Origin of the sequence: Desulfosporosinus sp. FKB, from assembly GCF_002196705.1 — a bacterium.
In the GTDB taxonomy this organism is placed as follows: domain Bacteria; phylum Bacillota; class Desulfitobacteriia; order Desulfitobacteriales; family Desulfitobacteriaceae; genus Desulfosporosinus.
The window spans coordinates 1-57,671 of the sequence record NZ_NADJ01000016.1 but is presented as its reverse complement, the minus strand read 5'-3'; the positions used below and the strand labels follow the sequence as shown (position 1 = coordinate 57,671).

Below are 57,671 nucleotides of genomic sequence, written 5' to 3'. Positions count from 1 at the left end.
ATAAGACAATTAATTTCAACTGCAAGAGATAATAAGAAAGAAGTTCTGTATGTACGTCATGATGACGGAAAAGGCACTGAACTTGAAAAAGGCATAGATGGATGGCAGATTTATTCTAAAATAGCACCTAACGAGAATGAATTAATCTTTGAAAAAAAGTATAACAGCGCCTTTCATAAAACTGGATTAAAGGAGTATTTGGACCGAAACGAAATAGATACCATTATATTGGTAGGGCTCCAAACAGAATATTGTATAGATGCTACTTGTAAAAGTGCTTTTGATCATGATTATAAAATAATTATACCTGAAGAAACAAATACAACTTTTGATAATGATTATCTATCCGGAGAGAAACTTTATGAGTTTTATAACTATAAGATTTGGAATAAACGTTTCACAGAAGTCATATCAGTTGAGGAAGTTAAAAAACTTTTAACCATGCCAACTTGAAAGCTGCATTCCGAAGGGCAAGGGTTTGTTTTAAAATTGCACCTTGGTTATGATGCTTCTAAAGATTATTAACTTTATAGAAAGAATGGTCACCAGATCACAATAAAATGCGCAAAGACGTAACGCTTGCCAAAGATGAGCTTGGGAAGCTTAGAGATGTGCTGGGTGAAATTAATCTGTAAGAAATAGGAGAACATAAATGATCCATGAAATCCAACTCCAGACCAAAAAGCACGACGAAATGATCGATATAACTGCCCAAGTACAAAACTTTGTAACTACCCAAAATATCCGGGATGGTCTTGCCGTAGTGTATTGTCCTCATACAACTGCCGGTATAACGATAAACGAAAATGCTGATCCGGATGTAAAGAAAGACTTTCTTCGGAGGCTTGATGAAATATACCCACAGGAGACTCCAAAAGACCGGCACAGTGAGGGTAACTCCGCTGCCCACCTGAAAGCCAGCACTGTAGGACCATCCCAAACCGTAATTATTAATAACGGAAAATTGCTCCTGGGCCGATGGCAGGGGATTTATTTTTGTGAATTCGATGGGCCGAGGGAGCGGAGTTGTTATGTTAAGTTTCTACACCATGACATGGTAGTAAGGACCTGATAATACTGGAGGGACATCATGGCAGTCAGCGAAAGCTTCAAAGAATATGTAGTGGACCAACTTGGAAAGTTAGGGTATGTTACGGTCAAAAAGATGTTTGGTGGGGCTGGTATTTACTATGACGGTTTGATTTTCGGTTTACTAGCCGATGACATCCTTTATTTTAAGGTGGATGACTCTAATAAGTCAGATTATATAATGGCAGGCATGAAACCATTCAAACCATTTGATGACAAACCTATGGTAATGCCATATTATGAGGTTCCAGTTGATATTTTGGAAAACAGAGAACAGTTAGCGGAATGGGCTATGAAATCTTTAATGGTGCCTAGAAATAATCCCACAAAGCCTAAGAAGCGGAAGCTTGCAAAAAGAGAAGGATTATCGCAACGCTGATTGAGGTCTAAAATATGTCGGCATAATCTAGCGGGCAAAAACTGAGATGTATTGATATAGGTCAATTATTAATTATTTTACGGCAGGTTTATTACGTGTCGCTCCTAGATAGACGCTGAAACAGCGACTTTACAATCGGAAATAATTAGAAGCTTTTTACTTAATCGAGGTGGGAGTTTATGGGATACAATGTCGCGGATATAATCGAGAAAACCATAAAAATTGCAGTCAGAAGAAGAACAATATATGAAAATATCAGACAGGATAAGAGTGACATTGTATCTGTAAAAATATTTTCAAGTGTTTTAGCAAAACAAATGGATAAAACTGTTGAATATTATGAATCATTGTTAAATGAAATAAAGGAAGTAGAATTTGAGGAAATTGATTTTTCAACTTACGATAAAATGTCCATATCCCAAAACATGCATTGGAGTAACCAACGGCGTTTTAAGAAAGGTAAATTTTCAGTTAGTACAAAACGGCTTCTGGGGTATGACAAAGGCCAAGATGGGAACCTAATTATTAATGAAGAACAAGCCGCCATAGTGAGACGAATCTTCAAAGACTATCTTTCTGGTCTGGGTGCTTTCCGAATAGCCAAAGCTCTTGAAGCTGATGGAATTAAAAATATTTCCAGAAAAGTTAAATGGGTTGAATCAAGCATCCGCGATATTTTGAAAAATGAGAAGTATGCCGGAGACGCACGACTTCAAAAGACCATTACAACGGGCCTATATAATCGGAAGTAAAATTTCTTGTGGGGTAGGGAGGATTAAGGAAGAGACAATTAAAGGCTTGTTTGTTAAAATGTTTAACGCGATTTATACAGATAGGGCCAAGCTGCTGGGAGATTACAAAGCCAAATTGGAAAGAGAAAAGTTAACTGGGTTAGATAATGAGCGCATCGCGAAGTTGAATGAGGAAATTGAGAAACTCATCAAACAAGAACGAGCGCTCTTTTTAATTGAAGAAAAGGGTTATGCAGACCACAATTTGGTGAAGTCAGAACATGAAGAACTGGTCAAAACCTTAACACAACTTCAAGCAGAACGATCCGATTGGATGGCTGAAATCAACAATCGAGATACCAGAATGGCGAGAACTCTTGAGCTTGGAACTTTACTTGAGGCTCAACGAGGTAACCTCATAGAATTCAGCGATGATTTATATAGGAAGTTAGTTGAAAAAATAGTAGTCAAAGAACGAACCAAATTAATATTTCACTTAAAAAATGGCCTTGCTTTTGAGGAAACGTACACCTTGAAGCGAGGTCATGATATTTTCTAAGGAGGTCTTTGTTAATGGCAACAGTAACAGTATACCTGAATAATTGAAGCTGAATAGATTTGATCATCAAATCAATCAGTTGTTTTCCCGGAATACTTAGAGCCACAATATTTTTGAAGGGCTTTACTAAAGAGACAAATATGAACCTTCTCGTCCAATATGATTCGCTGAAGTACTGCTTGTACATGAAAATCCTCAATGTAGCGAATGTGTTTTTGGTATTCTTCTATTGCTTTATATTCAGCATCAATGTCTGCTTTCAATTGCTCACATAGATTTGTTCCATAATAAATGAATTTTCCAGACCAAAAATTCCCTTGAAGTGAACTTTTGGAACCCCTTATAGCTGGATTTCCCCCAAGGTTAATTATTGTATCTGCAAGTATTTCCATGTGAAGCATTTCGGCAATTGAAACATTTTTTAGTAAATCCCCAAGCTCCTTATCAATTTGGCTGAATAGAAAATGATGATAAAGATATTGACTAATGGCAGAAAACTCACTAACTATACCCGCATAGTCGTCCATTAATATTTCAGCATATCTGAGATTAGGCCTAAGAACTTTCACTTCAGGGTAGGGAGATGGGTCAGAGTATTCCCCTCTTTTATGTCTTTCATAATTAGTTTCGTTCATCACATTGCCCTCCAAGAAAAAATTATTATATCTATATGTTATGAAAATATTGGTAGGAGGTACATGCTTCTTGGTAAACTACTTCAAAGTTAATTAATAAACCCTTAGCTTTAATAATCTCACGGCCACGATATTTTCTAGGGAGGTTTTTATTAATGGCAACAGTAACAGTTATTCCGGCTAAACCGATGCAAGAGTTAAAGGGTTTAGAGGCTACCGCAAAACTAACCGGATGATTGATGAGTGTATGGCAGGCAAGATTGACATGGTTATTACCAAGTCAATTAGCAGATTTGCTCGCAATACTCTCGATACTTTGAAATATGTACGGCAACTTAAGGAGAAAGGGGTCGCTATATATTTTGAAAAAGAGTTTGTGAATACTCAACGATGAGGCTGAGAGTGCTTGGAAGGGTAGAATGATAGAAGAATTCACGGCTTATCTGGATGCTAGGGACGGCAAGCTGCTGGATAAGTTTGATGGTGATTTGTTCAGAAAGTTGGTTGAGAAGGTTAGAGTTGAGTCGATGGTTGAGGTGGAGTTTGTGTTTAAGGCTGGATTGGAGCTTAGAGAGATTTTATAGGGGATGCAATAGGTAAAATATACTAGATAATTTATTGAACTCCGGACATAATAATCTAGTTGGCCATATGCAGTAAAGTATTAGAACTTAAGATGAGTATTGAAAGTGAATTAGAATGATTAGATTGGTGAAAATGTTTATCTGGACAGTTTTAGCTTACAAGTGGGGACATTGGCGTGATTGGCGCAAGTATTATTCTACAATACTATTCGGGATAACAGGGGATCTTATTTACTTCATACTCACATATAACCATCATTGTGGGAACTAACGGCACCTATCATGAACATAACTTTTAATCATTTAATCACTGACTTATTAACCTTTCCAGCTATGGGGCTTCTATTTCTTTCTAATTATCCTGAGAATAAGCCTTGGATAAAACGAGGTTTATATTTGATACTGTGGTTAGCTGGTGCGACAACAATCGAATTTATTATGTTAATGTTAGGTTATTATAAATACAGTAATGGATGGAATATTTGGTGGTCTGCATCTTTTGATTTAGTATTTTTGCCTATGATCATAGTTCACCAAAAATATCCGCCTTTGGCATGGATTATTGCTCTGATACTGGGCACAACGATATTTCTGATCTTTAAAATTCCGATATCACAGATGAAGTAAATATACCTGAGAAGTGGAAAAGGTCAAGTTTATGTAAAATGGGTCAGGGGGAATTATCATTCCTCCTGATACTAATAAATAAATATCTCTATAGAAATAATCTTATAGTTAATGGCAGATAGGAAGGGGATCTTAGTTTGAAGGCTTTTACACATACTGGGATAGAAAAAGCCAACGATTTGGTACATGAAGCCAATGTGGTCATGCTAAAAACATGGGTGAATCAAATCGTTTTTACTTGGCGATGGTGGATAGAAATATCGATTATGATATTGCCATGGGTCTATTCCTGTCGCTATTTACGAAAAAAAACAGATACATATCGCTTGGTTTGTGCTTGTTTTTTCACGATGTTGGCGGCAACATACATGGACACCATCGGGATGGCATTGCACCTTTGGGGTTATCCAACAAAGGAAGTGCCACTTGTTCCCCCATACTTGACATGGGATTTGTCCGTGATTCCTGTGATTACGATGATCTTTCTTCATTACTGCCAATCAATTAGCCCGATTATCAAGTCTCTAGTATTAGGGATTTTGGGTTCATTTATAATGCAGCCGTTTGCTGTGTGGGTTGGACTCTATATTCCGTATCATTGGCAACATGCCTATTCATTCCCATTAGTCATTATTATTTATCAGGGTGCTAATTATTTCTACTATAAGTTCAGTTTTAAATGGCCAAATAAATAAATTAACTTGTATCGCACGAAATCATCAAGTTGAGCGGTATAAGCCGTAATTTTCAAAGCTTATAATAACGTAAATTTTACTAGGCGAATTTTAGTGATTGACGATATCGAAGATGTGGCAGAAATCATTTGTTCCCTTCTCAGGTACTTAGGACATGAAGTTATTTCAGCCTTAAATGGAATCAAGGGATTATCCAGAGCGAAAGACTTCAAACCGGATGTGGTTTTTTGCGATATTGGACTGCCAGGAATGAACGGGTTTGAAGTGGCTACAGAAATCCGCAAGGATGATCATCTGAAAGATATCTATTTGATTGCCTTATCAGGATACTCCCAACCGGAAGATTTAGAAAAAAGTAAGGAAGCTGGTTTAAATTGTCATTTGGCAAAGCCGGTTGATCTCGATAAACTCAAAGACATATTGGATAAGATTTAGAAATGGCTAATTTTCATGAAATTGGATCGTGGTGCTTCTAAACCGACACATCGATACTCCGGGCATGTGGGTGTTACTTCATTGGAAGTTTAATTCGAGTAAAATCTCCTCAAAGTTTATTAATTGATTTGGTGTTTAGGAGAATTAAAGTAGTTAGTGATGCCTTCTCGGTGTTTCAAAGTAAATAGACGTCTTACATGACAGTAAGACGTCCAAAATTCAGCTGTTTAGCTATTTAAGATCGTAGGCACTTTCACCATGAAGTTTTGCATCTAATCCTTCTTTTTCATCCTCAATCGAGACACGAACATTACTGAAGGTATTTAGCAACCATAAAATTAAATAGGTAATTACAAAGGAATAAACTGTTGAAAAAAACACGCCAAAAGTTTGTACGAGGAATTGGTGTACGTTTCCTTGAATGAGGCCATCAATTCCATTAACAGATGATACAGCAAAAATACCGACACAGATTGAACCTAGAATTCCACCTACCCCATGAACCCCCCAAACATCAAGTGCATCGTCCCATTCAAGCTTTATCTTCAGTTGGACAGCGGAATAACACACTATGGCCGATAGTAAGCCAATGATAGCTGCAGCCCAAGGTTGAACGTAACCTGCTGCAGGGGTAACTGTAGCTAGACCAGCCACGGCCCCTGTAAGTACACCAACCATAGTAGGTTTCTTCTCGTGTATCCAGGAAATCAACAACCAACTGATCATGGCGATGGAACCAGCAATATCAGTGTTAACAAATGCTGTAGCTGCGAGTCCGTTGGCAGCTAATGCACTGCCACCGTTAAATCCGAACCAACCAAACCAGAGTAAACCAGTACCGAGTGCTACGAAGGCAATGTTATGGGGGGCCGTGCTTTCTCCAGGTAATATATTTCTTTTTCCAACGAAAAAGACAGAAGCTAGGGCTGCAATACCAGCGCTAACGTGTACGACAATACCTCCGGCAAAATCCACGACCCCTAATTTTGCAAGGAAACCACCACCCCATATCCAATGAACCAAAGGGATATAGACAAAAAGACTCCATAATACAAGGAATTTCAGGTAACTTTTAAAGTTTATCCGATCTGCAAATGCCCCAGTTATAAGAGCAGGCGTTATAATTGCAAACATTTCTTGATAGAGAAAATAAACCAAGAAAGGGATCGTTGGGCCATAGTTAGGATTAGGGGCTATTGTAACATCACGAAGGGCAAAGTACTGGGTAAAATCTCCGATAATCCCATGAATATCATGACCAAAAGCCAAACTAAAACCACCCAAAATCCAAATAAGTGTCACTACACCCATGGAAACAAAACTTTGAATCATGATAGTAAGCACATTCTTTCTGCGCACCAGACCACCGTAAAAAAATGCAAGACCCGGTGTCATGAGGCATACTAAAGCGGCACTAATTAGAACCAAAGCTGTGTCCCCGGAGTTTATATTGGGCATTGTATAAGCCTCCTTGATAATTGTTCTCACGCTATCAAGAGATATTATGCCCACTGAAACATTAAACTCATCCGATAAGTATTAACTAAAATAATGTGTTTTAAAAGTAAAGTTGAAGCCGCAGAGAAACCGTATTTATATGGGTTCTTGTTCATCTTATTTATTATTTTCTTTCCACTCCTCATATGGTTTATCTATTTTATAGGCGATAATGGATTCATATTAATAAATACAAGTTTAAAGGTTGGTGATGCACTCGTCTTTTATGGTTCATTATTAACATTTTCGGGAACAGTCGGATTGGGGGTTCTAGCATTATGGCAAAATATCAGAATTGGGAATATGGCAAGAGATGCGAATAATATTTCACAACAATGTAATGCCCCCATGAAAATCCTCTCAACCTCCATCAAACTTCAGGCTGACTTCGATCTAAACGGTAAAGCAAACTCATTATGCGGGCCATGATCGCCAGATAAGAGGAGCTTTTTGGAGAGCCTAAGATAAGATTATAGATGGCATATAGACAAGCTCGAACAGCAGGCCAAAAGTGAGAAGCAGCTTTGGAGGATTGTGTAGGTAGTAAAACACCTTAGAAAGGAGCAAACAAATGATTTCGAAGATCAATATTTGTAACGCCGCTACGTATGGAAATGTTTCTCAAGTCATTGATGGCCTTAGGAAATTCAATTATTTTTTCGGTGCAAACGGGTCTGGAAAAACAACAATAAGTAATATTCTTGCCAATCAATCACAGTTTCCTCACTGCAGTGTTTCTTGGAAGAATGGTCTTCCATTAGAAACAAGAGTTTATAACCGTGATTTTGTAAGTATTAACTTTAATCTACAGAGTAAACTTAAGGGTGTTTTCACTTTAGGCAAACAGGAAGCAGATACTCTTAAAAAAACCGAAAGTTCTGGAAACAGAAGCAAAAGTATGACTCTAAATTATCTGGTGGTCTTGAGGGAGTAAGAAATAGCAAAGATAGTTTCAACGCAAAAGTTATCACAGAATACGTAACCAACAAAGAGGCGTTATTGCCAATTACAGAACTGGAACAAAAGGCTAAGTAAGTTTTTACTGGTAAACCTACACCAGCACAAAATATTGCATTTCCCCAAACCGATAGGATTGCAATTCACCACTTCCGTAAAAAATATCTTGTAGCATCATATTTTTATACTTTTGTCTTCGCCTTACTTATTGGAATAAATATCCTTATGCGTCCGATAACTAACATTTTGACAAGTTCACAGAAACCTAATTCACTGTTTTATGGCAAATTCCTCCCTGACCCGTGATTAAGTTGTTTTTCAATCTATCTCATTTATGCATTCTAAGTATGTTTTTCTCTGGAAGGGTAAAGTCTGTTTTTCCCTTTCTTACGCTAAATCACTATATCACCCAATAGTTAAGATTTCTTAACTGTCTCTCGAGGACGTACAAAAAGTTTCATTCTTGGATACTTTGGCACTATGGCAAAGTAGTTTCAGTGCCCTTTAACTCGAAACTTTTGCTTCGCTAAACTCCCATTTAGGGAAGGTAGGAGCCCAATGAGTTTACAGAAAATAGGTTAATTCGTTATTCCGTTATGCCGTTATTCCGTAACTGTATATTGGTTCTATTTAAACTATCAATTCTATATGATGCGCGACTAAGTTTGAAGACAAGTTAATGATTACAAGAAACGATAGGTTTGACGACTTGGCGCTTTTTGTTTGATCCTGGAATATTTATGGTGATCTTAGGAGGAAATGGAGGAAGAATGTGGAAGCCATAGAGGTAACTTCTATGGAGATGACAAAGTGGGATGTGTAGTTCTCTCGAATCCTAGTGTGAGTAGACAAAACGTAATTGATTGTAAAATCGAGTTGTGCCTATGTCCATTTTGTAGCCGTTTCATCTGCGAAGTTGAGAGGTTACGTTAGGCTTAAAATGCGAAGTTACCCAGAGTTTATTCAAGTGACAGGTACTTATATAATACAAACGCTATAAGCGAAGGAAACTTGGATTATGATTACTATTTATGACTGGTTTGACTATGAATTGCCGATTAAGGAACGTTATCAGTTAATAAAAGAAGCGGGATTTGATGGCGTTTTACTATGGTGGAGCGAACACCTTGGTCGGAACGATTACCGGAACGGGCCGCAAATTGTGCGCGAAGCTGGTCTTTTTATAGAAAATATCCACACACCATTCCAAATCCAAGACAACATCTGGCTGGACAATCTTAACGGCGAATCAGCAATCAATTGCTATTTGCGATGCGTTGCAGATTGCGCCGAATTTGAGATTCCGACAATGGTGGTGCATCTGCCCGATGAAGGCAAGCCATACAACGCATTGGGACTGGATAGAATCAAGAGAATCGCTGAAAAAGCGGAAAAGCTTGGCGTCAATATTGCGCTGGAGAATTTACAGAACCTAACCAATTTATCATATATGCTGGAGCAAGTGGATTTCCTTCGTATCGGATTTTGTTATGACTGCGCACATCACTACCGCCACTATCCGAGCAATGATTTATTATCCATGTACGGTTCCCGGATGATGGCCCTACATTTACATGATAATGGTGGAAGTCATATCCACCGGTTACCCTTTGACGGTACACTTGATTGGTCTACAATCATGAAAAAAATTACGGAAACAGGTTACTCAGGTGCGACTTCAATAGAGGCCATGAATTGGGATTATAAGGATTTAACGGCAGAGAAATTTTTACATAAAGCGTTTGAACGAGCGAAAAGGCTGGAAGCATTAAGATTCAATAATCAATAAGGATTCTATATAACTCCGTAAAATGGGAGTTTAGCGAACCGAGTCAGGGAGGAATTTTGCCCCAAAACATGGAAGTGAGTTGTATTAACTTACTGGAGGAAGATAATGAGAATTGTTTTAAATGAGCCAAAAGGAGATAGTTATAAAAAGCTGATCCAGCTTGCTTTTGACACATGTGATACATTTCTTTTTATTAAACATAGTCAGCTCTCGTATAATAAAAAATCGTTTGATATGTTGTTGAAAGCATTAGAGCCAGATTTTATTTATTTTAAGGAACAGAATCGATGGCCCGGTACCTTTTCCGTTCCAACCGCAAAAGTCTATTATTTTTATACTTCAGAGAACAGTAAAGATATAGTTAAAGAAATAACTAATTCATTATTCAATTGGCGTGCACCAAACCTACCAGATGATTTATGTTTCTTGAAAGGGAATGAGGAGTGGCTTATCAATACAGCGCATGAACGAATTTGCAATATTGTTACGAAGAATGATTTGGAAGTCGAACAACTTACAAAAATAAGCGAACTGATATATAGGATTGATAATAAGTGAATTCTATGTTGCTTAACATAACCTTCTTTCTCGGACTTAAGGATAAAAAAGGGTGAGGAAAGTTGCCTCCTGTAATAAATTTAATTTGCTTGATAATCTTCTGTGCAATAGCTTTCTTTCTAGGGCAAAAGATAGGACGTTTAATACCGAAGGGAAAAGAATTTATAGGTTTAGTCTGTAGCATAGGAATTTTGATTGTATTCTTCATGACAAAAGATAATTTATTATCGACAGATAAAAATAGTTTGGTTAACGCAATAGCTTTTGGAGTAGTGTATGGGTTAGCTTTTGGAATAGGAAATAGAGGTCATAAACTCAATAAAAAGTAGCACTAGCATTAATTGCTGGTGCTATAGTCATAATCTTTCGCTATAGAACGCAAGTGTAAGCAGTCAAGTAAAACCAGCAACTTTTCGCCACGAACCATACAACTGTATATAAATTGAAATCAGAAACTTACAATTAAAGATGGAGGATTTTATGAAATATATGATGACTGATAATCCAAAAGACCAAGATATAGGTGAAATTCTAGACAATTTGAGAAAATACAATCTTTCCCGTATAGAGTTAAATGTGGTTATACCCCTTGCAATTTTCGTTAATGATGAAAATGGCAATACCATGGGGGGAATTTCAGCAGAAACTCATGGTAATTGGTTAAAAATATCATTATTATGGATTGATGAGAAAATAAGAGGGCAGAGAATAGGTTCAAAGCTGTTAAAAGATGCTGAAGAAGAAGCAATAAAAAGAGGTTGTAAATATTCATTTGTTGATACTTTTAGTTTTCAAGCCAAGAATTTTTATATAAAGTCAGGATATCAGGAAGTCTTCACATTAGAGGAATATCCACTAACCAGTAAACGGCATTATTTTGTAAAGCAATTGACGGTAAATACAGTTGAACCTTGATGATAAGCGAAAAATCCAAGCGCTGACACGATTATGCATTATGCATTTGATTGGTGGATGGAACATAAGCATCCACAAAATCCTTGGGAAAGATATGCAGACGATGCTGTAATTCATTGCCGGACAGAGAAAGAAGCAAAAGTGCTGCTGGTTCAGCTCAATAAACGCATGGCAGAATGCAAATTGGAATTACATCCCGGTAAAACGAAAATTGTATATTGCAGAAGTGATGTGAATCCAGATCATTATGAGCATGAGTCCTTTGATTTTCTTGGATACACTTTTCGGAGGTGCATATTGAAAAGCAAATTTGGCAACTATTTCAATGGTTTTACACCAGCAGTCAGCAAAGGAGCAAGTCAACACCTGCGAGACAGTATCAGAGAGATACGAAGAAACCACAAAACTGCGTTACTTGAAGTGTTGGCGGAATTGATGAATCCTGTTCTTAGAGGTTGGATGAATTACTTTTACAAATACAGTGCGGGCGAGACAAGAAATGTTCTCAATTATGTAAATCTCACGCTGATCCAGTGTATTAGGTACAAATATAAATCGACAGGCAGAAAGCATTTGAAGTCCCATAAATTGCTCGGTCGCATTTGTCTGGAACAACCAAATTTATTTTACCACTGGCAGATGGGGCTTCGCCCGTCGGTTGGATAACAAGAGCCGAATGAAAGGAGACTTTCACGTTCGGTTCTGTGAGAAACTCAGGGTGAAATTCCCTGGGTTTACTCGACTAATGGAGACTAAGGATACTTGTAATTATATTCAATAATGGGTAACTCATTAAGTTGAAAATATGTAAAAAGCTTGGGTTATGGAAGGGTGCAGTACAATGGCGATTAGTGCGAGAGTTCAAGAGGCACTTATTAAACTCGAAGAACATGACATTAATGATGCCCTAATTCAATTGAGCATTGCCGTCTTGATCTTTGCTGTTAGGTGGGATATTAATGACAAAGGATAAAGCAAAATTTCTAATACTATTAGTTGGTATCCTACTGATAATTGGGTCTTATGGATTTTCCTTTTACCCCAATAGTCAAGCATACATTGCGAACAAAGATTTAACACACGATGAACTAGTGAAATGTATTGACCAATACTGGTTTCAGGGTAAGCCAATAAACTTTACTATTGAGTTAGAAAAAGACATTGACAATTTGCATTTACTGCTTTTAGCATACTCGCCAACCCCGAATTTTCCTCAAGTGACTGGATTAGCAGTGTTTAAACGTCTTCCAAATAATAAATACAAATATGATATCTTCTTTCAGGGGTCCCCTTCGGTATTGGTTACTAATGAAGGGACTAATTCAGAGAAAGTTTATGGCGTATTTTTCGGTATGATTACCGATGATCAACCAAGCAAGTATTAAATTAAGGTTGATGGTGGAAAAGAGTTTACGGATACTATTGAAAAGAACAAGTATGTTATCAGGGTATATGATTTGAACAAGCATAAAGGGTTTGGAATGGGACCAATTTATAACTAGGAGTGGATCTTATAATTGACTTCGCATTAGTACTTTTCTTTTCAATAAACTTCGCTAAGCCATATGCCATTTGGCTAAAAATACGAAGTACTCAGAGTTTATCAAGTGACGGGTTTTTATATAATCGGAGATTCACGATAAGGCGATAAAGTTAACAAACAGTATGGCTATAATGCGCATATAAAGAGGGAATAAATTTTGAAAAAAGATCGAAATAATAAAAATTTCTGGAATCGCTACGCGAAGATATATGATATTGAGATTGGCAGGTTTAACCGTTCAGCCTATTCAGAAATGTACAGACTTATATCGGGAGCACTTACGAAAGAGATGAAAGTGCTTGAAATTGCAACGGGTACCGGATTAATTGCAATTAATATTGCCGATTCCTTGCAATCGATTGTGGCTACTGATTTTTCGCCCAAAATGATAGAGGCCGCAATGAAAAAAAGAGCACCCGACAACGTGCATTTCTCAGTTGAAAATGCTACCGCGCTCTCTTTTTTAGATCAAACTTTCGATGCTGTAATCATATCAAACGCTCTTCACATCATGCCAGACCCGGGAGTGGTACTAAAAAACATCAGAAGAGTCCTAAAACCAAACGGTCTACTGATAGCGCCTACCTTTTCACATGGTCACTTGAGAGATTCAACATGGAAGTTGAACGCTTTTTTGCTAAAGATGATTGGGTTTGAAACCTATTCCAAATGGAAACCGGAAGAGTATGTTGACTTCATCAATCAAAACGGTTTTTCCGTACAAACATGGAAGGTGCTCAAAGCAGCCTTTCCCCTTGTTTATTTGGAAGCGAAATTACAGGAGTAGCCTTGTTATAATTCGCATTGTTCCGCATTAATCCATATAATCTTAGTTAGCTTCCGTTTCCAAAGGCGTAAAATATGTTTAGTTTCCCCTTATGAGCATACTCTTACGTTAGGAGGAAGGATCGTTGCCACATATCGAATTATCAAATTCCTAACATTCAAAGATTAGAATTATGATTTTTGCAGAAGGGACTATATTAAAGCCCAAATCGCTATTCTCACTTTACAATCACAGAACTTATGTCCCCATCGGTAATGTAGTTTCCTTAATTGAAACTTGGTATCAGCAAAATGCTAAAATAATGTTTTGCACATCTCGAAGGGGGAAACAGGCTGAGGAGATTGCCTCGTTGCTTAAAAACTATGGGTTTGCTGGGTCAAAGCTTTATTTCAGAGAGAAAAAAGGCAAAAATATAAAAACATAATTTGAAAGTGTACGGCCTGATATATTGATTGAAGATGATTGTAGGAGTATCGGTGGAAGTTGTCAGATGTGCATTACATATGTTGCACCTAAAATAAAAATTCCATCAAGTCCATTATGGTTAAAGAGTTTAAGGGAATTGATCATTTATCTTTTTCTGTTCAGAATTTGTGAGTGTCAGATTATTTATATTAGGTGGTGATTTCATGAACGATTTGCAATATGAACCCCTTGCAGAAATTCACGCGGAGGACTTGTTGTCCCTTTGGGGAGATGAAGATGTAATTTGTTTTACCAACATTCATGCCCCTTGTTCTTTAAGCGAAATTCAGCAAAGAATTTGTCGCCTGGCAGTCTTTGACGTGTTTGTGATCAGGTACAAAGGTGAATTGGCAGGTGTAATTGGCTGCCCATGTATCAGTAAAATAAAAGAGGAGTATGGCAGTTTCTATCACTTTAAGAAAACGTTCTGGAACAGAGGAATCGCCACCCAAGCAATAGAATGGCTTTTAAACTATATGCAAACAAAATATACATCTGCAATCTTTTATGCAGATGTTATTGTAGACAATGTTGCCAGTGAGAAAATCCTGAAACACTTTGGTTTTCATTGTACCTCCGTAAAAGAAAATTGAATATCCCGATCTTATTTTAAACGTTGTTTGAAGTATAAATAGCTGAACTCTAATTTGAGAAGGGGCTGATTTTAAATGGAAGATTTATATATACGAAATTATGTTCCTGGTGACATTGCTCAAGTAATGGAATTACAGAATAAGTACAGTAGAATATATACCGAGGTATCTATATGTACAGATGATAATTTAAGGCATCCAGCTCATCCAGTTTATGAAGAGGGAAAGAACATTTTCTGCGGATTTGACAGTAAAGATAAGATGATAGCTTATGCTTCGATTTTTCCAAGGCCAGTCGATGACGATGTCCCAAATAATTTGCCTCATAGTTTATGGATTGAAGTCAAGGTCGATCCGATACAGGAAAATCAAGACGAAATAAAAGATAACATGATTAAGAAAGTACTCGAAAGAGTAGCTACCATTAGCAAGTCGTTACCGGAGAGAAGTGTTCGATTATGTACAGGCCTTCTCTTAAGTGAGATAGAAGCAATTAAATATTTCCTTTCCAGAGGGTTCATTCATACTGAAAGTTTGTTTCAGATGACTAGGGATTTGACGATCCAGATTCCGAATCAATCAATAACGAAAGATATTGAGATCAGAAAATGGAAGATTGAAACAAAAGAAGAACGACAAAAATACATAAAAGCAGACAATCTTTCATTTCTTGATTCTCCTACAACTATTGAAGCGCTAGAGTATTTGTTACAGTCTCCGCAATGGGCAACGGGTACGGCAATTAGTGCCTTTGACATCAGTGGAGAGATTGTGGGTAGTATTATGGTCTATTGGGATGAAACCCTGAACAATAACGGAATTGAAACGTGCGGATTTACAGAGGAAATATTTGTTATACCCAATTGGAGAGGACGTGGAATAGCAAAATATTTAATTATGGAGGGCTTAAATTACTTAGCTCAACATGGCCTAAGAGAAGCAAGGCTAGAGGTAATGAGCAAGAACAGAAACGCACTTACATTGTATGAATCAATGGGGTACGTAGTTAAAAGGGAAGAAAAAGTTTTCGGGCGCTATGTGAAGGAATAGATAGTTTATGAATAGTAAATCTTTCAGGGTATGTTAGGAATACCGAAGAAAATTACGGTTAAGGAGAGAACTAGAGATTTAGAAAGGAGTAAAAAACACCGTAACGTTCTTTCGTTCTTTATAGAGGACGCAAGGATCAAAAATGTAATGTAAATTTTTTTTGCTGGCAAATTATTTCGAAATCACAACAGAGAATACATAAGAACAAGTAAGTAAAGCGGATGAGGTATTACTATGGCTACAAATCAATTGACAACATGCAAAACATGTTTAAAAGAAGTGGCAAAGACAGCCAGTACATGTCCTCATTGCGGGGCGAAACTCAAAATGAGCGTTATTTATCTCTTTCTTGCACTGCCGATTGATATCAAGTCTACTATTTCAAATGGCTCTTCTTCTACGACCACGGAGAGCATAATCGGAATCAAGTTACCGTCTTATTCGATGATAGTTGTTATTGCTTTCGCTCTCGCATTGTTTGAACTTTCTATATATTTTTATATATATGAATTAGTTTCATAACTCAAACCCATTGATATTACTGATCTTTCTTAGGACAAATAGGGGAGTACCTCCCCAAAACCTCGAAAAAGTGTAAGTGACCAAACCAACTAGAAGTCTCATAAATTGCTCGGTCGCATTTGTAAGGAGCAACCAAATCTATTTTACCACTGGCGGATGGGGCTTCGCCCGTCGGTTGGATAACAAGAGCCGAATGAAAGGAGACTTTCACCTTCGGTTCCGTGAGAAACTCAGGTTGAAATTCCCTGGGTTTACTCGACTAATGGGAATTCTAATTATAGTGGTAGAGAGGGGTCTAGGATGATAATACTAATTTATTCTCAAGTGGAGGAATTAAATTATGTTAGTTAAAGCTCCAAAAATACAGGTGCCAAAGGACAATCCTTTTCAATTTGATGTTCTTAACCGTGCAGAAAATGCAATTATATTAACTCAGTTAATTTCGACAATAGACGAACCTTTTGTCTTATCGATTGACTCGAAATGGGGAAGTGGCAAAACTACTTTCATCTCAATGTGGAAACAATACCTAGAGAATAACGAATATAAAGTAATTCACTTTAATGCGTGGGAAAACGATATCAGCAATGATGCACTTTCTGCTTTGGTAGCAGAGCTTAAAAAAGGTATTCAAACAGCACCTGATGAGACTACGTCAAGTAAGTTGTTTAGTAATGTTAAAACAGTAAGTGCTAAAATACTAAAAAGATCGATACCTGTAGTTGTTAAATTGGCAACAGCCGGCATAATCGATACTAATGAAATGGCTAAAGACTTAATCTCGTCTGCAACAGAAAAATTTGCACTTGATAGTATAGAAAGCTATGAGAAAAGGCAAGAAGACATTATGAACTTTAAGCAGGAATTAGAAAATTTCGCTCAAAGTTTATATGGCGAAAGTAATAAACCGTTGATTTTTTTTATAGACGAGTTAGATAGGTGTAGACCAAATTTCGCAATTGAAGTTTTAGAAAAAGCCAAACACTTGTTTAATGTAAAAAATATTCTATTCGTAATTTCCATAGATAAAATAGAATTAGGCTATTCAATAAAGGCGATTTATGGAAATCAATTTGATACAGATGGGTATTTGCGAAGGTTTATTGACTTAAACTATTATCTGCCGGCTCCTAATACAGAATTATTTTGCAAGTTTTTAGTAGAACGATTCCAGTTTAATGCCTTTTTCGAGAAGCGAACACATCCCGAACTACGCTATGATCATGAGCATTTTATAAAAATATCTTTTAATCTTTTTAGTTTAGTTAACTTTTCACTAAGAACGATAGAACAGTGTTTTACTCAAATAAGTATTGTTCTGAGAACAATTCCAGATAATAAGTTTATGTATCCTGTACTTCTTGTATTTCTAATATTCTTAAAGAATCATAATCCGGATTTATATAGGAAACTTAAGCAAGGACAATGTAAAGAAGAAGAAATTTATGAATATTTATACTCATTGGATACTACATATGTCTTTATGAAAACACAAATAGGTTTATTATTAGAGGCAAATGTTATGTCTTCTGTTTGTAACTATTTAAACAAAAATAAAGAAGTTCATGACTTTATCCAAAAACATTACTATGAGCCTTTAAAGAATCCAGAAATTGAATCCGATCATAAACAACGATTAGAACATATAAATCACCTTATGAGTAATTTAAATTGGGGTTTTAGCGATCATCTTAAATATTTATTTGATAAGATAGAAATATCGCAGCAATTTGTTAGTTAAGTATATATTTATAGACCAATACTCGTATAAAAAATATTTGTCGATTGAATTAAATGTAAACGGTTACTTCTTTCTTTTGACAAGGCATTGCTGCAAGATGAATATGATCTGAAGCTCGGTAATGCCCAAAACGTTTAAGTGAAACTTCAATACCCAACTTTCCGTTATCCATATTTAGGTAATATAACTCTGAAACCACGGCCCTCACAAACTCGCAGATGATAATTGAATTCTGCAACCAGGACAATAAAAGGTATGAAATATGGAAAGAGCATTTAAGGAAGGAATATTGTTATCTTTGTACATGACAGTGAGTTTTTTTTAACCCTACATCTATATTCTATCTATACTTCATTATGCAACTATTGGGGGATCAAATCTACTATTCCAGATTTCAAAAACTTGCTCGAAGATGATAAAAAAGATTGGCCAGATGATAAGAATTGTCCAACTATTCATGAGGTAACTCATGACAAATTATTGCGCAAATTATATCCTGTTTTTTGTGACATCATGAAACAATCCATTGACTTTATTATTAACCAGCAAAAAGGGTATTGGATAAAACAAGAATATTTAATTTTTCGAATGTGTGAACAAGTTAACTTGAATTCTTAGGAGAATAGTTTATTATAAATATTCATTGAATATTTTACGAGTTTTTTTGAGTTTTATTTAAAAATGGTATTGTAAAAATAAAAATTAAACTGGTCTTTACAGCGCATGAGTATTAATATTAATATTAATCTTTTTGATCCAATACAACTTAGTTTCTTGTTCTATAATATTATTATTTCTGACACTTCAACGAGAGTGAATCACCCCGTCCGCTGCCCTCCGCTAACCTCAAGAAGAAATAGCCGGATAAAGATTAGCTGGTGATCAAGCAGGTCAATAAACTAAGTTCCATCCATTGGAGGTATTTCTATGTATCTTAAAATAGATGATTTATCTGGGCCACAAGTTGCTGAATTAGTGAGAGAGCATCTTCAAAGTATGGTCCTTCAGTCTCCGCCGGAGAGTATGCATGCGCTCGGTCTTGAATCCCTAAGAAAACCTGAAGTTACTTTTTGGAGCGCTTGGGAAGGCGATGAATTAGTTGGGTGCGGAGCTCTAAAAGAACTGGATAGACAACACGGAGAGATCAAATCAATGCGAACTTCCTCAACGCATCGCAGAAAGGGTATTGCTAAAGGCGTTCTTCAACATATTATTGAAGAGGCCAAGGTGCGCGGATATCGGAGATTGAGTTTGGAAACGGGTTCAATAAATGCTTTCGAACCGGCTAGAAGATTATATACAAATTTCGGGTTCCAATATTGTAAGCCGTTTGCGGATTACATAGAGGACCCAAATAGTGTTTTTATGACGAAGGAATTATGACTTCTGTTTACTATTTAGTAACCTAACAGCCAATACTTCGGGATGTCCTTACCAATCCAAAGGTGCTCACCGAACCGGAAAGCTGAAAGGATGGGTTGCATGTTGGGGCTGGTTAAAAATCCAGATAGAATGAGCAAAGTTTTAAATCGGAGTGAAAGCATGTTTAACTACAAGATTGGTATAGACTGTATCGATTGGCAACAGCTCTTTCAAATATATGATGAGGTTGGATTAGTTGCTGGCTATGGGAAAACAAAGGATCATGACAAGATTCGTAAGGCATTTGAACAAAGCTATAAGGTAGTAACAGCTTGGAGAAATGAAAAACTAATTGGAGCGGCCAGGATGTTGTCGGATGGAGTTTGTTATGGAATGATCTTTGATGTAGGTGTCTTGCCGGAATATCAGAAATTAGGAATCGGTAAAGGTCTGATTGCTGGATTGCTAAAAGAAAACGAGCACCTATGCATTCATTTGACATCGACTTTTGGAAACGAGGAGTTCTATAGAAAGTTAGGGTTTAAGCATCATAAAACTGCATTTGCTAAGTATCCATATGACTCAGATTATTTGGCTTGACATGATCTTCGGTTGCACAGTTAATACCCAAGTCCTCGAACTCCACAAAATCCAGTTATCCCTAACTGCCATTACCTATCCCAAAGGCGCTCACCAAACTGAAGGGATGAGGGATGCGTCACATCGTCACATCGTGATGGGGTGAATGAGTAGGTGCTGGGAATCCGCCTCAACAGGTTCCGCACAAGGTGAAATTCCTTCGGTGACTCGGTAGGTCTAAAGGTTGACCTAGAAAACTTATAGATTGAGTAACTCTGATATATTTTCACCCAATACTCGATCACGAATGTAATTTCCTCTGAATCTATGTAATAAATGTTGTGCCATTTATTCATATTCTTCTCTTATAGCGTCGCCTGTCAAGTTCCTCTAATTCTTATTTGGGTAGGATAGAATAAAGGTAGGAAAGGAGGATGTCCAATGGCAAAAAACGATAATTTGCTGGCGATTTTATGGATGCTTAATTCTGGATCAAAAATAACTGCGAAGCAAATAGCGGAAAAATTAGAAATAAATATACGAACTGTTTACCGTTATATTGATTCGCTCTGCGCAAGCGGAGTACCGATTGTATCAGATGCAGGACAGAACGGTGGATATAGTTTACTGAGTAATTTTATCCATGCACCTTTGTTTTTCGATATTGAAGAACAAAAAGCACTGCTTCATGCCGCCGTATTTGCCAACGAAGCGGGATACCCTTTCAGTGAGTCGTTAAACAATGCAACACAAAAATTAAAAATGTATTCAAACCGGGAACAGGAAAGTATCCTCAATCGCCACTTAGCCGGTTTCGAAGTGTTAAACCGTGATATTGCCCCGTCTGTTAAGCTGACATTGGAAGAACTGGAGCGGGCTGTAGCAGACGAATATTCTGTTGAAATTGAATACCGTACAAGCCATGATGAACAACCTCGGACAAGAGTGATTGACCCTTATGGAATGCTCTATTGGAACAATAAATGGTATACGGTTGGATTTTGCCATCTTCGAAATGAAATCAGAAGCTTTCGGGCAGAACGGATTTTTCGGATACAACGGACGCAAATGATGTTTAAAAGGCCGGAAGCCTTTTCTGCCAGGAGATTTTTCATTCAAAATCTTTTACCGGATTCTGAAAGTAAGGATGGGTTGGCCTCAATAATTATTTGTGGCAGGTCAGAAGCTTTGGACGATTTGTGTATTCATTGGTTTTTAGGTCATCACCTGAAAGAGCGTACATCAAATCAAGCAGTTTTTTTATTAGACGAAAGAGCACTTCATGCATATGTACCCCATTTTCTCTTATCTTACGGAAAGGCTATTCAAGTGATTGAACCGCAGAGTTTAAAGAAAAAGCTTATTTCTATTGCATCGGAATTAATGGAATATTATCAATCATGATAGCTTCACTGACAGTAGTTGTCAGTGAAGCCATATCTACGGTAGGAACGATCTGGTCGGGAATACGTTTTTTAATGGCTAGAATGTGCTCCTCTCCATAATCGACACATAACCTCAGGAGCTTAACCATCTCTTTATTTCCACCTGGTAATTGACTGCCCCAGGCCAGAAGTTCTTGGGTAAGTGTCTCCTTGACAGGCTTAGCATTTTGTAAAAATGTGGCTTTCTTTCGAGAAGATCGATGTAATGCTCTAAGCAATACTTCGTGTTGCCTGAGCCATACTGGCGGGAGAAGTTAGCAATTTCTGTTCCTTCATGAAGGATGCTAATGCTATTGGCGTATCCTTTAACGGTAACGCTTCTTCTAAGATATCTTGTGGGAACTGAGTAGTTGTTTTTCTCATAGCGTACTGTGGAAAAATCATCCACCTTTGCTATCACGGTCCTACTCGTATCGAACCTAAATCTGGGTATTGGATTCAATAACCTTACCTCTTCTTGGTACATTACTTTTACAGGGTCAGCACGATGTTGTACTTTATGGCTCTCGCGATAATGAATGCAAGCATCCCAAAGCTTATGATTTAATTCCTCAATATCTGCCACTCTTGGAACAGGGACTAGGAAGTTCCTTCTTGAGTCCCAACAAGATTTTCAACAAGACTTTTTCATTACCACTTGCAGGATTACAGAGATCTAAGGAAAAGGCATAGTGGGCACTAAAGGAAAGATATTTATCCTGTAGAGGGGATGTGTTGATGGGAGAGTTTAATTATTTCATAACATAAAGATTTGGAATTATTCAAAAGTGAGGGGTAAAGGATGGAAAAGATAATCAAAAGGTTAAATTACTTAATTGAAGTACTTCCAAGTAGGGTAAATCAATTTTCTGAAGAGGAAATTGTTGCAAAGCCCAAGGGCAAATGGTCAAAGAAAGAAATTCTTGGACATTTGTGTGATTCCGCCACGAATAATTACCATAGGTTTATCAGGATTCAGTTTGAAGAGCAGCCGTTTGTTGTTGTGCCATATAAACAAAATGACTGGGTATCAATTCAGGATTATCAAAATATACCGTTTGATGAGGTTATTGGACTTTGGACAGCTATAAATAGGCAAATTGTTAGAGTTGTCTCTAATATTCCGGAAGAGAAATTATCATACACATGCGATATCGGCAATAATAAATTCTTTACTTTTTCAGAGCTTATTCAAGATTATTTGAGGCATTTAGATCATCACTTGATCCAGATGTTTGGAACATCTGAAATATAGATAGCCACCTCGCGCCCCGCAACCTCAAGAAGAAATAGCCGCCACGTATAAAGGTTATCTAGGAGTCAAGTGGCGGAGTGTTTGGTGCGGGGATTTTTTAGTTACAATGCCATGGGGGTGAAATATTTTGGCTACTAGTTTAGACTACATTGATTATGTCTGCGAACAGATTTCGAATGTGGGCGCGATCAGATATAAGAAAATGTTTGGAGAGTATATTGTTTATGTGAATGAGAAACCATTACTTCTGGTCTGTGACAATACAGTTTTTGTGAAAATACTTGACCCTATCAGTGAAAAGATGAAAGATGCTGAGAAGGGTTTTCCATATGATGGAGCAAAGGAACATTATATATTGGACATAGATAAATCTGAATTTAGTAAACAGATCATAACAATATTAGAGCCGTTAATTCCGCTTCCAAAGCCTAAGAAGAAAAAGAGCAATAATCCATAGTACAGAAATAAGAACCCCCTAACAGCTAATCCCGCAGGATGTCATTACTTATCCAAAGGCGCTCACCGAACCGGAAAGCTGGAGGCTGAGGGAGCGCGTCACATGATGGGAGTGTTGGTGCATAATAAGCGGAGCGTTTTTAGACGCTCTTTTCTCGTACTTATTGCAGGAAATAGAGGGCATTTGTGGAATTGTTGTATTATTTAGAAATCCCGAATGAAGCACGTACTGGAAATTATTAAGGGCTATCATTTTAAGGTAGGAGATCTAGATGGAAGAGCTAGTACTAAAAAAATTGCGTAGGAAACAAATGCTCATAAACTATATTCTATCGCTATTTGTTTTAGCAATAACTAGTATCGTTTGCCTACAAATAAAATCATTAAAAACATTTTGCATTTTAGCTGGTGCAGTATGTTTATGTTATATAATAATTGAATTAATGAACCGTAGTCATGGCGAAATTATTATAGGTAAGTTAATTCCCTCATTGAAGCCATTATATGCCTATGAGCGTGAGAAACTCGGCATTGAGTATAATAAACTAAAAAATAGACAATTAACATTTATTATGTTTTTTGCAGTCATTATAATATATCTAGGAATTGTAACTCCAAATAGTCATCCGATTGGTTATGGAAGATCTGCGTTCTACTATTTTTTTCCGAGCGCTTTGATGAGTTTAATAGTTTCAAATATTTCATTCTACAGACATATCAAGAAAATAGATAGAAGCAATACTGAAGAACTTAAAGGTTATGCAAATGAAACTCTAATTGAAGGGACAGTGATTGGAATTCTTTTTGCAATTATTCTAATTGGATTATTTCTCGCCTTTTTGCTCTTTTATATATTAAAGGTATCTAGTCCAAATTTTTAGACTGAGTGGTTTTAATGCCAATTTCGGCAATCTTTCATCCCGCACCGCGCTACCCTCAAGCCCAAATACCCGCCATGTCATAAACGCTAGCCGCTGGTCAGCTGGCGTACCCCTTCAATCCTGCATTATATATGTCTGATTCAAAAGGAAATAAAACTACTAATATATGTCGTATTAATGGAACTTCTGCAGCAGCACCTTTAGTGATTTGTTTAGCAGCAGCAATAATGGTCGAAAACCCATCATTAAGTCCGAAAAAAACTATGGAAATAATATTAAATTCAGCTGATATTAATAAAAGTGATAAGAATTATGAAAAACGTCCCCACAAAAAGGCTATTTGGTAATCCTAATTTTCGTATCGTGTATGGAAACACTAATCACTGAACTAATGGGAGGGATGCTAGTGTCTGAATTAGATAAAATTATAAACCAAATTAAAGAATTGCGCTCAAGCACCATCAACGTACAAAAGAATAACTCCTTTACTGATCCAGAAACTGTGGCAGCATGCCACGAATTACATACAGCTTTGGATAGATACCAAGGAATACTTATGAGGATAAAAGAGGACAAATAATTGAGATAAAGTGGTCTTCGGTATTGTGCTCGGGGCTAAGAGACATAATTTTATCCAATATGTACCTGTGAACGCAGCATTTGGAGACTGTCACAAGTTTAAGAAAAAGGACACTCTGAAAGCCGCTCCCCATACATGCGGCTCTCAAAATATAGGTGTTAATTGTATAATAACCAAGCTAAGCTTCCCTTGAGAGTGTTATGATTTTGAAAACAGTAATCGCCAGATTGTTCCATATTTTTAGGATGGTCTGGTCTTTTGGCTTTTTCTTGGTTATTTTCACCATCTTGCATTTTGGGCTTGCTGGAAGCCCCTATCCTACGGCGAAAACAGTGTGGCAAGATCTGTATATCTTGCAACCAGCGTTTTTATCCACCCAAACTCATTCGAAGATCCTGATCGGAAACAAAACATAGAATCTGTGGTAAATCTTCTAATAAGAGGACTTGAAAATCCTAATAAATGAATCGCGCAGGAGAGGACGGTTAGCCTTCTCCTCTCATAACACTTACCTGAGGGTCCGCACTTGGTTGACAAAACTCCAAATACGATGGAAGCAAACTTTTAAGCCCCTGACGTTCCAAATAGGAATTGTTGTGGGCGTTATTTGTATGTCGAGACTTTTCACATGCTTTGCAAAAGCATAATTAAGCTGGAAGCGACGAACATTTATAACACGTTCTTACATAATAGCTGTCATCAAAACTAATATTTCATTATCCGGAAAATAAATATTAGTTTTATTACAAGTTACATATTTATATTGTTGTAATTTGTGATTTGAGGTGATATAATTCGTATTGCAGTTACAAATATTAAATTATCTAACTTGTAATATGAATGCAATTGTTGCAAAAGGGGGAAAGTTACTATGGAGTTGTTATAGGATGATCCGACAAAATGTACGAAGTGAGGCACTTGTGTTCACTGATCAACTTTTAAGGAGGATTATACTATGCGTATTTTTGTCACTGGAGCAACAGGTTATATCGGTTCTGCTGTTGCCCAAGAACTCATTGATGCTGGATATAAAGTGATTGGATTAACACGTTCGGAAGAGGGGGCCAAAAAATTAGAAAATATAGGAGCGGAAGCACTGATGGGGACGCTGGAAGATACGGAATGTCTTTGTAAAGGTGCTTCCATGGCTGAAGGTGTTATTCATATGGCTTTTCGACATGATTTTTCAGATTTCGCAGGATCCCTTGCCATTGATTTAAATGTAATTAACGCAATAGGTGAAACCCTTATAGATACTGGAAAACCATTTATGACCACTGCACATGCCAATGGGGATGCCTCGGATAAGGCTACATTAGCTTTAGCTGAGAGAGGGGTTCGCTCCGCTGTCATTAGTCTTGCACCCTCCGTGCATAGTGATGCGGATAGTCATGGATTTATTCCACAACTTATCGGTATTGCACGTTCAAAAGGAGTATCTGCCTATGTTGAAGAAGGAGCTAATCGATGGCCGGCTGTTCATAGGCTTGATGCTGCTAAGCTTTTTCGTCTGGCAATAGAAAAAGCACCGGCTGGTTCATATTTTACGGGAAGAGGCGAAGAAGGAATTCCCTTTCGTGAAATTGCCAGTACTATCGGAAAACACTTAAACGTTCCGGTGGTAAGCATTTCCCGTGAAGAAGCAAATACTCACTTCGGATTTCTTGGTGCATTGGCTGCACTTGATATTCCAAGTCTAATGCCGGGAAACTCTGCACGTACAAAAGAGATATTGGGGTGGAACCCGGTGCAACCAGGATTGATTGCGGATTTGGAGCAAGGCCACTATTTCAATAAATAATCTACTGCGTGTGTTAGTGTTACTTCATTGTAAGTTTGTTATGGGCCTATAATACGGTTGAAATATTTAATGCGTTGACGTGAGGTTCTCACGCCAACGCATTTTGTTTTTGAGTAAAAAAATACTAAGAAGTACGACTCCTATAGATTATCGGAGTCGAAACTTCTTAGTATGATGATGTTATCTCTGTCTATTTGACATCGCTCAAAATTGTTTTTTGCTTTTTTACTATACTTGAAGATGGATTTATTATATAATAGGAAATAGATGCAATAAATCAAATTATATTGCATTATTCATATACATTTTAACACAAATACCATAGAAATGTCAAGCTGCTTCTTTAAGATTCTTAGTATAGGAGCGTGATCCGATGGACAGTTACCAAGAAAATTATCAAGAGGAGATTGAGTATCTTAGGAAGGCATTGGCTTTTATCGAGGAAGAAGTGGAAAAAGAAGCGAAGAATTTAGAAGAGAAAAAGAGTGATTTAATCGTCGCTAGAAAGGATATGTACGAAAACACCCTTCATGCTTCGAGTGACTTTGAAAGTCTTGTAGATATAAACCTGCATTCTATGCAAATTAATAATTATATCTCTAGTTACAATCCACGGCGTATCAAGAACCTCAAGAAAATGATCAATTCACCTTACTTTGGTCGGTTTGATTTTATAGAGAAAGGTTTGAGTGAAAAAGAAAAGATATACGTTGGACTTTACAATTTAATGGATAGGAGCACGGGTCAAGTCTACGTTTATGACTGGCGCGCACCCATTTCAAGTATATTTTATAGGTATGAACTAGGTGAAGTAATGTATGACACTCCGGCAGGGGTTAGTCGGGGAGATGTTTCTCTGAAAAGGCAATATAAGATTCGAGATTCAAAGCTAAAATACTTTTTCGATTGCGGTGTCAGAATTACAGACGAAATACTGCAGGAAGTACTAAGTCATAATACTTCAGCCAAAATGAAAAATATTATCGAAACAATTCAAAAGGAACAAGACGTCATTATAAGGGATAGGGATCACGAGCTCTTAATTGTACAAGGTGCAGCGGGTAGTGGCAAAACATCGATTGCACTGCATAGGATTGCCTTTCTCCTTTATGAGGGTCTTAATTCCAATCTGCGATCGAATGAAGTCGTCATAATATCTCCCAACACCGTTTTTAGTCACTATATTTCGAGTGTTCTTCCTGAGCTGGGGGAAGAAAACGTGAAGCAAAGCGTTTTTGACGATTTAATCTCTGAGGCTTTTCAAGGCAGGTTTGGGGAAGAAACAAGGGATATGCAGATTGAAACATTGATACATTCCCGAGGGAAGGCGAGTGATGACGTTCGGCGGCAAAGCATCGATTTCAAGGGTTCGAGGGTATTTAAGCAAATTCTTGATAGACTATTATGGTATTACGCTCATCGTCTTATTCTCTTTGAGGATGTCTATTATAATGGAACAATCCTAGCGACGAGGCAACAGCTAAAGAACCGTTTTCTGCACAATGAAATTGGAATACCGATGGCCAAACAGCTCAAAATCATCGAGACGTTCCTCTTGAAAAAAGTCCATCCATTACAGAAAAAGAGACTCCAACGCTTGGAAAAGATTGTGGAAAAAAGTGAAGGGCATGAGTTTGAAATAAAGTCCTTTAGCCGATTGTTAGCCATCAGACAAGCAGTGGCTTTTCGGGAACGAATTCAAAAATTCACGAACATTGATTATAATGACTTGTATATGCTGCTGTTCAAGAACCGTGGGCTTTTGCTCAAGTTGGCGCAAGGTCTAACACTTCCGGAAACTATTGAAGAAATTATTTCAACAACGCTTCAAAATCTACGAAAGGGGCAAGTGCACTATGAAGATTATGTCCCGCTTCTTTATTTGAAGTTAAAAATCAAAGGGAATGATGTGGTTTCGGGGATCAAACATGTGGTCATTGATGAAGCCCAGGATTATACTCCTCTGCAATACGAGGTTTTTAAGATGTTGTATAATAATGCAACCTATACTGTCTTAGGAGACATCAATCAGACGATTGAAAAAACAACAGAAGGTTCACTATACGACGATATTTCAGAGATACTCAATAAAGGTAAGACGATTAAGCTGTCTTTAAATAAAGGGTATAGGTCGACCTGTGAAATCAACACCTTCACACAGTCTCTACTAGGTGAAGGGACCCAACACGGTTATAGTTCTATTGAACGGCATGGTGAGGAACCCAAGGTTATCCCTCGAGAAACATTAGAGGCAATGGATCAGTCGATTATTGAAGATATAGCGAAGTCTACAGAGCAAGGGTATGAATCCGTAGCCGTCATATGTAAAACTCAAGAAGATGCAGAAAAGGTGTTTAGTCGGTTGAAAAAATCGGTGCAACTAACACTTATTAAACCTCGAGGAGGGGAAGTTACAAAAGGTACATTGGTTATTCCAACTTATATGGCAAAGGGATTAGAATTTGATGTTGTGATCGCTTATGATGTTAGTAAAGAAAACTATGCGAGTGATTTCGATAGACAATTACTGTACATTACCTGTACACGAGCACTCCATCGACTGGTTATTTATTATAAAGGAGATAAAAGCCCCTTGATTTAATTAACGAAACACCTTGCGGTAGATTGGCTAGACTACTACATGCCCCAAATTGTATTTCATTACATTTACATCAACCCACGTCGGGACCGTTGATCGTTTAAGAAAACTCATACTCTGAATCTTGGAAAAGGTACCACCATAAAAGTTATATTTAATGGGGCTTAAAATGCGAAACTCAAAATGCGTATGTTAATTATTCATGGTTGATTTTTCGTTATGCTGTAGTATAATTACAAGAAAATACAAAGGGGAGCTTGCGATAAGCTGGCTGAGAGTAAGCTGTATGCTTAGACCCGTAACCTGATTTGGGTAATGCCAACGTAGGGATATACTTAGCAGAGATTGCTGCATATATACTTTCATTGGTATGTATGCAGTTTTTTATGTTGACATGCCTTTCAGTTTGTATTTGCGAAAGGAGATATTATGATTAAAGAATGTATCGAAAATGTCCGTAAAAATGTACCTCTTGTTCACAATATTACAAACTATGTAACCGTGAACGATGTTGCAAATGTGCTTCTTGCGTGTGGGGGAAGTCCGATCATGTCGGATGATTTGGAAGATGTGGAAGAAATTACCTCCATTTGCGGCGGTCTGAACATTAATATCGGAACGCTGAACAGAAATACAATACCGTCCATGTTTCTTGCAGGAAAGAAAGCAAATGAACTAGGACATAAGGTTTTGCTTGACCCGGTTGGCGCAGGAGCAAGCAAGCTTCGTACAGATACGGCAGTAAAGCTGATGAAAGAGATCAAGTTTAATGCAATCAGAGGAAATATTTCAGAAATCAAGACCTTAGCACTTGGAAGCGGGAGTACGAAGGGCGTTGACGCTGATGTTGCAGATGCCATAACGGAAGCTTCTCTTGATAGCACTGTTGCGTTTGTTAAAGTCTTTGCGGAAAAGGCAGGCGGCATCATAGCAGTGACGGGAGCTATTGACCTTGTTACGGATGGAGATAAGTGCTATGTCATCAGAAATGGAAGATCGGAAATGGGTAAAATCACAGGCACAGGCTGTCAGCTCTCCGGAATGATGACGGCCTTTCTTGCAGCCAATCCTGAAAATGAGCTTGAAGCAGTTGCAGCAGCGGTGTGCACCATGGGTCTTGCAGGAGAAATCGGATGGAGCAATATGCAGCCTTCTGATGGAAATGCTACATACCGGAACAGAATTATTGATGCCATCTATAACATGGACGGGGAAACACTGGAAAAAGGAGCAAGGTATGAAGTGCGATAAAAGGGATTTGCTTTTGTATGCTGTTACAGACAGGTCCTGGCTGGGTGATGGGACTCTCGGAGGTGTGGTGGAGAAAGCGCTGAAAGGTGGTGCAACCTTTATACAGCTTAGGGAAAAAGAATTGGAGTATGAAAAATTCTTAGAAGAAGCTAAAGAGATAAAAGGCTTGTGTGAAAAATATCATGTCCCCTTTGTCATCAATGATAATGTTGATATAGCCGTTGCTGTGGATGCAGATGGAGTCCATGTAGGACAAAATGATATGGAGGCAGGCAATGTACGTGAACTGATTGGCAAGGATAAAATTCTTGGAGTATCGGCACAGACGGTGGAACAGGCAGTATTGGCAGAAAAAAGAGGCGCAGATTACCTAGGAGTCGGGGCTGTATTTCCTACCGGCTCCAAGGCTGACGCAGAGGATGTGAGCTCTGAAATCTTAAAAGAAATCTGTAAAGCTGTCAGTATTCCTGTTGTGGCGATTGGCGGTATCAGCAAAGATAATGTAATGGAATTGTCAGGTTCCGGAATATGCGGAATAGCCGTAATCAGCGCATTCTTCGCTCAGATAGACATTGAAAAGGCCGCATCTGAGCTGAAAGGATTAACCGAAAAGATAGTGACGGCATGATTACGAGTATAATCTTTGATCAGGATGAGCTTTATCAGTGCTATTGCTTTGGTTCTTACTAAAGGCATTGATCTGGAAAAAGGAAGAGGACCGCTTAACCGCGCATGAAATATCAATAAGGGGGAGAAATGGCAATGAGGGAATATGCAACGCAGATGGAAGCTGCAAGAAAAGGAATTATTACTGAAGAACTGAAAAAAGTAGCCCAAAAAGAGCTGATGACTGTTGAGGAACTGAAGCTGTTGGTTGCAGCAGGAAAAGTGGTAATATGTGCAAATAAAAATCATAAATGTATCGACCCGCAGGGAGTGGGCTCCATGCTGAAAACAAAGATCAATGTAAACCTCGGAGTCTCAAAAGACTGCAAGGATTATGATATGGAAATGGAAAAAGTGATGGAAGCAGTTAATATGGGCGCCCATGCAATTATGGATTTATCGTCACACGGAAATACAATTCCTTTCAGAAGAAAGCTTACAGCGGAATGTCCGGCTATGATAGGGACGGTGCCGGTATATGATTCTGTTATCCACTACCAGAGAGATTTAAGCACCCTTAAAGCAAAAGATTTTATTGATGTGGTAAGGTTTCATGCCGAGGACGGGGTTGATTTTGTAACCTTGCACTGCGGTATTACCAAGAAAACCATAGAACAGATTAAAAAGCATAAAAGAAAAATGAATATAGTATCCAGAGGAGGCTCTCTGGTATTTGCATGGATGTGCATGACTGGTGAAGAGAATCCTTTTTACGAGTACTACGATGAAATTCTTGATATATGCCGTGAATATGATGTGACAATATCATTAGGCGATGCCTGCAGGCCGGGATGCCTTGCAGACGCTTCCGATGTGTGTCAGATTGAGGAACTTGTGCGGCTCGGTGAACTAACCAAAAGAGCCTGGGAAAAGGATGTCCAGGTAATGGTGGAAGGACCGGGCCATATGCCGATTGATCAGATTGCTGCCAACATGAAAATCCAGCAGACTATTTGTAATGGGGCACCATTTTATGTATTAGGACCATTGGTAACGGATATAGCACCTGGCTATGACCATATTACATCAGCAATCGGGGGTGCCATTGCAGCTTCAGCTGGTGCAGCATTTTTATGTTATGTGACACCTGCAGAGCACCTGGCACTGCCGAATTTAGAGGATGTAAAGCAGGGGATTATTGCTTCCAAGATTGCTGCCCACGCAGCAGACATTGCCAAGGGTGTAAGAGGGGCAAGGGAGATTGATGACAGGATGGCAGATGCAAGAAAAGTTTTTGACTGGGAAGCACAATGGGAGTGCGCGATTGACCCGGAAACGGCAAAAAAAATCCGAGCGGATAGGAAACCTGAGCATGAAGACACCTGTTCCATGTGTGGAAAGTTTTGTGCGATAAGAAGTATGAACAAAGCACTTGCAGGAGAGCATATCGATATTTTGTAGTAAAGGATTCGTGCGTGTTATATTTCTGAATATACCCAGCCACCAGGAGGATCTCAGCGTCATACGGCATCTTTTTTGTATCCTCAATGCACGTTGAGACAATGACAGGGTTAAGAAATCGACACTCTGAAGGCCCCTGTGGCACTAGTTTCAGAAATAAGGTGCAAAATGCAAATACTAAACTAGGTTCCCCTTGGGACTGTTGTTGATCTAGCCAACAGCAGGGACTAAGAATCGCCAGAATGTTCCATGTTTTATGGAAGTCTGGCGATTTCGATTTTTCGTAGATTATTTTCTCGGTCTTGGGAGGAAAAATAGGAAACATGTGGAATTTGTAAATTGTTAGCTCAGAAATGTCATAATTTAGGCTAGACGCATTTTCTTTTCCCAGCAGGCGAGTGTCAAGTTTTGCTTGGTAGGGTCTGCCCGAGGGGGCACTTCTACCCGGAGCGGTGGGGCAAGAGGCGCGGAATAGGTTAAATGATTGATTAGTTTACTTGTATGTATAAATTGAATGGAGGGCATTGACATGCACGTTGCATTCCGGAAAATCATGCTCATAAACCCACCTGCGGCGCTCCGTCTCTGGGAGCCGCACAGCGAAAACCTTGGCCTCGGTTACTTGGCTGCTGTTCTCAGGCAATTGGGATACCAGGTGATTATCCTTGATGCGTCACTTTTCCGGCTCGATGTGTCCGCAACTCTTAAACGTATCCAGGACCAACAGCCGGATGTGATTGGTTTTCGCCTGCTCGATGTCACCATGCCATACGCGATCGACCTGGTGGCGCGTCTGCGTCGCGGGGGCTACTTGGGGCATATTACGGCGGGTGGGCCGGTTGCCACGATGATGGGGCCGGAGATTCTTAATTTAGTCCAAGGCCTAGACAGCCTCATGGTGGGGGAGGGTGAGGAGACGCTGCCCGAGCTACTGGCGGCCCTCAACTCATCCGGTTCCCCGAAACCCTCTGGAGATTCTTTCTCAAGGATACTCGGGCTGTGCTATCGTGAAGGTGGCGTGATTCGGACCAACGGACCGCGCCCTCTCATCGAGAATCTCGACGCGCTACCTTTCCCGACGCGAGATACGCTCCCGCATATCCTCAGATGGGGCCGTCTGCCAATGATCATCTCCTCTAGGGGATGCGACGGGCACTGTGTCTTTTGCTGTCCGGCTGCAATGAATGCCAAGTCGCCCGGTTCAAAGTGGCGTCCGCGCAGCGCGGGCAACGTCGTCGATGAGATGGAGGATCTGCAGCGGCGCTACAATGTGAACCATCTGGATTTTCTGGATGATAACTTCTTCGGCGGCGGTGAGGTAGGGATTCAGAGGGCTTGGGATTTCATCGAAGAGTTGCGGCGGCGTGGCCTGCGGTTCAAGTTTTCGGTAGAGTGCCGGGTTGATAACGTAGAGGAAGATCTCTTCAGGGCTTTGCGTGACGTTGGGTGTGTGGAGGTTCGCTTGGGCATCGAGTCAGGAGTGCAACGTATCTTGGACCGTTACGGCAAAGGGACAACAGTTGAGCAAAACCGTGAGGTTTTGCTCAAGCTCAAAGAGTGGGGGTTGCCGGTCAAAATTGGATTTATCCCGTTTGATCCGTCTATATCTTTTACGGAACTCTTGCAAAACGGAGAGTTCCTACGCTCGGTTGGTTACCCCGAAGCTTTCAACTATAACAAGATCGAGGTTGTGGTCGGGACTCCTTTGGAACGACTGTTCGAGAAGGAGAGACGGCTTACCAAGCCCAAGCCGTGGATACGTGATTACACGTTTGATGACCCGACTGTGGCCTTAATGTGGAAGGTAGTTCGGGGATATGTGATGATCAAGAGGGGAGCCTTACAACTTGCTGATGGGTGTAAAGTAGGACTGGCTGACCTACAGGCCTTGCTCCGTGGGGAGAGAGTCGGGAGTTGAATCCACGTCCTATAGACCCGCCCCGGAACTTCCTAAACAAGTAAGCATAATCTAGCGGGCGACTGTTCATAATTGATAATTGTTTTGTTGCGGATTACTAATGCTGGTTTGACTATGGATATCTAATGTTAAATTTTGCTTCATCATGGCATGGAATTCCGCGGCCCTGATGAAGCATCTTTAAATTCTATGAACACCCCATGGCTATTTTCACAGGGGAATCTAATTGGGGGGCAAATTTTAGAACATAGAGAGGTTATTCATGTTCGGGAATTTATTTAAACCATTTAAGTATAAACAAATTAGTGCTTTATTAATCGGACAATTAACTTCAAAATTTGGTGACGCAATAATGAAATTAATGTTGCCCCTTATTGTTTATTCAATTACTGGTTCCTTGTTATCAATGGGATTCATTATGTCTGTATAAGGAAGAAATTCGAAATTCCGCCAATGCTCTTTCGGAAATTTCCAATCAGTTTGTTACACTTTTGGGACCAGTAATTGGAGGAATATTTTCAAGCCTTCATATCTATTCGGTAGGATTTGGAATCGATGCTTTAACATTTTTAGGTTCTGTATTAAGTCTTCTTTGTATTAAAGTTTATCGGGAAGCTGAGAAAGAGCCTAAGTTCTCATTACGCGCTTTTGGAGAAGAATTAAAAGAAGGATATTATGAGATAAGAACGAAAACACTGTTTTCGCCGTAGGATAGGGGTGTAGCTAAATGCAACATCCCGCGGTTAATCCAGTTACCGGTTTGTTGAAAATGTTCTTTGGCCAATCCTAGACAATCATTCCAAACTTGAGCAGATATTCGATTACAGGGTATATCAAAGTGCCAAGCTAAAACCATCGTTTAAACCAATATTTTTCAAAAGCTAATTTTGCATAATAGGATAATTTTGAAGGTCGTAATAAAGTAACATAAGGTTGAGGTTTCTTATAATAATGAACTGTTGAGTACCGGGCTCGGCCGAACCCGGTATTCATAATACACAAGCCTTTCCCATCATAACGAAATTTGGGTTTCAACTCTCGAGATAATAGACGAATGTTTTTGGCTACTACAACTGCTTGGGCATGTGCAAAAGATCCTGCTTTTGGGGCATAGGCGCCTAATACAGGTAACCTGATCGCTGTTGCATCCCCAATTGCATAGACACCCGGATAACCCGTTTCCAAAGTTAATGGATCTACTTCAATGTATCCGCTTTTGTCTATCAAGTCTGTATTACGTATTACTTTGGGGGTCCAATGAGAAGCTATCCCAAGTAAAAGATCCGAAGAGATTTTTGTATCGTGATCTAAAATTAATAAGTTCTTTTCAACTTTTATAACTTTGGCCTCAGTAATCAATTCAATATCCTTATCTTTCAACATTTCTCTGACACTTTGACCAACTTTTGGTGGAGCTATAGGTTCGGGTGAAAAGTCTGGGGTAACTATTGTGAGTTTGATCTTATGGCGAAGCCCACGTTGTCGGAAGAACTGATCAAGAAGAAACATCATTTCATAAGGAGCTGGGGGGCATTTATAAGGTAAGCTGGAAATAAAAAATACGATCTGGCCGGAAGTGAAATTCTTTAATCTTTGGTTTATTTTCACCACGTCATTAAAATCGTAAGCATTATAAGCGAACTTACTAAATCCTGGTACAGTTTCCGGATGGTACTCTACCCCAAGAGATATTATGAGATAGTCATATTCTAGTTGTTCCCGATTAGTAGTTACCAAATGTCCGATAAGATCGATATTTTCAACTTCTCTATGTAAAACTTCGATTCTCTTTTTTTCTAAAATATTTAATTGCCGGGTTATTTTTGAGGGCTTCGTTTCTCCGATCATTAAGCGAGGAAAAGAAGGAGTGAAATAGTGGTTTGGTTCCCGATCAACCAAAGTTACCTTCATTGAAGAACCCATAGTATTTTTTAAAGCATTAGCAGCAACTATTCCACCAACTCCGCCACCAAGAATCAGGGTTTTCATAAACTCACCTCATAAATAAGTTTTCCCTTAAGTAAAATCTTATTCTTCCTTCCTTAATAAATCTTGGTTAATTGTATCCGAAAATTACATTTTCGTTTTGTTGAATTCAAAACCCGGAGAAATCGTTATAGAATAAGAGAATGAGGTAAAATGATATGGTAGAATATTCGAGACAAGAACTTTTAGGAGCACATCAAGTCGTATCCTCTACCATTAGTAAATGTGAAAAGATACGACCTAAATTTGCAGAAGGAACTTCTCAACACACACTCCTTAAGAATAGAATAAAGGCTATGTATATCTCAAAGGCGCTAATAACAGAGGATCGTGAGATTGAGATATATTCAAAAGAAGAACTGATTGATGCCCTAAGACCGATAGTATCTGTAATAAGTAAGTGTGAAGCGGGGCAGAAGAAACATGAGATGGAAGCGCTTCAATACAAGCGCTTTCAAAAGATTATTGATGCGATGAACATTGCTAAAACGTTGATCACAGATGAAATTGGTAAAAGAGGTTAATCTTGGATTTATGGTTAAAGAGTGGGCAAATGCCAAAAACTTGCCTTCCGCTCCATGTGGATGAACTGTGTAGATTTGATAATAAGGAATCTGAGAGGTTACATGGGTAGTCGCTTAATGCCAGAATGAAAATATTTATTAGCCCCCAAAAAGTAATTTTATTTAGACACATATTTTGACCTCCCCATATTAGAAGTTCCAGCAAGTAATTAAACCGTATTATTTTGCACCATTTTAACTAGAAATATTTAATTAATAGGTCAGCCAAAAATACTATTTAAAAACAGCAACGTATCTGATGCTGAAAAAGATAAGAAAGCTCTCCCCTTAAAATGGAGAGAGCTTTAGTGTCGGCTAAAGAGCATGTGAGGCGAATTTTAGTTAATTGTATACTGTAGAGGAATATAATGAAATATGTCGAATATTGACCTGAAAACCATAGGGCCTGTTTTTTATGGCAGACCTACAAAAGGTAAGTTGAGGTTCTCTTCAAACGCAGTTATGTCTTAAGTTCATGATAGATATATGCTACAATAAGCTTGAAAATAATATAATGTTAGATAATAGGAGGAAAAAGTTGAAGAATAGCCGCAGCAAGAATAGTAAAGGGATTGGTGTCAGATTATCTTTATTGCTAGGATTTGTTTTAATTTATATCCTAGGGTCCAGTAGTTTTTCTTTTGCTAAGTTTGAAAGCCTTAATAAGCTAAATCAAGAGAATGCACAAAAAACAATGGCATTTACTAATATGGTTAACGAATCAAGACAAGCTCAAGTTGAGTTTAAAAAGCAAGTACAAAATTGGAAGGATACGTTGATAAGAGGTAATGACCCAAAATCTTTTCAAAATTACTACACCCAGTTTCAGCAAGAGAATAATACTGTTCAAACTCTTTTGAAAAGGCTTAAAGAAGATATGGCTAAACAAGGGATGAGTAGCACTTCAGTCGATGCCTTAATAGCCAATCACAAAGAACTTTTTGAAAAATATACTTCGGCCATCAAAAACTACGATATGAATAACAGGGAAAGTTTACATATTGTTGATGGGCTTGTGAAAGGTATTGACCGAAAACCAACGGACGATATGGATTCATTGGTGAATCAAATTGTCGCTAAAACGAATTCAGAAAATGAAGCCATGGTAAAGCATACGGATATTAATGCCAATAATTTTAGAAAGGATTTAGTAGTAATAGGTGGACTCGGCATATTCTTAACTATTGTACTATCGGTTCTCCTATTTTCTACTTACAGGGGAATTGTAAAATCTATCAGACAACTAAATACGCTAATGGATAAAGCTGGGGGCGGGGACCTTACTATAAGGGGCGAGATCTACAAAAAAGATGAATTGGGTCAGCTAACCGAAAGTTTTAATCAATTCATTGAAAGTATCAGGGGGTTGCTTACAAAAATACTGCAGGACTCGAATCAATTGAATACAGAGAGTAAAACTATTTCATCGTCTATTAGAGAAATTTCTGCCCAAACTCAGATGGTAAATGCATCGACTCAAGAAATTGCTGCAGGCATGGAAGAAAACACTGCAGCGACGGAAGAAGTGAGTGCATCAAGCCAGGTTATATTAGATTCTACCAAGCAGCTCTTTGATGTGGCCGATAAAGGTTTAGGACACACACGTGAAATCAAGCAACGAGTTCAAAATCTAAAAACCGATACTGTAAATTCAGCTAATCTTAGCAAAGAAATTTATACACAGAAACAAGAGCATATCTTAAGGGCCATTGAAAGTGGCCAAATCGTTAACGAAATTACCAATATGACAGATATTATTTCTAATATTGCGAGCCAAACTAATTTATTAGCTCTGAATGCCGCGATTGAGGCTGCTAGGGCAGGAGAGAGCGGCAAAGGTTTTGCTGTTGTAGCAGAAGAAGTTCGTAAACTTGCAGAACAGTCGGCGAAAACGGTTTCAAGCATTCAAACAGTTACTGAAGAGGTCCAAACTGTATTCGGAAATCTCTCCGAATATGCACGGGATCTGTTGGATTATATTAATGGACCAGTAACTAATGACTATGTACAGATGGTTGAAACGAGTAGGCAGTATGATGTGGATATGGACTTTGTATATGAGTTAATCCAGAAATTCGAATCAAATGCTGAGGAAATTGCTACTTCAATCGAGCAAGTTATAAGGACTATTGAGTCAGTTGCTGCATCGACAGAGCAAAGCGCTTCGAATTCAGGACAAATCTCAATAAGCATGAATGATACAGCAAAAGCCATTGGAAATATTTCTAAGATCGCTGAGGAACAAAGTGATTTAGCTGAAGAGCTAAACCAAATGATCAATAAGTTCCAGATCTTTGGAACATCTGACCTTTAATTTCCTTGGACAACTTTTTTCGCCTGTTAGCCATTATAGAAAGAAAGTGCCGAATTTTGATTATTTCTGGATTGATTCTAACGATTTCTATGCTAGTTTTTGCTTTGGGGAAAAGTCCGGTGTTTAGAGTAGATCGTGCTGGAATTGCAATTATTGGTGCTGCTCTAACAGTTGGAACAGGAGTAATGAGTTTCGATCAGGCGGTCCAGGCTGTAGATTACCGGACGATAGTCCTTTTATTCTCAATGATGATTATTACGTCTTACTTAAATATGTCAGGATTCTTTCAACTAGCTGGAAATCAGTTCCTAAATCGTTTGCATAGCAAAAATCAATTAATGTTTATGGTCATTCTTATAACAGGTATATTGTCTGCCTTCTTTATTAACGATATTATCTGTTTAATCTTAACCCCGATTGTAATCATGATTACCAGGCAGGCAAAGTTAAATCCCACACCTTACTTACTAGGAGTAGCAACCGCTTCGAATATAGGCAGCGCAGCCACCTTAATTGGTAATCCTCAAAACATCCTAATTGGCAGCCTTTCACACATCAATTTCGCTTGGTATATGGCACTGGCAATTCCACTTATACTCTTAGGACTTGGACTTATTTACCTTATGCTTAGTTGGATGTACAAAGGGGAACTGAGCGGTCACCTTCCAGAGGTTCAGCCGATGATGGGGGTAGTGCATGGATATTTAGTCAAGAAGGGTTTAGTTGTTGTATTTCTAGTTTTGGTAGGATTTTTAATGGGATTTGATCCAGCGATTGTTGCCAGTCTAGGAGCAGCATATTTGCTCATAACTCGTCGAATTAAACCGAATAAAATATACAGCGGCATTGACTTTAATCTTTTAGTCATATTCATAGGATTATTTGTAATCATTGGTGGCATTGAGCATAGTGGCCTGCTCATGTTACTTATTCATATGCCATGGATGAAAAGTATCCAAAGTTTATGGGTATTTTCAATGTTGACTGTGATACTTTCCAATATTATTAGTAATGTACCAGCTGTAATGCTGCTGAAATATCTAGTTCCGCTGCATATGGGACATATTTGGTGGGCTTCATTGGCTATTTTCAGCACGTTTGCAGGGAATCTGACACTGACTGGTTCAATCGCCAATTTGATTGTCGTGGAGCTTGCTAAAAAGGAAAATGTGGAGATTAATTTTATGACCTATTTGAAAATAGGGCTTCCTTTGACAGCTTTCATGGTGTCGGCTGCACTTGCATATTTTACAATTATAACGAAAGTATTCCATACTGTTTAAGTACGTTTTTGATTTATAAAAAGACAACTCATCTGTAAAAGGGCTGGATGATAAGGTTTCATTCAGCCCTTTTGTTGTCGGGGTGTTCCTTGGATAAGTAACTTTTGGGGATATTTCGGAAAGAAATTTATTTAGTGATCTAAATCACATATCAATGAGAGAATTTAGTTTATGATTAATTAATAGGTAAATCAGGACAGTTGAGAGAGTCTTATGTTAGGGAGGTCAGCAACTAGTAAGAAAATCAAAAATTATAGGAAAAAGGAGAGGGGGTACGAAATCATGCCGAGTTCAGGCACTTAGAATCAACCGTCGAAAATTGACGAAAAATTATGATTAAAAGCAGGAAGGAATTAAGAATTACTTAAAGAATGTAGAATATAGTCGTACTTATTCTTATTTAAAACACATAGTCATTACCAAAAAACACCCACTATTAATGGGAAATTACTTATGAGGAGGGGATTGGCCTAACAATGAAGCCGACTTCAAAACGTATGATTATTCTGTTAGGAATGGGAACTGTTCTTGTATGTTCTCTATTATTCTTAACCTACCACTACATCATTGGCCCAGAAGGACTAAGTACGAGTGTGCCGTCTTTGAGTGCGGTTGCAACTGGGGACAATAAGGCTTGTGTAGAATGTCACCAGAAAGAAAATCCGGGAATTATCCAGCAATATCATGACAGCGAACATTCCAGCCGTGGAGTTCAATGTCTCGATTGCCACAAAGCAGTGAAAGGGCAAGATACGTTAACGACACAGCATTACAATGTTGCAATTATCTCTAAACCGACTCCTAATAATTGTGCTCAATGCCACGCAACCGAAGTCAAACAGTTCGAGGCAAGCAATCATTCTGCAAAATCATGGTATGCGGTCCAAGGAGCAAAAAATTTCACATCGGAAGAACTGGCTAAATATCATTTACTCGATGCTAATGGCAAGCCTCTCAATGGGGGCAATGCTAATGCCGTTTATAATCTCATCGGTAAAGATGCTAGTGCTCAATCTTGCGAGGTTTGCCATGCTGTTGGTCAAAAGAATAGTGACGGCAGTTTTGGGGATTGCACAAAGTGCCATTTAAGGCATACTTTTGATGTAGCACAAGCCCGCAAACCGGAAACATGTGCCCAATGCCATCTAGGTCCCGATCATCCGCAGGCAGAAATATATAACGAATCGGCTCACGGAACTTATTATCAAGCAAATCAATCAAAATATAATATGGACGCGCCTTCTGGAACATTGACTGTAAATGATTTTCCGGCTCCAACTTGTGCCACCTGTCATATGTCGGCCTTTGGCAGCGTTCAAGGGACTCACGATGTAGGGCAGCGTCTGAAAGATAACCTAACTCCTGAAATTGCTTCACTGCGTAAGGATGGGGATGTTCACCAGCAAACGATGAATTCAATTTGCCTTAATTGTCACGTCCAGTCGTTTATCAATGATGTCATGAGCAAAGCAGACAAAACCATTGCCCTTTCCAATCAAAATGTCCAGAAGGGTAAATCGATTGTCCAAGATCTGCGCAATTCTGGTTTGCTAGGCACCAAGCCCTTTGGCACTCCGATCGACTTTGAATATTTCGAACTATGGCATCATGAAGGCCGTAGAGCACGGTTTGGAGCCGTCATGGGGGGAGCAGACTATGTAAATTGGAATGGAATTTATGAGCAAGAAAAAGCATTAGTTGACATGCAATCACAGGCCGATGCTTTGAAAGCGAAGCATTAGGGGAGGATTGGAGATATGATCCGTCGGTTCTATCAAATAGCTATTCGCTATAAGACCTCTCTATTGCTTGGTATGATGGGTATGAATTTTCTGCTCACGGGAGTTGATGTCTTCATTGCCCACTCCCAAAACAATTTCTTTCGTTGGGAACTAATTCCCCTAATTTATACCCCGCTTGCCGTTCTAGCTATTCTTGCCCAACTCATTTTTGGCTCTAATACAGGAGTAAAGAGAGTCTTCCAGGGAGTTATGTGGTTAGGTGTTGCTGTTGGTGTATTAGGGACTTTTTTTCACCTATCGGGAAACGCCACATTCAGCCGTGAGAGTTTGTTTCGACTTTTAGTCGAGGGCTCTCCAGTTGCTGCCCCGATCGCTTTTGCTGGGATTTCCAGTTATGCCTTAGTAAGTGAACGTTATCGAGGAACAGCGAGACGATCAAAATTACTGATGCTGGTTGCTCTTGGCTTCTTAGGGGCGGTTGTCGCGGCATTTTTAGATCATGCACGCCTGGCTTTTATACCAGTCTATACCCTAATTCCTATCGTGTCTGGCTCACTTGCCACAATTGCCTGTTTCTATACGGCTTTTTGTCAAGTAAACACTACAGAAACTTATCTTTATTTAAGCATTGTAACACTTAACCTACTCGTAGGTTTATTGGGATTTGGTTTCCACGTTTGGGGTGATTTAGCCGGAACTCAGAGTATTGTCTGGGCAAGAATCATGTATCGAAATCCATTACTGGGCCCCTTGCTATTTTCTAATCTTGCATTTTTGGGTGGCCTTAGCCTGCTGCCAGAAAATGATGATGATTATAAATAATTTGGTTACTAATCTATTATTTGCTTCGTTTAGAATATAGGTTGTGATTCATACTACTACTTAAGTAGAATTTTAAGCGGAGGGTTGCAGCTGATGACTGAACATTTTATTAAGAATATTGATTTTTCCAAGGCTTTGACAATGGAAACATTGGTTCAGTACACCGAGGGTCAGGTCGTGAGCAGAACTCTGACCCAAGGGAAATCCCTAAGTATTACGTTATTTGCTTTTGCTGAGGGGGAAGAAATTAGTGCACATTCCTCAAGCGGTGACGCGTTAGTCTATCTTCTAGACGGAGAAGCGGAAATTACGATTGGGGAAGAAAAGTTCTCTTTAAAAAAGGGAGAGACAATAGTTATGCCAGCCGGTGTCCCACACGCGTTGCTGGCGGTTAAAAAATTCAAAATGATCTTGACTGTTGTATTTACCCAGTAAGTAATTAAAAATAGGCAAATTTTTCATCTATGGCCGATGCTGCCAATGAAGGGCTCTCTTTTTAGTAGAAGGAGAGCCTTTTTACTCATTAGAAGGTTTAACCGTTGAAGCCAAGCTTGTTAAACCGGAGACTGCACCAAGCCCCATCGTTTCTACTATGGAGGAGGGTACTATGACCATAGCTCCTTTTTCCTTGATACCCTCATATAGGATATTCATCGCCCGCAGATGTAAAGCAACGGGATTATTCTCATAAGATTTGGCGGCTTCGGAGAATTTAGCCGCAATTTCTGTCTCAGCAGTCCCCAAGATTATTCTGGCTCGACGCTCTCGTTCAGCCTGAGCTTCCCGGCTCATGGCATCCTGAAGTCCTGAGGGCAATACGACATCCCGTATCTCAACAGCATTTACAACAATACCCCAGGGCTCAGTCCGCTTATCAATTACCTCTTTTAGCTCGCGATCAATTCTTTCCCTGTCAGAAAGCATTTCAGCTAAATTTGTTCGGCCGATAACATCTCTTAAGGCCGTTTGCGCTGCCCAAAAAACAGCATCCCTATACTGAGCCACTTCTAATGAAGCTTTCTTAGCATCTACTACTGTCCAAAACAACACAGCATCGACGTCAACGGGAACCGTATCTTTTGTCAGAGTTTGTTCAGCCTTAAAAGTTGTGGTGATTGTACGGTGGTCAATCCAGTTACTTACAGAGTCGATTATTGGAATTACAAAGAACATACCTGGTCCAGCTAAGTGGCTAAACTTACCAAGACGAAGAATGACGGCTTTCTCCCATTGATTAGCGACTTTTACACCATACCCAAACAATAGGGCTAAGAAAACTCCAATTATTATCCAGCCCAACCACCCAGTCATAAACCAAATCAAGCCACCGACTAAAAGAAAAATAAATCCTAATAACATAGATAGAGGACTAGGTCCACGAAAATCAAAATTGGGTAGGTTTACATTTTGATTAGGCATTGGCAAACACCTTCCTAATTATTTAGTAGATTTTTGTACTATGGGTATTTTGCACAGCTTTCTATATTTATATGGGCTGTTTTTCCTTGAATAACTAACTCTATTGGAACTAATAGTTATAATGACAAAGCAGCAGTGAATGAACTGTTGCTTTGTCATTATAACTGTAAAAAATTATTCGCTAGGAAATTAGATGAGATACGCTTCCTGCTTATTTCATCGTTGTCGTTATTCTCGGGGCTATTCGTGCCTGGTTATTTCCGGCAATAGGCACAGAGTGGGCTGACAGCGTGCTGGCAGTAATTGGATTTGCCATAGCCGGAACTTTGTTTATCATACCAACTGCAGGGGAAGTTCCTATTGTACAATCACTAATGGCCTTTGGTTTGGGTATTGGTCCAGGGGTCGCTTTACTTATGACGTTGCCAGAGGCTATGTTTTCATTTTTTGAGAAGTATAGCCTCTTCTTAATGAAAATTTACTGCCATTTAATGAATCCTATAGTATTACATTATTTTTGGTGCTAGAAGGATTAGTCGTATTTATAACGAATTAAAAGTATTTGATAGAACCAGATTTGGAGGGCTTACTATGTCAGAGCAGAATGCACCAAGAGGAGCTTTTATTCAAAGGGATAAAGAAACCTATGCCATTGTCCCACGAACCCCGGTCGGGATAGTTACCCCTGAATTATTAGAAAAGATCGCGAGTGTTGCCAAAAAATACGAAATTCCTATCATTAAGATTACTTCTGCTCAGAGGATTGCTTTAGTGGGAATGAAACCTGAGATTGTCGAATCTGTGTGGGAAGAGTTAGGTACCGGTATTGGACCTGCAGTTGAGAAATGTTTTCATTATGTTCAGGCCTGCCCAGGTACTACCGTTTGCAAATTTGGAATTCTCGATTCTCTCGGTCTGGGAATGCGCTTGGAGGAACTTTTAGTGGGAGCAGAACTCCCTGCAAAAGGAAAAATAGGTGTATCCGGTTGCCCCTTATGTTGCGCTGAGAGCTTTGTGCGCGATTTTGGCGTCTTTGGAAAACGAACGGGTTGGACCTTTGTTTTTGGAGGAAATTCAGGTAGAAATCCACGTATTGGTGATGTCATAGCTGAGAATTTAACCGATGATCAGGTGGTTGAATTGACTAAAAAATGCCTGGAATATTATCGGGAAAATGCGAAACCTAATGAGAGAACTGCTAGATTTATGCAGCGCATTGAAATTGAGGAATTTAAAAAAGCTGTATTAGCAGAGTAGCTGTATTATTAGGGTAGAACCACTCAAAAGTGGGACAAGTTAAACGCTCAATTGGTCAGCCCCTGCTCCTTCATTGGAGTAGGGGCTGATCTTATTACATATTTAACAATTTTATCATAACTTATTCATCAATAGGCGTTGTATAAGGTGTATAGTTCGTATTGAACTCAACAAAGGAGGAATTAACATGGTTAGATTTGGTCTTCTAGGCAGTGGTCTCATCATGGGTTTGGGGTTTCTCAGCATAGCGATACATTTTGTACTATGGATTGTTTTAATTATGATCGTTGTAAGGCTATTTCGCAGTCATAAGGATAGACATCATGGTGTTACAAGACCAAATGACTATGCATTAGAAATTCTTCGAGAAAGATTTGCTAAAGGCGAGATTGATGTCGAGGAATTTAATAGAAAAAAGGAAGATTTATCAAGGAAAGACTAAATTGTCGGTAAAAAGTTTATGCGTTGGTAAGAAGCTTCTCGCCAACGCATTTTGTTTGTAAAGGTAAAGATGTTCGAATTATTTACGGAAATATTTTCTTGACATTAAGCCAGAAATTGGAGTATGGATTGAGTTTTTATTTAACTATATACTGTTGATATGACGATATCTGTAAATTTCCTGGCCTCAAACAAGTTCATAATAATAAATAATGGGGTTAAATTATGACGTCAAGAAGGACTTTCATTAAAATGATCGCCGGGACAGCCGCAGGTTTTTACTCTTTTGGGTTATTTTCATTCAAGAATGGCCCTCTTGAAGTTCTCACTCAGAAATCTGTTACTCAGAAATCTGTTTCAGTAATTGCTTCGGAACCTAAACCACATTATCTTCCCCAAAAAGTACTGAACAATTCTCTAATTAATGCATTTGACTACATTGTAACCCCGACATATGATCATTCTGACCAAGCTGTTCATCCAAGTGTCATTGATTTTAAAACGGAATATGGACTGGAGGCTTGGGGAAACTTTCGTTATTGGATGGCCCTTACACCGTATCCCAATTTTAATAGTGCTTGCGAAAATCCAAGTCTCCTGGCGAGTATGGATGGGATCAACTGGGTTAATCCACCGGGTATAAAGAACCCTTTAGCTCCGAAGCCCTTCGGAATTTTGGACAAAAATTATAATTCCGACCCTGAATTAGTCTATGATCCTGGTGATAACATACTGATTTTATACTGGCGTGAATATAGTAATAATGCTTTTGAGAAAATATGGGCAAGAAAAATAAGTCCAACCCATGAGTTAAGTAACAAAGTCCTTTGTTTTGAAAAAGCTTGGGACTTTACAAGAACAGGTTTAATCTTATCTCCTACCGTTTGGCGTAAAAGTGCTCAAGAATGGTATATGTGGACTACTGATTCGCGATTTACAATGTATTTGCATACTTCGAAAAACGGTTTGATGTGGAGTGAAGGTCAACCTTGCAGTGCTCCCTGGGATACATGGAATGGGGGATATATTCCTTGGCATATAGCAGCCAAACCCAATTATCCCGAACAAAGAATTGAGTTCTTAATTGCAGGTTGGCCGAAAAGAGAAACTATTAATAATTGTCAATTATTTTATGCAACTGCACCAATGGCACAACCAAAAGAGCTTAGTATCCCTTATGAGAGGGCCTTAATTGAACCTAGCTTAGGGCATAGGTGGGATAATGGATACATTTATCGGAGCAGTTTTGTTATAGAGCACGGAGATACCACGAAATTACGTATCTGGTATTCAGCCTGCTCAAAGAAAAAGGTTTGGCATATCGGTTATACAGAAGGAACTTTAGATAATAAGACATTCCAAAGTGTCTGAGTATTTGCCTAATAGGAAAATGTATGCGACTAGCCTGCTGCCTTGGCGGCAGGCTTTTAACCCTAAACTTTCAGTAACCTTTCAGGTACTACTCATCTTCTTTTAAGTTTTATCCTCCATAATAACCAAGTAATAACTTTGGATTTGGAGGATAGGTTTGTGAAAAGAAACTTAGTAAAACTGTTAATTGATGCTCTTCTATCGGTTATCTTCGTATTGCTTTTTAATACACATGTCATTGCCTTGCCTTTCCATGAAGTATGCGGAATTGGCATCGGGTTCGGTATTCTAGTTCATATCTTGCTAAATTTGCAATGGGTAAGGAAGGTAAGCTTGAGGCTGTTTGATTCAAAACTCCCCATTAAAACTCGTTTGGGATATGTCCTTAATCTCTTTCTATTAATTGCCTTTGCTTTAATCATTGTCAGCGGAATACTTATTTCTAAAGTCCTCTTTCCCAATCTTCGCGTTGGTAATGAAGGATTGTTTAGAACATTACACGTCAGTGTCTCTTATTTAACTCTCGTTCTGATTGGTATTCATATTGGGTTACATTGGAAGTGGGTTATGGGTTTCTTCAAAAACGCCTTTAAAATTAAATCAACTAAGACATCAGAAGTTGTTGCCAGGGTTTTCATGATTATCTTCCTACTGTTCGGTGGTTATCAGCTAGCCGCAACAAATTTTGTGGACCAAATTGCAAATATCAACGACGTCTTTACGATGACTAATTCTCAAACCACGCATGATGGGTTTCAACAGCAAACCCAACAACAACGAGTTAGAGGAAGAGGTTCTCGAGGCGATTCTGATCATTCATTCTCAGGAGAAGCCAAAGGACAATTCCAAAGCCCTAACGCACTTAATGTACTTACAATAATTATAGAATACTCTGGAATAATGAGTGTCTTCGTAATCTTAACGTATTATATGGAAAGATTCTTGACCAGAAAGAAACACATTACTGACGGGTTTTAAATTAATGTATTGAGAAGAATGACAGGACTATACCTAATTTAGACTTAGGAATAGCCCTGTCATTCTTTGCTGCTTTATTAACATCAATTTGTAATTGAACCTTGAGATTCTGTTCATTTAAAATAGTGCTGAGAATATCGACTTATTCTGGATATACTTTTAATATAGATGAAATAATTACTTAGAGGTTATGAGAAAAAAAGGAGCTTAATATGACAGAAAATAATTATATCCAAAAGGTTAAAGATAGCTATTTTGAAGAATTAACAATTGGGCTGGAAGATTTAAAAATGATGCTGAAAGAAGTCATGCCCGTGGAGGGCTATGTGGATTCGGACATATTCGAAGAGAATGGAATTACAACCATTGTCCTTAAGGACTACTATAATGAAGATAAGTGGGATGTAGCAGACTTACTTTGTAAGTTAAGGATTAATTCCGAAGGTATTATACAAGTTGTTGAACACGATATCCCTCCGCTCTTTAACGATAAAAACCAAAAAATAATTCTGGTTCTCTCAAGCCTTGTCGGGAAAAAGTTAAATTATAAAGTGAAAGATGACAATATCATCGATCCTCTTGAACCGGTAGTAGATTATTTGTATGACGAAACGAAAAGTTTATAATAGGTTGCAGCCTAACTGTTAGCAAGTGACTGTGTCCGCGGTCAACTTGCTAACAGTTTTTCCTGCTTTTTAAAAAAAGCACCTTTTAGGTTGGCCGGGGGGATTGGTGAAAAGGATAAATGGATAATTGAAGAAATGGAGACTTGCAGTTGTGAGTATGTTAATATATTACATATACATATACATATACATATACATATACATATACATATGACCTCGTCTCCACGGAAGCAAGGAATGGGAACCACTCCCACTTGTCGAAGTGGGAGTTTTACAAGTGGATAAACAAAATACCAACTGTTGAGGTGATTCTAATAAAAACTGTGGTGATATATAGGTCGAAAACAGGTTTTGCTCAAAAATATGCCGAATGGCTTTCTAAGGAGTTGTCAGCTGATAGATTCGACGTTTCAAGTGTAACTGTTAATATGTTAGAAGCTTATGACACTATCATTTATGGCGGCGGCTTATATGCAGTAGGTATCAATGGATTGAAATTTATCACAAATAACCTTGATAAGCTCAAAGACAAAAAGATTGTAGTTTTTGCTACAGGGCTGTCTTTATCAAAAGACGAAGTAATAAATGATGTGTTCAAAAAGAACTTCACTCCTGAACAACAAAAATTAATAAAGTTTTTTTATTTGCGGGGTGGGTTTGATTATAAGAAATTAAACGTTGTAGATAAAGTATTGATGAATCTACTCAAGATATCTATAAAATGGAAAGAAAAAAGAAATAAGCCTTTAACTTCGGATGAGAAAGGTATGCTTTCAATTTACGACAAGTCTACAGATTTTACATGTAAAACGAAAATTGATGAAATTGTTGCCTATGTCCATGGGACAAAATAGTTTTCCAGCGATAACAACTTAAGGAAAAATTTTAGACCCAAGGGACAGACTGCCAAAATGGCAGTTTTTTTAATTTATTCCCTTGCTTGTGGGGCAAAAGATGATATAGAAAATTTCGTTATATTATCAAGGTGAAATGGAAAGGATTTAGTTAAATAATAATGGTCAGGCTGGGGTACTGCTGTAACGATAACAGCACAGCTTGGGCCTATATAGAGGTGCGGAACGTTATGTCTAGTACAGTTTGTGCTCTAGCCATCGCTGTTCAGGCTGGAATTCCGGTTCTAACTTGGGGGCCTCCAGGTGTGGGAAAAACGGCATCAATTACTAAGCTCGCGGATGTTTTGGGAATTCCGCTCGAAGTTGTCCTGGCCTCCATTCGTGAACCTTCAGATTTTTCAGGTCTGCCGGTAATTGGGAAAGCCTTTTGGCAGAAGAATACTATGCTGTTTTGGAGAAACAGGAACAGTTGCCATTAGCTTATCAAAAGAAGAATCAAACGTCAGGTTCACCGGCTCAAGAGCAAACGGGCAAAACGGTTGAGGTCAATGGTCTGGATTCCTCTCCCAGGCCTGGTTCCGGTCTGTCCGGTTCTTGTGCCACCGGTCAAATGGCGTCTTGGGAGGATCAACCACCCAGCAAAGGGTCTGCGTCTGGAGTCAGTCTAACTGAAGGAGAATTAATTCGCCGCAATGTTGCTCAACAAGTCAGAGAACATGCCAGAAGTCAGGGCAGTGTTCCCAGACATTGGTCTCGCTGGGCAGAAGACAAGCTTCAACCTAAGGTAGACTGGCGAAAACAGCTTGCTGCAGCTATACGATTTGCTGCTGCAGATACAACTGGGGCAACTGATTATTCATACTGCCGTCCCTCGCGTCGGCATGGGCAGATTGGACAGGGAAATGTTATATTTCCGTCCCTGCGCTGTCCCCTGCCTTCAGTGGCGGTGGTGGCGGATACCAGTGGAAGCATGTCTGAGAAAATGCTTTCCCAGGCTTTAGCTGAAATATTCGGTATTTTAAGGTTCTTGGCACATAAGGAAAAAATTTACGTTTTGGCTGTGGATCAGACGGTTGAGTTTTGTCGCCGAGTGTTTCGTCCAGAACAGATTCAACTTACGGGAGGCGGCGGAACAGATATGAGAGTTGGCTTAGAAGCCGCGGCAAGATTAAAGCCTTTACCTCAACTAGGAATTGTCATTACTGACGGACAAACTCCATGGCCCGATCGTCCCCCACAAAGGATGAAAGTTATTGTATTATTGTTCGGAGATGGAATAGCCCCTGATTGGGCTAATGTCATTAAAATTAGAGCATAGCTTGCAAACTAATAGAGCAGGGATATTGGCAAAAAAAAGCCCCTCGCGAAGAGGGGGAAAGGTGGAAATATCAGTTTCCCTTATTACGGGGTGGGTATAGATCAAATTATGTCATAAAAAATATGAAAAAGTTGTCGAAATTTAGCGTTTAAGAAACATTATTTATTTTCAAAATTAATTTCTTATCTTTCAAAATTAAAATTTGTGGCTATACGTCTTCAATTAAACAGGTTGACTGTTTACTATTTAGAATAGGAACCTTGCCATTGGCTTGGCTAATAACATAAGAGGTGAAATTGATGAAAAAAAGTATGGGAGCTAGAACTTTGGTTTATCCTACACCGGTATTTGTGATATGTACCTATGATGATGAAGGTAATCCCAATGCCATGACTGCTGCCTGGGGAGGTATTTGTTGTTCATCTCCGCCCTGTGTCGCGGTTTCACTACGCAAAGCTACTTATACTTACAGCAGCCTTCTAGCTAAAAAGGCCTTCACTTTAAATGTTCCGTCAGAGAACTATATTAAAGAAGCTGATTATTTTGGCTTAGTATCTGGCAAAAAGGAAAATAAATTTGCTCATACCGGTCTAACACCGGTAAAAAGTGATTTGGTTGATGCACCTTATATCAAGGAATTTCCGGTTAATTTAGAATGTAAAATCATAAACGTTCTTGAAATTGGCCTGCATACTCAGTTTATTGGTGAGGTTTTGGATGCGAAAATTGATGATACCCTTCAGGAAAAAGGAGATCACCCGCTTATCGAACAAATAAAACCTTTAATATTTGCGCCTGAAAGCAGAGGTTACCATGTTGTCGGTAAACAAATTGCCCAGGCATTTGCGATAGGCAATGATACGTAACATTAAATAGAAATGGATTTTCGAAAGAGGCCACTCTAACTTAAGAGTGGCCTCTTTTTCAACGCTCATTTAATACCCAAATTACCCGTACCGGTGATATTAAGTATTCGTTTAATCTCGGTATATGACTAGGAAAAAATTTCAGAATTAAATTATATTATCACAGAATTCGAAATAGCAATTTTATTCCAGCAAAATAAAGTGCTATACTTAAATAAATTAAATTATTGTGAAAAATAAATAAATTAAAAATTTGATTTTAGGCGCAAATAATTATCTAAGATCGCAAATATTTAAAGTTTAATAATTATATTCAATAAGTTTAAAGATTTATCTATAAAGAAAAATTATGATAGGAGTGACGTTAAATGGGAAAAAGGAATATCGTTATTGGAGTTACCCCAGTAGAATTCGATAATATGCCTGATTCATTAATTGGCAAGTATACCCTCGCGGTTTTAGGCGTTCGCGATTTATACAACAAAATGACCAAGGAGTGGGCTAAAGAATATAATATCGATCTTAAAGTTAACAATAAGTGTAATATGCAGAAAGCTATATCAATATCGATGACAAATAATTGTGTGTCATTAGAGGCATTGAGCATTTTAATGAGAATAGGCAGAAAGCCAGTGTTAATGTCACTGGCTCAGAAGAGTAATCTGTCACATACAATATTCCGCGTTAAAAACAAGGTACTCTACAGCTACACTCTTTTAATTTTTGACACGTTAGAAGATGCCGCCAAAATGGCTGAATTCTTTGTTGAAAAGGCAAATGCCTATTCCAGTGTTCTTGAAAGGTGTTCCTATGAGGCTGCCGGGTTAATAACTGATAATCATGTATTTTATGGTGAAGCAGATCCTAGTCATACTGTGAATTCTCCATCTGCCTTTTACTAAGTTTGGTTTTGTGACCGATTCATCCTCAAAAATTACTAGTCTTATCTCGATTAGCCCCCATCAGGACGGTGGGGGCATTTTTTTGAGTTTAATAGATAGAGCATTACCTCTCACTTCTAGAATAATCATAAAGCTCATACTAAAGTAGGGATCAAGAGAAGAGTATCTATCCAATGGGATAATCTTAATAGGTTATTACGGATCAAATTTCAAATGTAATTAATAACTACTGACGCTTTTTACAAATAACATCTTGGACGGATTTTACAATTGTCTCTGCCGTTAAGCCTAGGACATCATGCAATTCATCATAGGGAGCACAAACGGCAAAACGATCTTTAACGCCAACTCTTTGTAATGGAACGGGATATTCCTCAACCAAAAGTTCAGCTACGGCACTTCCCATTCCGCCGAGGATCGTATGTTCTTCCGCAGTGACTACGGCACCGGTTTTTCGAACTGAGCGCAGTAGTGTCGTCTTGTCTAAAGGCTTAATGGTATGAAGATTAATGACTTCAGCTGAAATTCCAAGTGAGGCAAGGTTCTCGGCTGCCTCCAGTCCTTTGGCAACCATTGCCCCAGTGGCTATGATGGTTGCATCTTGTCCCTCCCTTAAGATACGGGCTTTTCCCAGTTCAAAGGGATCTTCTTCACAGGTGACAAGGGGTGTCGGTAAGCGCCCGACTCGCAGATAAACCGGCCCTTGGTGCTGGACTGCCGCTCGCACCGCTTTGCGCATTTCTATGGCATCAGCCGGCTCCACAATCATGATGCCAGGCAAAACACGCATTAGAGCAATATCTTCAAAGGGTAAATGGGTTGGGCCATCTTTGCCGGAAGAGGCGCCAATATTGTGACCAACAATTTTTACATTTTGGTTTGCATAAGCAATCGAAATGTGGATTTGCTCCCAGCCGTTTCCAAGCAGAAAATTAGCATAGGCATTTATAAATGGAATTTTTCCAGCAACGGCGAAGCCGGCACCTGTTCCCACGATATCGGACTCCGAAATTCCTAAGTCGAAGAATCGCTCAGGAAACTTTTCTTTAAACAAATATGTCATCGAGGCTTTGGCTACGTCTGCATCGAGGACAACGATATCAGGATTCTCTTGCCCCAAGCGAACAAGTTCTTCCCCGTAAGCTTGACGTGGTGCAATCTTTGTCATTTACTTCAACTCCTCAAGTGCAATTTTTAATTCTGCATCACTGGGAGCAGCCGCATGCCAGTCCACTTGATCTTCCATGAAAGATACACCTTTCCCCTTAATCGTATGGGCGATGATCACACTTGGCTGTGTCTTGACCGCTTGAGCTTGCGCAAAGGCCTTCTCAATCTGTGGGAAGTCGTGTCCATCGATTTCGAGGACATTCCAGCCAAAAGCTTTCCACTTTCCCGGCAGATCTCCTAACGATTTTACCTCGTCGAGACGACCGTCAAGCTGCAATTTGTTGTAGTCGACTATAGCACAAACATTATCTAAATGGTAATGAGCAGCTGTTAACATAGCCTCCCAGACTTGTCCCTCATGCAATTCTCCGTCACCCAGCATCACAAAGGCACGTTGATCAGAACCTTTAAGTTTCGCTGCCAGTGCTGCACCATTAGCAATAGATAGACCTTGGCCCAGCGAACCTGATGCCATATCAACACCCGGGGTCGATTCACAGCTTGGATAAGCAGGAAGCCGACTCTCGGCTTCACGAAAAGTGAGAAGCTCTTCTTCCGGGAAAAACCCCCGTTCGCATAAGGCCGCATATAGTGCCGGCGCCGCATGTCCTTTCGACAAAAAGAAAAAATCACGTTTATCCCAGTGAGGGTTTTGCGGATCGACTCGGAGAACGTTCATATATAAAACGTCAAGGAGATCTGTTGCTGACAAGCAGCCTCCTGGGTGTCCTCCCTTGGCTTTGTGGGTCATTTTCAGAATATGACGGCGCATTCGCCGGGCAACTTCGCTAAGCTCTGAATGGGACAAGCCTTTACCCTGGATCATGGCTTTTTCCTCCTTAACTTGAGTCTTTTCTGTGATCTATTTTAATTGTACTCCGCGATGAAAAAAAACGAAAGTCTGCAATCTAATGGTGCGAGATAAGGAAAAGAATAATTATAAATAATTATAACTATGATAGCGATTCCTGGAGCAAAACATTATGATAAGGAGGAAATAAAGGATAATCGTGGAATGATTTTAAGAAGATATCTTATCGGCAATAGTTAATAACTATTTTTATGGCGAGGAGGCAATATCGTGAGTAATTTACGTGCCCCAGAACTCTTTATTGATAGGAATGGTCTATGGTACGCTGATGGTTTGGTAATGATCAGAAAAGAAATTGTCAACTTATTTGCTTCTAATCTCAAGAAAGATGATCTTAATAACTTTAATATAGAATGGCAGAATCAATTGTACCCTGTAAAAGTAGAAGACGTCCCCTTTTTTGTTCAATCGGTAACTGTACAGGCTGATCAGATAATATTGCAACTTTATGATGGGCGAGAATTCCCCTTGTCTTCAGGCAATATTTTAATAAAGAATCAGATCCCTTACATTTCTTTGTTTTGGCCGGGTGATACGAAACTGTCCCGTTCTTCCTACAGCGAGTTGTGTAAAAACTTGATCGAGCGTGATGGTCAGTACTTTATTAAATACGGCGAAAAAGAATGGCTTGTTGAAGAGTTGCAATGAATTAGAGTTCACTCCATAGCTTCATTTAGAAGAACCATATGAATATGATCTTGCCATTTGCCGTTGATTCGCAAATATTTCTTGGCAAGGCCTTCGTTATAAAAACCGAGTTTTTCTACTACTCGCATCGATCGTGCATTTCGCGGCAAAATATTGGCCTCAATACGATGAAGCCCTAATTTTGTAAAGGCGAATTCAATAACTCTTTTTAGAGCCTCGGTCATATAGCCGTGGTTGATTTCGGTTTGGTCCAATTTGTAGCCTAGGTGGCACGAGAGGAAGGCTCCATGTATGATATTGTTTAAGCCAATTGATCCAATTGTTTTGGACAACGCCTCGTTTTTTATAAAAAGCCAGACCCTGAATGCATCCCCATCATTAATTTTGGACAATTCCTTGCGCAGCGCTTCTTGATGATAACGAATCGTATAAAATTCAGGTTCCTTTTTAGCTTCCCATTCCTGGAGAAACTCGCTATTACGCTTATAATAATCCAAAACTAAATCGGCAAAGGTCTCATCCAATACCATTAGTATAAGTCGTTCGGTTTCTAATTGAAGCTGATTAAAAAGCTCCATTTCTCTCATCCTCCTGATTCTAAGTTAGGAAAATTAGTATATCATTTAGCTGTTTTTCGGACAAGAAAACTTGTATCTTCTCAAAACCCGTTTTTCTTCCCTTGTCTTTCTATGCCTACAAATGGAGTTCTAAGGATAATTGTGAGTTAATGAAATTTGCCCCTAAAATGAATTAAATGACCAGGAACATGAAACAAACATTCTACGGCTGCTAGCTGAATTTGGACTGAAGTAAAACTTAAAACTTACTGAATGTTGGCTGAAAATTCCTTAAGTGGTAGTGAGCTTATGGGTATTTTATAGCACCTATTTGTAAATTAATTCAGTACTGTGAGCGGAAGAATGATTGAAGGAATTATCTAAAAAATAAAAAAGCAGCCTCTAAGGCTGCTGAAAAATGTGACTAACGAAATTATAAAATGCAACATCCGAAAGGGGGTGCTGCCAAAGGAACTTGATTGGCAGCACCCCCTTAATCTTACGCAAAGAGACATGCCTAACTTGATGTCAGACGAGCTCTTAGAAAAAAGTCCCTCCGAATTGCTGTCCCCGGAGGGCAATATAAGTACCATGAAAAAGACTAAGGGACTTTCCCCTTGAATGTATTATATCATGATAAACCGGAATAGCTATTGGTAATAATAGGCGGTTAATTGGGATCATCTAACAATTAATAGTGAAAAATCCTTAGTTTCCTGGTAAACTTGTATCAACTAAACTTCCGTAAAGAATACTACTGGTAAATCAGAAGAGTTCAATAGTAATTAAAGTAAGACCTAGGCCCGATAGAGGCCAAACGAAACTATCGCAAATTCAGGCAAGGAGGAATTAGTTATGAACTGGCAGTATGAAGATCGACGTATATATGCAACTGATGAAAAAGGCGAACTAATGTGTGAAGCAACATTTGTTTCTAAGGAGAATGGCGAGTTAGATATAGACCATACTTATGTAAATCCAAGCTTGAGAGGGCAAGGTGTGGCCGGCAAGATGATGCAGGTTGTAGCTGATTATTTAAGAGAAAAAGGTCTTAAGGCTTCGGCTACGTGTACCTATGCTAATAGCTGGCTGAAAAGACACGAAGAAGTGTATGCGGATATCTTAGCAAAGGATATGGTTGATCAAGCTGTTGCCTGTAAAATTAATTCGAAGCATTAGACTTTTTAAATTAGAATTGACAAAAACGAAGTTTGCAACTAGTATATTAATCACTGAAGTTTCGCACCTAATAAATCAGCTCTAATTCCGGCTTAATTGGGTCAAACAGATATAAAAATTCCGCATGAACACAGGGTTTTGGTATAATTTGATTGCGTACAAATCTACCAAAATTGAGGT

66 protein-coding genes, 1 pseudogene and 1 riboswitch (1 of these 68 running past the window's edge) are annotated in these 57,671 nt (G+C 38.8%); of the genes and pseudogenes, 58 read left to right on the top strand and 9 right to left on the bottom strand.

Annotated elements, in window-relative coordinates:
- The 5 genes from B5Y67_RS05790 to B5Y67_RS05770 all read left to right on the top strand — a co-directional run.
- Positions 1-453, top strand: the 3' portion of a protein-coding gene (locus B5Y67_RS05790; protein WP_088225582.1) for a cysteine hydrolase family protein. It extends 87 nt beyond the left edge of the window; the window shows 453 of its 540 coding nt (coding positions 88-540); the start codon falls outside the window, past its left edge; the stop codon is at positions 451-453.
- A gap of 199 nt (positions 454-652) precedes the next feature.
- Positions 653-1,072 (top strand): secondary thiamine-phosphate synthase enzyme YjbQ, encoded by a 420-nt coding sequence (locus B5Y67_RS05785; protein ID WP_088225581.1) that lies wholly within the window; start codon positions 653-655, stop codon positions 1,070-1,072.
- Positions 1,073-1,090: 18 nt separating this feature from the next.
- Complete coding sequence (locus B5Y67_RS05780) at positions 1,091-1,468, top strand: TfoX/Sxy family protein (protein ID WP_088225580.1); 378 nt, start codon at positions 1,091-1,093, stop codon at positions 1,466-1,468.
- A gap of 179 nt (positions 1,469-1,647) precedes the next feature.
- Positions 1,648-2,220: a recombinase family protein gene (locus B5Y67_RS05775; protein ID WP_088225579.1), complete on the top strand. Its 573-nt coding sequence runs from the start codon at positions 1,648-1,650 to the stop codon at positions 2,218-2,220.
- Positions 2,221-2,266: 46 nt separating this feature from the next.
- On the top strand, positions 2,267-2,758 hold the full coding sequence (locus B5Y67_RS05770; protein ID WP_088225578.1) for a hypothetical protein: 492 nt from the start codon (positions 2,267-2,269) through the stop codon (positions 2,756-2,758).
- Between the two features lie 71 nt (positions 2,759-2,829).
- On the opposite strand, the gene B5Y67_RS05765 is transcribed toward B5Y67_RS05770, so the two are convergent.
- Positions 2,830-3,393 carry a manganese catalase family protein gene (locus B5Y67_RS05765; protein WP_088225577.1) on the bottom strand — a complete coding sequence of 188 codons (564 nt, stop codon included), beginning with the start codon at positions 3,391-3,393 and terminating at the stop codon, positions 2,830-2,832.
- A 226-nt stretch (positions 3,394-3,619) separates the two neighbouring features.
- Between B5Y67_RS05765 and B5Y67_RS05760 the strand changes: the two are divergent.
- From B5Y67_RS05760 to B5Y67_RS05745, 5 genes and pseudogenes are all read left to right on the top strand, one after another.
- Positions 3,620-3,778: pseudogene (locus B5Y67_RS05760) on the top strand (recombinase family protein); the annotation flags it as partial.
- Between the two features lie 34 nt (positions 3,779-3,812).
- A complete protein-coding gene (locus tag B5Y67_RS25225) occupies positions 3,813-3,977 on the top strand; it encodes a hypothetical protein (protein ID WP_170932603.1) in 165 nt (54 codons plus the stop codon).
- Positions 3,978-4,259: 282 nt separating this feature from the next.
- Positions 4,260-4,604 (top strand): CBO0543 family protein, encoded by a 345-nt coding sequence (locus B5Y67_RS25220; RefSeq protein WP_282432760.1) that lies wholly within the window; start codon positions 4,260-4,262, stop codon positions 4,602-4,604.
- A 137-nt stretch (positions 4,605-4,741) separates the two neighbouring features.
- Positions 4,742-5,299, top strand: coding sequence for a CBO0543 family protein (locus B5Y67_RS05750; protein WP_088225575.1), 558 nt, complete (start codon positions 4,742-4,744; stop codon positions 5,297-5,299).
- 93 nt (positions 5,300-5,392) lie between these two features.
- The gene (locus B5Y67_RS05745; protein ID WP_170932601.1) at positions 5,393-5,734 is read left to right on the top strand and encodes a response regulator; all 342 of its coding nucleotides are present in this window, start codon (positions 5,393-5,395) and stop codon (positions 5,732-5,734) included.
- A 231-nt stretch (positions 5,735-5,965) separates the two neighbouring features.
- On the opposite strand, the gene B5Y67_RS05740 is transcribed toward B5Y67_RS05745, so the two are convergent.
- The gene (locus B5Y67_RS05740) at positions 5,966-7,192 is read right to left on the bottom strand and encodes an ammonium transporter (protein ID WP_088225573.1); all 1,227 of its coding nucleotides are present in this window, start codon (positions 7,190-7,192) and stop codon (positions 5,966-5,968) included.
- A gap of 610 nt (positions 7,193-7,802) precedes the next feature.
- Between B5Y67_RS05740 and B5Y67_RS05730 the strand changes: the two genes are divergently transcribed.
- From B5Y67_RS05730 to B5Y67_RS05650, 17 genes are all read left to right on the top strand, one after another.
- Positions 7,803-8,165: an AAA family ATPase gene (locus B5Y67_RS05730; RefSeq protein WP_088225571.1), complete on the top strand. Its 363-nt coding sequence runs from the start codon at positions 7,803-7,805 to the stop codon at positions 8,163-8,165.
- 1,041 nt (positions 8,166-9,206) lie between these two features.
- Complete coding sequence (locus tag B5Y67_RS05725; RefSeq protein ID WP_088225570.1) at positions 9,207-9,977, top strand: sugar phosphate isomerase/epimerase family protein; 771 nt, start codon at positions 9,207-9,209, stop codon at positions 9,975-9,977.
- 105 nt (positions 9,978-10,082) lie between these two features.
- Positions 10,083-10,535, top strand: coding sequence for a stage III sporulation protein AH (locus B5Y67_RS05720; RefSeq protein WP_088225569.1), 453 nt, complete (start codon positions 10,083-10,085; stop codon positions 10,533-10,535).
- A gap of 62 nt (positions 10,536-10,597) precedes the next feature.
- Positions 10,598-10,864 carry a hypothetical protein gene (locus tag B5Y67_RS25215; RefSeq protein ID WP_088225568.1) on the top strand — a complete coding sequence of 89 codons (267 nt, stop codon included), beginning with the start codon at positions 10,598-10,600 and terminating at the stop codon, positions 10,862-10,864.
- Between the two features lie 151 nt (positions 10,865-11,015).
- Positions 11,016-11,450: a GNAT family N-acetyltransferase gene (locus B5Y67_RS05710; protein WP_088225567.1), complete on the top strand. Its 435-nt coding sequence runs from the start codon at positions 11,016-11,018 to the stop codon at positions 11,448-11,450.
- A 33-nt stretch (positions 11,451-11,483) separates the two neighbouring features.
- Entirely contained in the window at positions 11,484-12,116 is a 633-nt protein-coding gene (locus B5Y67_RS05705; protein WP_282432759.1) for a group II intron maturase-specific domain-containing protein, read from the top strand.
- Positions 12,117-12,291: 175 nt separating this feature from the next.
- Positions 12,292-12,423 carry a hypothetical protein gene (locus tag B5Y67_RS26160; RefSeq protein ID WP_282432758.1) on the top strand — a complete coding sequence of 44 codons (132 nt, stop codon included), beginning with the start codon at positions 12,292-12,294 and terminating at the stop codon, positions 12,421-12,423.
- Positions 12,410-12,835 carry a hypothetical protein gene (locus B5Y67_RS05700; RefSeq protein ID WP_242975881.1) on the top strand — a complete coding sequence of 142 codons (426 nt, stop codon included), beginning with the start codon at positions 12,410-12,412 and terminating at the stop codon, positions 12,833-12,835. The genes B5Y67_RS26160 and B5Y67_RS05700 overlap by 14 nt, the downstream gene beginning before the upstream one ends.
- A 315-nt stretch (positions 12,836-13,150) precedes the next feature.
- Complete coding sequence (locus tag B5Y67_RS05695; protein WP_242975879.1) at positions 13,151-13,780, top strand: class I SAM-dependent methyltransferase; 630 nt, start codon at positions 13,151-13,153, stop codon at positions 13,778-13,780.
- Between the two features lie 172 nt (positions 13,781-13,952).
- Complete coding sequence (locus tag B5Y67_RS05690) at positions 13,953-14,204, top strand: hypothetical protein (RefSeq protein WP_088225566.1); 252 nt, start codon at positions 13,953-13,955, stop codon at positions 14,202-14,204.
- Positions 14,205-14,409: 205 nt separating this feature from the next.
- A complete protein-coding gene (locus B5Y67_RS05685) occupies positions 14,410-14,838 on the top strand; it encodes a GNAT family N-acetyltransferase (RefSeq protein ID WP_088225565.1) in 429 nt (142 codons plus the stop codon).
- A 75-nt stretch (positions 14,839-14,913) separates the two neighbouring features.
- Entirely contained in the window at positions 14,914-15,888 is a 975-nt protein-coding gene (locus B5Y67_RS05680) for a GNAT family N-acetyltransferase (protein ID WP_088225564.1), read from the top strand.
- 234 nt (positions 15,889-16,122) lie between these two features.
- Complete coding sequence (locus tag B5Y67_RS05675; protein WP_088225563.1) at positions 16,123-16,410, top strand: zinc ribbon domain-containing protein; 288 nt, start codon at positions 16,123-16,125, stop codon at positions 16,408-16,410.
- A 340-nt stretch (positions 16,411-16,750) separates the two neighbouring features.
- The gene (locus B5Y67_RS05670) at positions 16,751-18,151 is read left to right on the top strand and encodes a P-loop NTPase fold protein (RefSeq protein ID WP_088225562.1); all 1,401 of its coding nucleotides are present in this window, start codon (positions 16,751-16,753) and stop codon (positions 18,149-18,151) included.
- A gap of 927 nt (positions 18,152-19,078) precedes the next feature.
- Positions 19,079-19,534: a GNAT family N-acetyltransferase gene (locus tag B5Y67_RS05660; protein WP_088225560.1), complete on the top strand. Its 456-nt coding sequence runs from the start codon at positions 19,079-19,081 to the stop codon at positions 19,532-19,534.
- Between the two features lie 99 nt (positions 19,535-19,633).
- Positions 19,634-20,113, top strand: coding sequence for a GNAT family N-acetyltransferase (locus B5Y67_RS05655; protein WP_242975878.1), 480 nt, complete (start codon positions 19,634-19,636; stop codon positions 20,111-20,113).
- Positions 20,114-20,533: 420 nt separating this feature from the next.
- The gene (locus B5Y67_RS05650; protein WP_088225559.1) at positions 20,534-21,496 is read left to right on the top strand and encodes a YafY family protein; all 963 of its coding nucleotides are present in this window, start codon (positions 20,534-20,536) and stop codon (positions 21,494-21,496) included.
- Here the strand turns inward: B5Y67_RS05650 and B5Y67_RS05645 are convergent.
- Both B5Y67_RS05645 and B5Y67_RS25210 read right to left on the bottom strand, forming a co-directional pair.
- Positions 21,459-21,755, bottom strand: a complete 297-nt coding sequence (locus tag B5Y67_RS05645) for a hypothetical protein (RefSeq protein WP_088225558.1) — start codon at positions 21,753-21,755, stop codon at positions 21,459-21,461. The two genes, B5Y67_RS05650 and B5Y67_RS05645, sit on opposite strands and share 38 nt — an antisense overlap.
- Positions 21,748-21,921 (bottom strand): hypothetical protein, encoded by a 174-nt coding sequence (locus B5Y67_RS25210; RefSeq protein WP_170932600.1) that lies wholly within the window; start codon positions 21,919-21,921, stop codon positions 21,748-21,750. The genes B5Y67_RS05645 and B5Y67_RS25210 overlap by 8 nt, the downstream gene beginning before the upstream one ends.
- A gap of 397 nt (positions 21,922-22,318) precedes the next feature.
- Between B5Y67_RS25210 and B5Y67_RS05640 the strand changes: the two genes are divergently transcribed.
- The 12 genes from B5Y67_RS05640 (at position 22,319) to B5Y67_RS05580 (ending at position 35,034) form a co-directional block, all read left to right on the top strand.
- A complete protein-coding gene (locus B5Y67_RS05640; RefSeq protein ID WP_088225557.1) occupies positions 22,319-22,771 on the top strand; it encodes a DinB family protein in 453 nt (150 codons plus the stop codon).
- 127 nt (positions 22,772-22,898) lie between these two features.
- Positions 22,899-23,228 (top strand): TfoX/Sxy family protein, encoded by a 330-nt coding sequence (locus tag B5Y67_RS05635; RefSeq protein WP_088225556.1) that lies wholly within the window; start codon positions 22,899-22,901, stop codon positions 23,226-23,228.
- Between the two features lie 271 nt (positions 23,229-23,499).
- Positions 23,500-24,108, top strand: a complete 609-nt coding sequence (locus B5Y67_RS05630) for a hypothetical protein (protein ID WP_088225555.1) — start codon at positions 23,500-23,502, stop codon at positions 24,106-24,108.
- A 131-nt stretch (positions 24,109-24,239) separates the two neighbouring features.
- Positions 24,240-24,455, top strand: a complete 216-nt coding sequence (locus tag B5Y67_RS05625) for a S8 family serine peptidase (RefSeq protein ID WP_088225554.1) — start codon at positions 24,240-24,242, stop codon at positions 24,453-24,455.
- A 59-nt stretch (positions 24,456-24,514) separates the two neighbouring features.
- Positions 24,515-24,688, top strand: coding sequence for an aspartyl-phosphate phosphatase Spo0E family protein (locus B5Y67_RS05620; protein WP_088225553.1), 174 nt, complete (start codon positions 24,515-24,517; stop codon positions 24,686-24,688).
- A gap of 955 nt (positions 24,689-25,643) precedes the next feature.
- A complete protein-coding gene (locus B5Y67_RS05610; RefSeq protein WP_088225552.1) occupies positions 25,644-26,489 on the top strand; it encodes an SDR family oxidoreductase in 846 nt (281 codons plus the stop codon).
- Between the two features lie 373 nt (positions 26,490-26,862).
- The gene (locus B5Y67_RS05605) at positions 26,863-29,091 is read left to right on the top strand and encodes a UvrD-helicase domain-containing protein (protein ID WP_088225551.1); all 2,229 of its coding nucleotides are present in this window, start codon (positions 26,863-26,865) and stop codon (positions 29,089-29,091) included.
- A gap of 236 nt (positions 29,092-29,327) precedes the next feature.
- Positions 29,328-29,435, top strand: a riboswitch (TPP riboswitch).
- An 82-nt stretch (positions 29,436-29,517) separates the two neighbouring features.
- A complete protein-coding gene (thiM, locus tag B5Y67_RS05600; RefSeq protein WP_088225550.1) occupies positions 29,518-30,339 on the top strand; it encodes a hydroxyethylthiazole kinase in 822 nt (273 codons plus the stop codon).
- Positions 30,326-30,967 (top strand): thiamine phosphate synthase, encoded by a 642-nt coding sequence (thiE, locus tag B5Y67_RS05595; protein ID WP_088225549.1) that lies wholly within the window; start codon positions 30,326-30,328, stop codon positions 30,965-30,967. The genes thiM and thiE overlap by 14 nt, the downstream gene beginning before the upstream one ends.
- 134 nt (positions 30,968-31,101) lie before the next feature.
- Positions 31,102-32,406, top strand: coding sequence for a phosphomethylpyrimidine synthase ThiC (thiC, locus tag B5Y67_RS05590; RefSeq protein ID WP_088225548.1), 1,305 nt, complete (start codon positions 31,102-31,104; stop codon positions 32,404-32,406).
- Between the two features lie 529 nt (positions 32,407-32,935).
- Positions 32,936-34,324: a radical SAM protein gene (locus B5Y67_RS05585; RefSeq protein ID WP_170932599.1), complete on the top strand. Its 1,389-nt coding sequence runs from the start codon at positions 32,936-32,938 to the stop codon at positions 34,322-34,324.
- 374 nt (positions 34,325-34,698) lie between these two features.
- Positions 34,699-35,034 (top strand): hypothetical protein, encoded by a 336-nt coding sequence (locus tag B5Y67_RS05580; RefSeq protein ID WP_088225546.1) that lies wholly within the window; start codon positions 34,699-34,701, stop codon positions 35,032-35,034.
- Positions 35,035-35,170: 136 nt separating this feature from the next.
- Here the strand turns inward: B5Y67_RS05580 and B5Y67_RS05575 are convergent, their stop codons facing one another.
- Complete coding sequence (locus B5Y67_RS05575) at positions 35,171-36,313, bottom strand: FAD/NAD(P)-binding oxidoreductase (protein ID WP_088225545.1); 1,143 nt, start codon at positions 36,311-36,313, stop codon at positions 35,171-35,173.
- Between the two features lie 155 nt (positions 36,314-36,468).
- On the opposite strand from B5Y67_RS05575, the gene B5Y67_RS05570 reads away from it, so the two are divergent.
- The 6 genes from B5Y67_RS05570 (at position 36,469) to B5Y67_RS05545 (ending at position 43,469) form a co-directional block, all read left to right on the top strand.
- Entirely contained in the window at positions 36,469-36,834 is a 366-nt protein-coding gene (locus B5Y67_RS05570; protein ID WP_088225544.1) for a hypothetical protein, read from the top strand.
- Between the two features lie 577 nt (positions 36,835-37,411).
- Positions 37,412-39,187, top strand: a complete 1,776-nt coding sequence (locus B5Y67_RS05565) for a methyl-accepting chemotaxis protein (RefSeq protein ID WP_242975877.1) — start codon at positions 37,412-37,414, stop codon at positions 39,185-39,187.
- 89 nt (positions 39,188-39,276) lie between these two features.
- Entirely contained in the window at positions 39,277-40,470 is a 1,194-nt protein-coding gene (locus tag B5Y67_RS05560) for an anion transporter (protein WP_282432762.1), read from the top strand.
- Between the two features lie 476 nt (positions 40,471-40,946).
- Complete coding sequence (locus B5Y67_RS05555; protein WP_088225541.1) at positions 40,947-42,212, top strand: multiheme c-type cytochrome; 1,266 nt, start codon at positions 40,947-40,949, stop codon at positions 42,210-42,212.
- Positions 42,213-42,227: 15 nt separating this feature from the next.
- A complete protein-coding gene (locus tag B5Y67_RS05550) occupies positions 42,228-43,034 on the top strand; it encodes a hypothetical protein (protein ID WP_088225540.1) in 807 nt (268 codons plus the stop codon).
- Between the two features lie 90 nt (positions 43,035-43,124).
- Entirely contained in the window at positions 43,125-43,469 is a 345-nt protein-coding gene (locus tag B5Y67_RS05545) for a cupin domain-containing protein (RefSeq protein ID WP_170932610.1), read from the top strand.
- Positions 43,470-43,550: 81 nt separating this feature from the next.
- Here the strand turns inward: B5Y67_RS05545 and B5Y67_RS05540 are convergent, their stop codons facing one another.
- Positions 43,551-44,453, bottom strand: coding sequence for a slipin family protein (locus tag B5Y67_RS05540; protein ID WP_088225538.1), 903 nt, complete (start codon positions 44,451-44,453; stop codon positions 43,551-43,553).
- Between the two features lie 290 nt (positions 44,454-44,743).
- Here B5Y67_RS05540 and B5Y67_RS25815 point away from each other — a divergent pair, with 290 nt between their 5' ends.
- The 11 genes from B5Y67_RS25815 to B5Y67_RS05485 all read left to right on the top strand — a co-directional run bounded on the left by B5Y67_RS25815 (position 44,744) and on the right by B5Y67_RS05485 (position 53,066).
- A complete protein-coding gene (locus B5Y67_RS25815) occupies positions 44,744-44,980 on the top strand; it encodes a hypothetical protein (RefSeq protein ID WP_242975875.1) in 237 nt (78 codons plus the stop codon).
- 64 nt (positions 44,981-45,044) lie between these two features.
- On the top strand, positions 45,045-45,710 hold the full coding sequence (locus B5Y67_RS05530; protein WP_088225537.1) for an NAD(P)/FAD-dependent oxidoreductase: 666 nt from the start codon (positions 45,045-45,047) through the stop codon (positions 45,708-45,710).
- Positions 45,711-45,897: 187 nt separating this feature from the next.
- Positions 45,898-46,152: an SHOCT domain-containing protein gene (locus B5Y67_RS05525; protein ID WP_088225536.1), complete on the top strand. Its 255-nt coding sequence runs from the start codon at positions 45,898-45,900 to the stop codon at positions 46,150-46,152.
- 224 nt (positions 46,153-46,376) lie between these two features.
- Entirely contained in the window at positions 46,377-47,522 is a 1,146-nt protein-coding gene (locus tag B5Y67_RS05520) for a hypothetical protein (RefSeq protein ID WP_140419053.1), read from the top strand.
- Between the two features lie 159 nt (positions 47,523-47,681).
- Positions 47,682-48,500, top strand: a complete 819-nt coding sequence (locus B5Y67_RS05515; RefSeq protein WP_170932597.1) for a DUF4405 domain-containing protein — start codon at positions 47,682-47,684, stop codon at positions 48,498-48,500.
- A gap of 212 nt (positions 48,501-48,712) precedes the next feature.
- Positions 48,713-49,126 (top strand): hypothetical protein, encoded by a 414-nt coding sequence (locus B5Y67_RS05510; RefSeq protein ID WP_088225533.1) that lies wholly within the window; start codon positions 48,713-48,715, stop codon positions 49,124-49,126.
- 314 nt (positions 49,127-49,440) lie between these two features.
- Positions 49,441-49,980 (top strand): flavodoxin domain-containing protein, encoded by a 540-nt coding sequence (locus tag B5Y67_RS05505; protein WP_088225662.1) that lies wholly within the window; start codon positions 49,441-49,443, stop codon positions 49,978-49,980.
- 230 nt (positions 49,981-50,210) lie between these two features.
- Positions 50,211-50,459: a hypothetical protein gene (locus B5Y67_RS05500; protein WP_242975874.1), complete on the top strand. Its 249-nt coding sequence runs from the start codon at positions 50,211-50,213 to the stop codon at positions 50,457-50,459.
- Positions 50,408-51,298 carry a VWA-like domain-containing protein gene (locus tag B5Y67_RS05495; RefSeq protein ID WP_088225532.1) on the top strand — a complete coding sequence of 297 codons (891 nt, stop codon included), beginning with the start codon at positions 50,408-50,410 and terminating at the stop codon, positions 51,296-51,298. Before B5Y67_RS05500 ends, B5Y67_RS05495 begins: the two co-directional genes overlap by 52 nt.
- Before the next feature lie 299 nt (positions 51,299-51,597).
- Complete coding sequence (locus B5Y67_RS05490; RefSeq protein WP_088225531.1) at positions 51,598-52,164, top strand: flavin reductase family protein; 567 nt, start codon at positions 51,598-51,600, stop codon at positions 52,162-52,164.
- 368 nt (positions 52,165-52,532) lie between these two features.
- On the top strand, positions 52,533-53,066 hold the full coding sequence (locus B5Y67_RS05485; RefSeq protein WP_242975873.1) for a hypothetical protein: 534 nt from the start codon (positions 52,533-52,535) through the stop codon (positions 53,064-53,066).
- A gap of 226 nt (positions 53,067-53,292) precedes the next feature.
- Here B5Y67_RS05485 and B5Y67_RS05480 read toward each other — a convergent pair whose 3' ends face one another.
- Positions 53,293-54,234 carry a transketolase family protein gene (locus B5Y67_RS05480; protein ID WP_088225530.1) on the bottom strand — a complete coding sequence of 314 codons (942 nt, stop codon included), beginning with the start codon at positions 54,232-54,234 and terminating at the stop codon, positions 53,293-53,295.
- A complete protein-coding gene (locus B5Y67_RS05475) occupies positions 54,235-55,062 on the bottom strand; it encodes a transketolase (RefSeq protein ID WP_088225529.1) in 828 nt (275 codons plus the stop codon).
- A gap of 255 nt (positions 55,063-55,317) precedes the next feature.
- Between B5Y67_RS05475 and B5Y67_RS05470 the strand changes: the two genes are divergently transcribed.
- Complete coding sequence (locus B5Y67_RS05470; protein ID WP_088225528.1) at positions 55,318-55,755, top strand: DUF1285 domain-containing protein; 438 nt, start codon at positions 55,318-55,320, stop codon at positions 55,753-55,755.
- Between the two features lie 8 nt (positions 55,756-55,763).
- Here B5Y67_RS05470 and B5Y67_RS05465 read toward each other — a convergent pair whose 3' ends face one another.
- On the bottom strand, positions 55,764-56,333 hold the full coding sequence (locus tag B5Y67_RS05465) for a GNAT family protein (protein ID WP_207652399.1): 570 nt from the start codon (positions 56,331-56,333) through the stop codon (positions 55,764-55,766).
- Between the two features lie 834 nt (positions 56,334-57,167).
- Between B5Y67_RS05465 and B5Y67_RS05460 the strand changes: the two genes are divergently transcribed.
- Positions 57,168-57,491 (top strand): GNAT family N-acetyltransferase, encoded by a 324-nt coding sequence (locus tag B5Y67_RS05460; RefSeq protein WP_088225526.1) that lies wholly within the window; start codon positions 57,168-57,170, stop codon positions 57,489-57,491.
- Positions 57,492-57,671 lie beyond the last annotated feature (180 nt).

Coding starts and splice junctions, on each gene's coding strand:
- B5Y67_RS05500 (WP_242975874.1), top strand. CDS start 50,211: ATGTCTAGTACAGTTTGTGCTCTAGCCATCGCTGTTCAGGCTGGAATT.
- B5Y67_RS05475 (WP_088225529.1), bottom strand. CDS start 55,062: ATGATCCAGGGTAAAGGCTTGTCCCATTCAGAGCTTAGCGAAGTTGCC.
- B5Y67_RS25225 (WP_170932603.1), top strand. CDS start 3,813: ATGATAGAAGAATTCACGGCTTATCTGGATGCTAGGGACGGCAAGCTG.
- B5Y67_RS25210 (WP_170932600.1), bottom strand. CDS start 21,921: ATGATTTTTCCACAGTACGCTATGAGAAAAACAACTACTCAGTTCCCA.
- B5Y67_RS05560 (WP_282432762.1), top strand. CDS start 39,277: ATGCTAGTTTTTGCTTTGGGGAAAAGTCCGGTGTTTAGAGTAGATCGT.
- B5Y67_RS26160 (WP_282432758.1), top strand. CDS start 12,292: ATGGCGATTAGTGCGAGAGTTCAAGAGGCACTTATTAAACTCGAAGAA.
- B5Y67_RS05650 (WP_088225559.1), top strand. CDS start 20,534: ATGGCAAAAAACGATAATTTGCTGGCGATTTTATGGATGCTTAATTCT.
- thiE (WP_088225549.1), top strand. CDS start 30,326: ATGAAGTGCGATAAAAGGGATTTGCTTTTGTATGCTGTTACAGACAGG.
- B5Y67_RS05575 (WP_088225545.1), bottom strand. CDS start 36,313: ATGAAAACCCTGATTCTTGGTGGCGGAGTTGGTGGAATAGTTGCTGCT.
- B5Y67_RS05540 (WP_088225538.1), bottom strand. CDS start 44,453: ATGCCTAATCAAAATGTAAACCTACCCAATTTTGATTTTCGTGGACCT.
- B5Y67_RS05520 (WP_140419053.1), top strand. CDS start 46,377: ATGACGTCAAGAAGGACTTTCATTAAAATGATCGCCGGGACAGCCGCA.
- B5Y67_RS05510 (WP_088225533.1), top strand. CDS start 48,713: ATGACAGAAAATAATTATATCCAAAAGGTTAAAGATAGCTATTTTGAA.
- B5Y67_RS05670 (WP_088225562.1), top strand. CDS start 16,751: ATGTTAGTTAAAGCTCCAAAAATACAGGTGCCAAAGGACAATCCTTTT.
- B5Y67_RS05780 (WP_088225580.1), top strand. CDS start 1,091: ATGGCAGTCAGCGAAAGCTTCAAAGAATATGTAGTGGACCAACTTGGA.
- B5Y67_RS05530 (WP_088225537.1), top strand. CDS start 45,045: ATGTCAGAGCAGAATGCACCAAGAGGAGCTTTTATTCAAAGGGATAAA.
- thiM (WP_088225550.1), top strand. CDS start 29,518: ATGATTAAAGAATGTATCGAAAATGTCCGTAAAAATGTACCTCTTGTT.
- B5Y67_RS05525 (WP_088225536.1), top strand. CDS start 45,898: ATGGTTAGATTTGGTCTTCTAGGCAGTGGTCTCATCATGGGTTTGGGG.
- B5Y67_RS05730 (WP_088225571.1), top strand. CDS start 7,803: ATGATTTCGAAGATCAATATTTGTAACGCCGCTACGTATGGAAATGTT.
- B5Y67_RS05680 (WP_088225564.1), top strand. CDS start 14,914: ATGGAAGATTTATATATACGAAATTATGTTCCTGGTGACATTGCTCAA.
- B5Y67_RS05555 (WP_088225541.1), top strand. CDS start 40,947: ATGAAGCCGACTTCAAAACGTATGATTATTCTGTTAGGAATGGGAACT.
- B5Y67_RS05490 (WP_088225531.1), top strand. CDS start 51,598: ATGAAAAAAAGTATGGGAGCTAGAACTTTGGTTTATCCTACACCGGTA.
- B5Y67_RS05700 (WP_242975881.1), top strand. CDS start 12,410: ATGACAAAGGATAAAGCAAAATTTCTAATACTATTAGTTGGTATCCTA.
- B5Y67_RS05655 (WP_242975878.1), top strand. CDS start 19,634: ATGTTGGGGCTGGTTAAAAATCCAGATAGAATGAGCAAAGTTTTAAAT.
- B5Y67_RS05685 (WP_088225565.1), top strand. CDS start 14,410: ATGAACGATTTGCAATATGAACCCCTTGCAGAAATTCACGCGGAGGAC.
- B5Y67_RS05630 (WP_088225555.1), top strand. CDS start 23,500: ATGGAAGAGCTAGTACTAAAAAAATTGCGTAGGAAACAAATGCTCATA.
- B5Y67_RS05625 (WP_088225554.1), top strand. CDS start 24,240: ATGTCTGATTCAAAAGGAAATAAAACTACTAATATATGTCGTATTAAT.
- B5Y67_RS05710 (WP_088225567.1), top strand. CDS start 11,016: ATGAAATATATGATGACTGATAATCCAAAAGACCAAGATATAGGTGAA.
- B5Y67_RS05570 (WP_088225544.1), top strand. CDS start 36,469: ATGGTAGAATATTCGAGACAAGAACTTTTAGGAGCACATCAAGTCGTA.
- B5Y67_RS25220 (WP_282432760.1), top strand. CDS start 4,260: ATGAACATAACTTTTAATCATTTAATCACTGACTTATTAACCTTTCCA.
- B5Y67_RS05705 (WP_282432759.1), top strand. CDS start 11,484: ATGCATTATGCATTTGATTGGTGGATGGAACATAAGCATCCACAAAAT.
- B5Y67_RS05740 (WP_088225573.1), bottom strand. CDS start 7,192: ATGCCCAATATAAACTCCGGGGACACAGCTTTGGTTCTAATTAGTGCC.
- B5Y67_RS05725 (WP_088225570.1), top strand. CDS start 9,207: ATGATTACTATTTATGACTGGTTTGACTATGAATTGCCGATTAAGGAA.
- B5Y67_RS05460 (WP_088225526.1), top strand. CDS start 57,168: ATGAACTGGCAGTATGAAGATCGACGTATATATGCAACTGATGAAAAA.
- B5Y67_RS05605 (WP_088225551.1), top strand. CDS start 26,863: ATGGACAGTTACCAAGAAAATTATCAAGAGGAGATTGAGTATCTTAGG.
- thiC (WP_088225548.1), top strand. CDS start 31,102: ATGAGGGAATATGCAACGCAGATGGAAGCTGCAAGAAAAGGAATTATT.
- B5Y67_RS05640 (WP_088225557.1), top strand. CDS start 22,319: ATGGAAAAGATAATCAAAAGGTTAAATTACTTAATTGAAGTACTTCCA.
- B5Y67_RS05765 (WP_088225577.1), bottom strand. CDS start 3,393: ATGAACGAAACTAATTATGAAAGACATAAAAGAGGGGAATACTCTGAC.
- B5Y67_RS05720 (WP_088225569.1), top strand. CDS start 10,083: ATGAGAATTGTTTTAAATGAGCCAAAAGGAGATAGTTATAAAAAGCTG.
- B5Y67_RS05585 (WP_170932599.1), top strand. CDS start 32,936: ATGCACGTTGCATTCCGGAAAATCATGCTCATAAACCCACCTGCGGCG.
- B5Y67_RS05690 (WP_088225566.1), top strand. CDS start 13,953: ATGATTTTTGCAGAAGGGACTATATTAAAGCCCAAATCGCTATTCTCA.
- B5Y67_RS05480 (WP_088225530.1), bottom strand. CDS start 54,234: ATGACAAAGATTGCACCACGTCAAGCTTACGGGGAAGAACTTGTTCGC.
- B5Y67_RS05550 (WP_088225540.1), top strand. CDS start 42,228: ATGATCCGTCGGTTCTATCAAATAGCTATTCGCTATAAGACCTCTCTA.
- B5Y67_RS05610 (WP_088225552.1), top strand. CDS start 25,644: ATGCGTATTTTTGTCACTGGAGCAACAGGTTATATCGGTTCTGCTGTT.
- B5Y67_RS05785 (WP_088225581.1), top strand. CDS start 653: ATGATCCATGAAATCCAACTCCAGACCAAAAAGCACGACGAAATGATC.
- B5Y67_RS05660 (WP_088225560.1), top strand. CDS start 19,079: ATGTATCTTAAAATAGATGATTTATCTGGGCCACAAGTTGCTGAATTA.
- B5Y67_RS05775 (WP_088225579.1), top strand. CDS start 1,648: ATGGGATACAATGTCGCGGATATAATCGAGAAAACCATAAAAATTGCA.
- B5Y67_RS05465 (WP_207652399.1), bottom strand. CDS start 56,333: ATGGAGCTTTTTAATCAGCTTCAATTAGAAACCGAACGACTTATACTA.
- B5Y67_RS05675 (WP_088225563.1), top strand. CDS start 16,123: ATGGCTACAAATCAATTGACAACATGCAAAACATGTTTAAAAGAAGTG.
- B5Y67_RS05485 (WP_242975873.1), top strand. CDS start 52,533: ATGGGAAAAAGGAATATCGTTATTGGAGTTACCCCAGTAGAATTCGAT.